The organism is Burkholderia anthinoferrum (assembly GCF_002925705.1).
GTDB classification, from domain to species: domain Bacteria; phylum Pseudomonadota; class Gammaproteobacteria; order Burkholderiales; family Burkholderiaceae; genus Burkholderia; species Burkholderia semiarida.
Genome location: NZ_LFZP01000059.1, coordinates 1 through 46,224, shown reverse-complemented (window position 1 = coordinate 46,224; position 46,224 = coordinate 1). Strand labels below are relative to the sequence as shown.

The following is a 46,224-nucleotide window of genomic DNA, read 5'->3' as shown; positions in this document are numbered from 1 at the left end:
ACGCAGATCACGATGCTGCTCGTGCTGATGCTCACGTCGAAGGGAATGGCCGGCGTGCCGCGCGCGTCGCTCGTCGTGATCGCCGCGACGCTGCACCAGTTCGGGCTGCCGGAAGCCGGGCTACTGCTGATCCTCGGCGTCGACACGTTCCTCGACATGGGCCGCTCGGCCACGAACGCGGTCGGCAACTCGATCGCGAGCGCGGTAGTCGCGAAATGGGAAGGACAACTGATGTCGGAGGCGGAAGCCGAGGCCAACGCGGCGCGCATCGAAGCGGAACAGGAAGCGACGATCGCACATCCGACGGAAGTCTGACGGAGGCCCGCCGATGAAGATGCAGCGATTCCGGCTTGCGCTCGCGCTCGCGAGCCTGCTCGCCGCCAGCGCGTCCGCGCGCGCGGACGATCTGCCCTCCCCGCCGCCGCGCGTCGAGCCGTTCGCGCCGGCGCAACTGACCGGTACGCTCGCGAAGGTGCGCGGCACCGGCACGATCGCGCTCGGCTATCGCGACGCGTCGATACCGTTCTCGTACCTGAATGCGCGCCGCCAGCCGATCGGCTATTCGATCGAGCTGTGCAAGGCGCTCGTGTCGTCGATCGAGGATGCGGTCAACAAGAGCCTGACGATCCGCTGGGTGCCCGTCACGTCGGACAACCGCATCGACGCGGTGGTCAACGGCCAGGTCGATCTCGAATGCGGCTCCACGACGAGCAACCTCGAGCGCCAGAAGCGCGTGGCGTTCTCGCCGATTATCTTCGTGGCCGGCACGAAGGTGATGGTGAAGCGCGGCGCGCCGATCCGCTCGTTCCGCGATCTCGCGGGCAAGAAAGTCGCGGTGACGGCCGGCACGACCAACGAGAAAGCGTTGCGCGACCTGGACCAGCGGTTCAGGCTCGGGATCCAGCTGCAGGTGGTACCGGACCATGCGCAAGGCTTCGCGCTCGTCGCGAACGGCGGCGCCGACGCGTTCGCGACGGACGACGTGCTGCTGTACGGCCTGATTGCCGAGAATGCGGGCAAGGGCGGCCAGTACGACGTGGTGGGCGATTACCTGTCGTACGACCCGTACGGCATCATGTTCCGCAAGGACGATCCGCAGCTCGCGCAGGTCGTGAAGAACACCTTCGTGGAACTGGCCGCCGACGGCGAGATCGCACGCCAGTACAAGCGCTGGTTCCTGCGCCCGCTTCCGTCGGGCCTGAGTCTCAACCTGCCGATGAGCCCGCAACTGGAAACCATCATCGAGACGATCGGCATCAAGGGCGAATGAGCGCGGCGGCGAGCCGGGCGCATGGGCAAGCGGCCCCGGTGTCTCGCCTGACACCGGGGCCGCTTGCGACAAGCACCGCATTCAACCGACGCGCGCTTCACCCTGCCGCTCGGTTTCGCCGTCGGGCGATGCCGTTCGCGCCAGTACGGGCTTCAATGCCCGCCCCGTATGGCTCGCACTCACCTTCGCGAGCGCTTCCGGCGGTGCCGCCGCGACGATCGTGCCGCCGCCCACGCCGCCTTCCGGCCCGAGATCGATGATCCAGTCGGCTTCCGCGATCACGTCGAGATCGTGCTCGATCACGACGACGCTATGCCCCGCATCGACGAGCCGGTGCAGCACGCGAATCAGCTTCGCGACGTCGGCCATGTGCAGGCCGACCGTCGGCTCGTCGAGCACGTACAGCGTGTGCGGCGCCTTCTGGCCGCGCCGCGTGATGTCGTCGCGCACCTTCGTCAGCTCGGTGACGAGCTTGATGCGCTGCGCCTCGCCGCCGGACAGCGTCGGCGACGGCTGGCCGAGCGTCAGGTAGCCGAGCCCGACGTCCTTCATCAACTGCAGCGGATGCGCGATGTTCGAGATCGGCGCGAAGAACTCGACCGCCTCGTCGATCTCCATCGTCAACACGTCGCCGATGTTCCGGCCGCGCCACGTGACGGCGAGCGTTTCCGGATTGAAGCGCTGCCCGTGGCACACGTCGCACGGCACCTTCACGTCGGGCAGGAAGCTCATGCCGATCGTGCGCACGCCTTGCCCTTCGCAGGCCGGGCAGCGCCCGTCGCCGGTGTTGAACGAGAAACGCGACGCCGTATAGCCGCGTGCGCGCGCTTCGAGCGTATCGGCGAACAGCTTGCGGATCGTGTCCCACACGCCGATATAGGTGGCCGGGCACGAGCGCGGCGTCTTGCCGATCGGCGTCTGGTCGACCTCGAGCACGCGATCGATCTGCTCCCAGCCGCTCAGCGACTCGCAGCCCTGCCATGCATGCGTGACGTTCAGCGACGGCCGCGGTGCGCTGCGCGCGAGCACGCTCGAACGGCGGTTCGTGGCCGGTGCGTCCTGCTGCGCCGCCTTGCGCGCACGCCGCGTGGCCGGCGACGACAGCACCGAGCGGCCGACCGCGTCCAGCAGGTTCGTCATCAGCACGTCGCGCGCGAGCGTCGACTTGCCGGAGCCGCTCACGCCCGTCACTGCGACGAGCCGCGCGAGCGGAATGCCGACCGTGACGTCGCGCAGGTTGTGCAGCGTCGCGCCATGCACGGTCAGCCAGGCTTCCGGCACGGCGTCGCCGCCCTTCTTGCCCGGCAGGCTCACGCCGCGGCGCGGCTGCAGCGGGTGCGTCATCGGCTGCGCGAGCAATCGGCCCGTGACCGAATCCGGCTGCGCGGCCAGATCGGCGACCGCGCCCTCGGCGACCAGCGTGCCGCCGCGCTTGCCCGCGCCCGGGCCGATGTCGATGATGTGATCCGCGCGGCGGATCGTGTCCTCGTCATGCTCGACGACGACCAGCGTATTGCCCTTGTCGCCGAGCTTGCGCAATGCGTCGAGCAGGATCTGGTTGTCGCGCGGATGCAGGCCGATCGTCGGCTCGTCGAGCACGTAGCAGACGCCCTGCAGGTTGCTGCCGAGCTGCGCGGCGAGCCGGATGCGCTGCGCTTCGCCGCCCGACAGGCTCGGCGCCGCACGATCGAGGCTCAAGTAGCCGAGCCCGACTTCCTCGAGAAACGCGAGGCGGCTGCCGATCTCGCTGACGATGTCGCGCGCGATCTGCGCATCGCGCCCCGTGAGTTCCAGCGCGTCGATCCAGCGGCGCGTGTCCGACACCGTCCATTGCGCGACCTCGACGATCGGATGCGCGTCGAACGTGACCGCGCGCGCGGACGGATTCAGCCGCGTGCCGTGGCAATCGGGGCACGGCTCGTTGCCGACGCCTTCCGGTTCCTGCTCGTCCGACGGCAAGGTTTGCTCGCGGCCGCGATCGTCGCCGGCGAGCACCGTGTCGTCGTATGCGGCGCGCTGTTCGCGCGTGAGCGTGACGCCGGTGCCGACGCAGGTCGTGCACCAGCCGTGCTTGCTGTTGTACGAGAACATCCGCGGGTCGAGCTCCGGATAGCTCGTGCCGCATACCGGGCACGCACGCTTGACCGACAGCACCTTGACCGCGCCGACCCGGGCGGTCGAACGATCGTTGCGCATCGCATCGTGCAGCCCGTCGAGCGGCGCGAGCAGGTGCATCACGCCCTTGCCGAGCTCGAGCGTCTCGTCGAGCCTGCGCCGCAACTCGGCTTCGTTGTCCGGCGACACGACGATATCGGCCACCGGCAATTCGATCGTGTGCTCGCGGAAGCGGTCGAGCTTCGGCCACGGGTCGACCGTGACGAACTCGCCGTCGACGCGCAGATGCGTGCTGCCGCGCGCCTTCGCCCACTTCGCGAGATCCGTATACACGCCCTTGCGATTGACGACGAGCGGCGCGAGCAACCCGACGTGTTCGCCGCGATGGTCGCGCAGCAGTTGCGCGGCGATCGATTCGACGGATTGCGACGTGACCGGCGTGCCGTCATGGATGCAGTGTTGCAGCCCGAGCTTCACGTACAGCAGCCGCAGGAAATGCCACACCTCGGACGTGGTCGCGACCGTGCTCTTGCGCCCGCCGCGCGACAGCCGCTGCTCGATCGCGACGGTCGGCGGAATGCCGTACACGGCGTCGACCTCGGGGCGGCCGGCCGGCTGCACGATCGAGCGCGCATACGCGTTCAGCGATTCGAGGTAACGACGCTGGCCCTCGTGGAACAGGATGTCGAACGCGAGCGTCGACTTGCCGGAACCCGACACGCCGGTGATCACGTTGAACTTGCCGTGCGGGATGTCGACGTCGAGCGCCTTCAGGTTGTGCTCGCGCGCATTGACGATGCGCACGACGTCCTCGCCTTCGATCGCCCGGCGCGCGCGCGCCGCGTTCAGCACGGCCTGCAACGGCTTGCCTCCGTCGGCATGCACCGCGCCGGTATGCACCGCGCCGACATCCATCGCGCGGTCGTACTGCAGCAGCGCCACGCCGGTATGCGATTCGGCGCAGGCCTTCACGTCGTCGGGCGTGCCCGCGCACAGCACGAGGCCGCCGCCGTCGCCGCCTTCCGGGCCGAGATCGATCAGCCAGTCGGCCGCGCGGATCACGTCGAGGTTGTGCTCGATCACGATCAGCGAATGGCCGGCCGCGAGCAGCTTGCCGAATGCCTGCATCAGTTTCGCGATGTCGTCGAAGTGCAGCCCGGTGGTCGGCTCGTCGAACATGAACAGTTTCGCGCGTGCGATGCGCGCCTCTTCCGTCGCGACCCGACGCCCGCCCGCCGCCGCCGCCGACTCGGCGAGGAAGCCGGCGAGCTTCAGGCGCTGCGCCTCGCCGCCCGACAGCGTCGGCACCGGCTGGCCGAGCTTCACGTATTCGAGGCCGACGTCGACGATCGGCTGCAGCACGCGCAGCACCTCGGCATCGGTCGCGAAGAACGCGGCCGCTTCGCTGACGGTCAGGTCGAGCACGTCGGCGATGTTCAGCGCGCGGCCGTCGCGCTCGATTCGCACTTCGAGGATTTCGGCACGGTAGCGGCTGCCGTCGCAATCCGGGCAGCGCAGGTAGACGTCGCTCAGGAACTGCATCTCGATGTGCTCGAAACCCGAGCCGCCGCAGGTCGGGCAACGGCCGTCGCCCGAGTTGAAGCTGAACGTGCCCGCGCCGTAGCCGCGCTGCAACGCGAGCGGCGCCTTCGCGAACAGCTTGCGGATTTCGTCGAACGCGCCGACGTAGCTCGCCGGGTTCGAGCGCGTGGTCTTGCCGATCGGCGACTGGTCGACGAACACGACGTCGCCGACCTGGTCGGCGCCCGTCAGGCTGCGGTACGCACCCGGCGATTCGGTCGCCTTGCCGTGGTGCCGCGCCATCGCCGGATACAGCACGTCCTGCAGCAGCGTGGATTTGCCGGAGCCGGACACACCCGTCACGCACACGAGCCGCTGCAGCGGAATTTCGACCGTGACGTCGCGCAGGTTGTGCTCGGTCGCGCCTTCGAGCACGATGCGCGGCGTGTTCGCGTCGACCGCGCGGCGCGCCCAGTTCGACGCATGCGCGACCTGCTTGCGGCCACCGAGATACTCGCCCGTCAGCGTGTGTGCGGAACGGATGTCGGACGGCGTGCCGTCGTACACGATCGTGCCGCCGCGCTCGCCCGGGCCCGGCCCCATGTCGATCAATCGATCGGCCGCGAGCATCACCGACGGATCGTGCTCGACGACGACCAGCGTGTTGCCCGCGTCGCGCAACCGCTGCATCGCCTCGACGATCCGCGTGAGATCGCGCGGATGCAGCCCGATGCTCGGCTCGTCGAGCACGAACAGGGTTTTCGTGAGCGACGTGCCGAGCGCGGTGGTCAGATTGATCCGCTGCACCTCGCCGCCCGACAGCGTGCGGCTCTGCCGGTCGAGCGTCAGGTAGCCGAGCCCGACGTCGCACAGGTATTTCAGGCGCGTGCGCACTTCGGCGAGCAGCAGCTTCAATGCGTCGTCGAGCAGCGCGCTCGGCAGCACGATTTCGTCGAAGAAGCGCCGGATGCGCTCGATCGGCAGCAGCATCAGATCGTGCACCGTCAGGCCGGGCAGCGCTTCGAGCTGCGCGCGGCTCCATTCGACGCCGCGCGGCATGAAGCGGTCGGCCGGCGCGAGCACGGCGTCGGCATTCTCCTTCGAGCCGAGCCGCCATTGCAGCGATTCCGTCTTCAGGCGCGCGCCACCGCACACGTCGCACGGCGTATAGCTGCGGTATTTCGACAGCAGCACGCGGATGTGCATCTTGTACGCTTTCGATTCGAGGTAGCCGAAGAAGCGCTTCACGCCGTACCACTGGCTCTGCCACTTGCCGTTCCAGTCCGGCGAACCGTTGACGACCCAGTCGCGCTCGGCGTCCGTCAGCTCGGACCACGGCACGTCGCGCCGGATGCCGGCCTTCGCCGCGTAGCGCATGAGGTCGTCCTGGCACTCTTTCCACGCGGGCGTCTGCATCGGCTTGATCGCGCCGCCGCGCAGCGTCTTGCGCGCATCGGGAATCACGAGCCCGAGATCGACGCCGATCACGCGACCGAAGCCGCGGCAGGTTTCGCACGCGCCGTATGCCGAGTTGAACGAGAACAGCGCCGCTTGCGGCTCCGCGTAACGCAGGTCGCTATCGGGATCGTGGAGCCCGGTGGAGAAGCGCCACACCTGCGGCTCGGCCGTCGCGTTTTCCGCGTCCGCCGCCAGCACGTACACGTTCACGCGGCCGCCGCCGCGCTTCAGCGATGCCTCGATCGCCTCGACCACCCGCACCTTGTCGGCCTGCTGCACGCGGAAGCGGTCGGCCACCACGTCGAGCATCTTGCGCGGCCCGGTGGGCGACGCGACTTCGCGCTGCGCCTGCACGCGCGTGTAGCCGCTCGCCGACAGCCACTGCGCGATTTCCTCGTCGGACACCGCTTCCGGCAATTCGACCGGGAACGTGACGACCACGCGCGGATCGTCGGCCTGCGTGCGCGCGACGAGCTCCGCGTAGATCGTCTCCGGCGTGTCGTGCCGTACCTGCCGCGCGGTCTTGCGGTCGAACAGCTCGGCCGCGCGCGCGTACAGCAGCTTCAGGTGGTCGTTCAGCTCGGTCATCGTGCCGACGGTCGAGCGCGAACTGCGGACCGGGTTGGTCTGGTCGATCGCGATCGCGGGCGGCACGCCGTCGACGCGCTCGACCTGCGGGCGATCCATCCGGTCGAGGAACTGCCGCGCGTAGGCACTGAAGGTCTCGACGTAGCGCCGCTGGCCTTCCGCGTACAGCGTGTCGAACACGAGACTCGACTTGCCGGAGCCGGACGGGCCGGTGACGACCGTCATTTCGCCGGTGCGCAGGTCGAGATCGAGATTCTTGAGGTTGTGCTGACGTGCTCCGCGAATGCGGATCAGATTGCTGGATGACAATTTGCCTGCCCGTCTGGATGAGTTAGCCGGAATTCACTGTGCCGCCGCGCCGCGGCGGATGTCGCACGGGCGATGCCCGCGCCGGTCGAGTTCGACGGATACTATACTGTACATTCATACAGTTTTCCATTGACGGCTGCTGCCATCCGCACGACCGCCGCCTGGCCACGACACCGCGCGCGCCGATGGCCCGAAATCGCGATTCCATTTATCGGCGCGCTCCCCGGGCAAGTAAAAAATTCCTTCGAAAAAGATGGGTTCCGTCTCTTTTTACTGGCCGCGTCATTCATACGACGAATTCACAAAATGTCACAATCTTGCTCATTACCGATGATTTATATTCCTTAACCGTTTGTTTCAATTGCATCAAAAAGCAAACGTTTGCCTGCTCGCACAGCCATGTTTTCCGTTTCAGTCGAGCAGGCCGATCACGATACCCGGGGGCACGAATGCGCATATTGGTTGTGGAGGACGATCCCGTTCAGGCGGAGGAAGTGCAAAGCGCACTTTCCCCTTATTGCCACACGATCAAGGTCGTCGTCGATGGAGAGCAGGCGCTGCGCTACCTGCGGTCCGAATCCGTCGACGCCGTCGTGCTCGACTGGCACTTGCCCAGCCTGACCGGCATCGAAGTCCTGAACTGGATTCGGACACGTGCGGATGTCGAATACGGCGTGCTGTTCCTCACCAGCCGCGTCGAGGAACTCGATGTCGTCAGGGCGCTGGAGGCCGGCGCCGACGACTATCTGAGCAAGCCGTTCCGCGCCGAGGAGCTCGCCGCGCGGGTCAACGCGCTGTTGCGCCGCGTTGCGCGCAACGTGAAGCGCGACGAGCCGATCCGGGCGGGCGCGTACGTGCTGGACCCGGTGGAGCGCGCGGTCCGGCTTCGCGATACCAAGATCGAATTGACGACGAAGGAATTTCAACTCGTCGCGTGCCTGTTTCACAATCTCGGCAAGATCATGTCGCGCGAGTTGCTGGCGACCACGGCGTGGGGGCGGGAACTGGGAACGGAGTCGCGTTCGCTCGATACGCATATCTACCGGATTCGGCAGAAACTGAAACTCGGGATCGAGAACGGCTTGCGCCTTTCCGCCATCTATACGCTCGGTTATCGACTCGATCAGATCAAGCCCGCCGCCGAAGCGTCGGCCGACGTTCGTCGCGACGTAGGCATGCTGATGGAAAGCCGCGCGTGAGTTTCGTTGCAGGTAGGTAGCCGTGTCTCGGGCAGGAGGCGGGGCTCCCGGCATGCGCCGGCGCTTCGTCACGCAACGAGACGGGCTTCCGCGGCACTGGCCATCTCGAATCTCGCGCGGGCGCCGCAACGGCATTGCCGATGCTGATCGTCGCATTCTGCACCGCGACGAACCGCATCCGCACGGCGCCTGATATGCGCCGGCCGACGCGCCGGATTCCCTTGCGCCGCACGCCGACGTAATGACCGCCCCGCGTTCGCTTTGAACTCCTATTCATTTCGGAACACCTGACCATCGGATCTCCGATGCCTCTCGACGTTTTGACACCGACGCGTGGTGCAAGTCAGCCCGAACCGTCTACGTGCGCCCCATCCGATCCATCGCAATGATGGCAGCGTCGTCACACGTTAACAATCATTCAATGCGTGACAAATGTTTGCTTTCTGATTCGAATGTTCTCCCCTAATATCTAGCATCACAAGGATCATGCAATTAAATACGTTTATATCATTTTTAAAATGATCGATTCTCCGCACGGAAATCGGCATTCACCAATCTATAAAAGTCATCGCAAAGTACCCGACCAGAACTATTCTCGAAGACGAATTTACTCGTCCAAAAATCAAGATCGCATATTGAATTGGCAGTTGTTCCGACTATCCCATTTACAGTAACGGCGGCCTGCCGTCGAGCACGATTTTTTCATGCCGAGATACAGAAATGGAAAACCTCATGAAGCGATCGGTGATCACCGCGACCGCGCGGCGTTGTCACGCGATCGACTTACCCGCCCCGCCCCAATCCCATTCGAGACCCGACACACTGTCGTGGTCGCACCCGATCATTCCATTCCGATATTTCGACGGCCGTGCGCCGTCGAAGTCGCCGAGCGACGCTCCCGCTCAAGACCCGCTTGCAGCGCCATGGACGACACCTCGCATCGTCCTCCATGGACAGCGCAAGATCTCGATCAACCGCCCATGACGCAAATTTTATTGTCACAAGGCATTTAGCACCACTACCCAATCGTATCCGATAAAGATTTATTCCTTCATAGGGGTGATCAAGATGAATAGAGTGTACAAGGTCATATGGAGCAAGTCTCGCGGCACGTTCGTCGCAGCATCGGAGCTCGGCAAGGCGCGCGGCAAGGGCGACTCCGGCTCGGACGTCTCGTGCGACGACCGGCTGGCGGGATCACACTCGGCGATCGGACGGCAACGGACCATTCGAATCCTTCTCGGCTTGGCGATCCCGGTTTGCCTCGGTGCATCCTGGCAGATCGCACACGCCCAGTATTCCGCTGGCAACGGCAGTGCCACGGGGACCGGAGATGTCGCGATCTCAGGCGCCGGCGGCGTAGCCGCAACCGCAAGCGGTGGACTTGGAATTGCCATCGGCAGCCAAGCATCTACCTCCGGACTGAATGCAGTAGCGCTGGGCACGAATGCCCATTCGTCCGCCGCCGGCGCAATCTCGATGGGAGCAAATGCACTCGCTACCGGAGGGAATGCGCTCTCGATCGGCGTGAACGCGACTGCGTCCGGGCAAACCAGCACCGCTCTCGGTCCCGCAGCCCTTGCGTTGGGCATCACGTCAACTGCGGTCGGCCCCAATTCATTGGCAACCGCTGCAAACTCTGTTGCCTTGGGCGTCTTGGCGTCTGCAACCAACACCGCGGCGACGGCGATCGGCTCGAGCGCCGTCGCGAGCGACACCGGCGCCAGCGCTTTCGGGCAAGCCGCCACAGCCTCCAGTAGCAGTTCGACTGCCATCGGCGGCAACACGACAGCCAGCGGAATCGGTGCGAGCGCGATCGGCCATCAGGCACTCGCGACCGGCACCAACGCTTCCTCGTTCGGCGCCTCTGCCGCCGCGACCGCCGAGAACGCCAGTGCGCTCGGCGATTTCTCCACGGCATCCGGAATCGGCAGCACGGCGTTGGGTGCGGGTGCACGGTCGAGCGCAGACAACGCGCTGTCCGGTGGATTGAATGCAGCGGCGTCCGGCGTTTCATCGATTTCCCTCGGCAACGCGTCGGTTGCCTCCAACAATTCCGCGACGACGCTCGGCGCCGGCGGTACCGCATCGGGCGACCACTCGACCGCGCTGGCGACGCTCGCGACCGCGGCCGGCAGCTACTCGATCGCCGCGGGCTTCAAGTCGATCACCACCAACACCGCCGACGCCGGCATCGCACTGGGTTCCGGCGCATCGGTCAGCGGCGCGTCCGGCGTCGCGATCGGCGTCAACAGCGGGGCGTCGGGTGTCAACGCGGTCGCGCTCGGCCCGGGCGGCACGGCGGGCGTCCCCGGTTCCGGCACGCAGGCGACGGGCGCGCAGGCCGTGTCCATCGGCTACAACGCGCTCGCCAGCAATACCTACGCGCAGGCATTCGGCAGCCAGGCGACGGCGAGCGGCACGAGCTCGATCGCCATCGGCAACACCGCCACGGCGTCCACCCTGTTCGGCATCGCCCTCGGCAACCTGGCGACCGCATCCGGCATTTCCGGCGTCGCGCTCGGCGCGGGTGCTACCGCAGGCGCCGACAACTCGGTGGCGCTTGGCGTGAATGCCGGGGTATCGGCATACGGCGGCGTCGCGATCGGCACCGGCTCGCAAGCGCTGGCCGGCTCGACGGTCGCATTCGGCGACACCAGCACGGTGGCCGCAGCCGCGGGCGCGGGTTCGATCGCCGGCGGTCACAACTCGCAGGTGACCGGCGGCACCGGTGCGATCGCACTCGGCGAAGGCCAAACCGCGAACGGCAACGGCGCGGTGGCGATCGGCGATCCGAACACGGCTACCGGCAACGGCGCCGTGGCCATGGGCGCCAACAACACTGCGAACGGCAATGGCGCGGTCGCGCTGGGCAATACGAACGTCGCGACCGGGCAGGGTTCCGTCGCGCTCGGCAACGCGTCGCAGGCCAATGTCGCGGGCGCGATCGCGATCGGCGATGCGGCCAACGTCCAGGCCGCTGCCACCGGTGGCGTCGCGCTCGGCTCGGGTGCGACTGCGAGCGTGGCCAACAGCGTCGCGCTCGGCGCGAATTCAGCGACGGTCGCCGCCACGCCGACTTCGAGCGCGGTCATTGGCGGCGTGACCTACAACTTCGCGGGCGCGGCACCGGCCGGCGTCGTGAGCGTCGGTGCGCCGGGCGCGGAGCGCCAGATCCAGAACGTTGCGGCCGGCCAGTTGAGCGGCGCCAGCACCGACGCGGTCAACGGGTCGCAGTTGTTCGCGACCAACCAGCAAGTAACGGCAAACACGACCGCGATATCGAACATCAACAACGGCGCGGGCATCAAGTACTTCCACGCGAATTCGACTGCGCCCGATTCGTCGGCGACCGGCGCCGATGCCGTCGCGATCGGCGGAAACGCGCAAGCGACGGTCGCGAATTCTGTCGCGCTCGGCGCGAACGCGACCACCACCGCGGCCACCCCAACCTCGAGCGCGGTCATCGGCGGCGTGACCTACAACTTCGCGGGCGCGGCCCCCGCCGGCGTCGTGAGCGTCGGCGCACCTGGCGCGGAACGCCAGATCCAGAACGTCGCGGCCGGCCAGTTGAGCGGCACCAGCACCGATGCGGTCAACGGTTCGCAATTGTTCGCGACCAACGAGCAGGTGACGGCCAACACGACGGCCATCTCGAACATCAACAATGGCGCCGGCATCAAATACTTCCACGCGAACTCGACGTTGGCCGACAGTCAGGCGACCGGGACGGACAGCATTGCCGTCGGCCCTCAGGCAGTCGCGAGCGCGGCCGGCAGCCTGGCCGCCGGCACCGGCGCGCAATCGAGCGCGGCGAGCGGCGTGGCGCTCGGTGCGCAGACGGCCGTTTCGATAGCCGGCGGCGTCGCGATCGGCTCGGGCGCCGTATCGGATCGCGCCATCGCGGCCGGCAGCGGCACGATCCCGGCCGGCAGCCACACCGTACCGTTCAATACGTCCGACGCGACCCTGCTGGGCGCCGTGTCGTTCGGCAGTGCATCGGGCAACACGTACCGGCAACTGATCAACGTCGCCGACGGGACCGACGCGCACGATGCGGTCACGGTCCGGCAGTTGACCGGCGCCCTGCAATCGTTCGCCGTCACGCCGACGATGTACTTCCACGCCAACTCGACCGCCGCCGATTCGCTCGCGGTAGGCGCCGAATCGATCGCGGTGGGGCCGACCACCGTCGTCAATGGAGACAACGGCGTCGGGATCGGCAACGGTGCGATCGTGCAGCAGACGGCGCCCGGCGGCGTGGCCATCGGCCAGGCCGCGAACTCGGGGCAGGCCGATGCCATCGCGCTGGGCAGCGGCGCGAATGCGACGGGGCCGCAATCGATCGCACAAGGCGCGAACGCCGTTGCCGGCACGTCGGGCGGCATCGCGATCGGCTCCGGCGCGAACAGCAGCGCAGCCGACGCCATCGCGTTGGGCTCGGGCGCCAGCGCGAGCTTCGCGAACAGCATCGCGCTCGGCGCCGGCTCGGTCACGACGGTCGGCGCGCAGTCGAACTACATTGCGTACGGCTTGAGCAGCCCGCAGTCGTCTGCCGGCGAAATCAACGTCGGCAACCGCAAAATCACCGGTCTCGCCGCCGGCTCGGCCGGCACCGACGCGGTCAACGTCAGCCAGCTCGAGGCCGTCAACCAGAACCTGACGACGCTGATCCAGAACATCAGCAGTACCAACGGTAACGGCGGCTTCCCTTCGACCCCGGGCTCGTCGACGCCGCCCGCATCGACGGGCTCGAACTCGTCGGCAGGCGGCAACGGCGCGGTGGCGTCCGGCTCGAACAGCACGGCGGTCGGCAACGGCTCGACCGCATCGGGTACCGGCTCGACGACGATCGGCTCGGGCGCGACGTCGTCCGGCAACGGCTCCGTGGCGATCGGCTCGGGCAGCAACGACGGCGGGCGCAACAACGTCGTGTCGATCGGCACGGCGACTTCGACGCGGCAACTCACGAACGTCGCCGCCGGCACCGCGCCCACCGATGGCGTCAATGTCCAGCAACTGAATGCCGCGGTGGGCAACGCAAACGCGTACACCGACGCGAAGATCCAGTCGCTGCGACGCGATGCGGACGGCGGCACCGCCAGTGCGATGGCCGTCGCGGGCCTGCCGCAACCGTCCGGCCCCGGCAAGAGCATGGTGGCGATCGCCGGCAGCGTCTATCGCAGCCAGTCGGGGCAGGCGATCGGCATCTCGACGATCTCCGAGAACAATCACTGGATCTATAAGGCCGCCATCACGACCAACACGCGCAACGACTACGGCGCCGTGATCGGCGCGGGTTACCAGTGGTGACGGCGGAAAAACGGCTGTCCTGCAGCGACACGCGGCGGCCGCGCGCAACGATCGATCGTTGCCGCGGCGCCGGATACGCGGCTCCTTATACGATGAGAGACTGATCATGAAAATCCAATGGGCACTTGCGCTGTCCGTCAGTGTGCTTTCCGTTGCATCCCTGGCAGGCTGTGCGGCCGACGGGCCGCCCCGCTTCCCGGATCCGCAATCCGCCAGCCCGAAGGGCGGCACGTTCGTGAACGTGGCCAACCTGCGTAACGTCGGGCCCGGCCTGAACAAGGACCAGATGTTCGACCTGCTCGGTCCTCCTCACTTCAACGAGTGGTTCGTCGGCAGCCACGTGTGGAACTACCTGTTCGACTTCCGCCGCGGCAACGAAGTCGTCTCGTGCCAGTACCAGGTGCGCTACGACGAGCACATGAAGGTGAGCAATACGTACTGGCGCGACCCCGCATGCGCGGACTTCGTGCGCACGCAATCCGCCGCGCCGGCGGCCGCGGCAGAGCCGCCGGCCGCGCCGATCGAGCAATTCACGCTGCAAAGCGACGCGCTGTTCGCGTTCGGCCAATCGAGCCTCGAATCGATGCAGCCGGGCGGCAAGGCGCAGCTCGACGATGCGGTCGAGCGGATCAAGCGCCACAAGACGATCACGCGGATCGTCGTCGTCGGGCACACCGACCGGATCGGCACCCCCGCGGTGAACGACCCGCTGTCGCGCGCGCGGGCGCAAACGGTCCGCCGCTATCTGATCGCGCATGGCCTGGACGGAAACGTCATCGAGGCGGACGGCGTGGGATCGCGCGAGCCCGTCGCGCATTGCCCGCCCGGCCAGAGCCGCGCCGTGATCGCGTGCCTGCAGCCCGATCGCCGGGTCTCGATCGCGGTCAGCGGCCGCGACTGACCTGCCGCGACGCCGGTGGCGTCATTCACGCTTCGCCCGCGTGGCGGGCGCCACATCGAACGACCGGCAAACCGGCATCGCGCCCCTGTGGGCGGTAACGCGCGCCTCGGGCTTGCCGGCATCGCCGGCGGCATCGCGTTTGCCGCCGTATCGGCGCCGGGCCGGAACGACCGAGCGCCCGCGCCGCGCCCTACCCGTGCGGAAAGCGCGCGACGCGGCACGACGGCGCTTGATTCGAACGCCTGAGCGACCAGCTACCAGCAATCCGGATGACGACGATGAGAAGGGTCGGGGTGTATGTGGATGGCAGCAGCATCGACGCGAATGGCGGCCATCTGATGCGATACGACGTGCTGCGCGCGCTCGCCGGTCGGGCCGGCGCCACGATTCAGCGGCTGCACGCGTATCTGAGTTTCGACGCACGCCGCGCGGCACGCTCCGCCGATTACGACGCGCGGATCAAGGGCTATCAGGCGGCACTGCGCGACAAGGGATTCCGCGTCACGGTCAAGCCGCTCAGACACATCGCCGACGAGGATGGCACCGAAACCGTCAAATCGAATTCGGATCTGGGCATGGCCATCGACGCGCTGTCCGAATCGGACCGGCTCGACACCGTGCTCGTCGCCACCAGCGACGGCGATTTCGTCGAAGTCGTACGAGCGTTGCAGAAGAAGGGATGCCGGGTCGAAGTCCTCGGGTTCGACAACGTGCCGCTCGAATTACGCGATGCGGCCGACCAGTTCATCAGCGGCTATCTGGTGCCGGGCCTGCTGCCGGTTCGCGATGCGGCCTCCGGCTCGCCTGCCTGGGGCCAGGTCGGCTCACGCGTGCGCGGCGTGTGCAACCGGTTCGAGCCGGACGACGGATATGGCTTCATCGCGTTCTGGGCCGCGTTGCCCGATACGCCGCTGCTCGCGGCGGCCGAGACGAGCCCCGCCTACTTTCGCGGCAGCAGTTTGCAGGATCCGTCGATCGTCGCGCGGTTGCCGTCTCGAAGCACGATTCTCGAATTCGACCTCGCGATGCCCGCGAAACACACGGGCGCCCCTGAGGCGCGCCGGATTCAGGTCGTTTCCAGCGCCTAGCCATCAAGGCATCGCGGCAGCCCGATCAGCGCCCGAGCGCCGCGTCGTGATCGTGCTTCGACAGGAACATGAGGAAGGTCGTCCCTTCCCCCAGCTTCGAGCGGACCTGCAGCTTTCCGCCGAGCGAATCGACGACCGTCTTGACGAATGCCAGGCCCAAACCATGCCCGGACATCGACGCGCCGCCGTCCAGTTGCGTGAATTCGCGAAACAGCTTTTCCTGGTCGCGCTCGGATATGCCGGTTCCGTAATCGGTCACGGCGATCTTCACGTGCCGATCCGTGGCCGACAACTCCACGTCGACCGTGGAGGCTTCGCGACCGAACTTGATCGCGTTGCCGATCAGATTGACGAATGCCCGCCGCAGCAATTGCACATCGGCGATCGTACTGAGCCCGGGCTCCGCCGTCAGGTTGACGATCGTCGATTTCGCACTCGCCTGCGGCAGCAGATCGTCGACGGCATCGCCGAGCACCAGTGCGGGATCGACCGCGGCCAGCTTCGGCGGCAGATTCTCGGCCCTGGCAAGAAAGAGGAAATCGTCGGAGAGGGTCAGCGCGCGCGTCGCATACTGTGATACCAGTTCGGCGAAGCGCTGCGGCGTGTACCGCGACGGATCCCGCCGGATCTGCGAAACGAGCGCGAGAATCGACGCCTGCGGCGACCGCATGTCGTGCGACAGGAATCGCAGCGCCATGTCCCGCTGCCGCTCGGCCATCCGCACGGACGAGACGTCCGCGACATGAAAGACCAGCGCGCGCTCGCCATAGACGGACGGGCGGATCGGTGCGCACTTGATCAGCAGCGAACGACCGCACCGTGCATTGGCGATCTCGATTCCCTGGTCGAGCTGCGATTTCGTCTGTGCCGACAGCGCGTCGCCGTCAGGCCAGTGATCGAGCGACGTCAACGCCTGCGCGACGAATTCATTCGCCCGATGCGATGCGGTGATCTGAAACAGCACGTCCGAAACCGGCCGGCCCACCGGCGCCCGCCCGGCATCCGGATGCTCGTCGGGCTCCGCGCACCACGCGGCGATCCGCCGGTTCGCCAGCAGCACGACACCGTCGGCCGACGCAATCAGCGTCGCTTCCGGCAGACTGTCGACCCATGCGTCGATGAGCGCACGATAGCGACGTACTCGCGCATCCAGATTCGCAGTCCTGTCCAGTTGCCGCCGAACCGGGTCGACGTGTCGCACGACGCTCGCCGACTCCGCATGCAGCAACGGGTCGGTCGCCATGCGGTCGCCGAGGAGACCGATGAAGCGCAGCAACACTTCGGTACGCCGCCAGAACACCAGCACGCAGGCGAGCACGCACATCAGCATGCCGGTGGCGGGCGGCAGCGCCTCGCCGCCGACCACGAACACGGCATACGCGATCGCAGCAACCGCTCCTGCGACGACGAACGATGCAACGAGGCCGGCACCAGGACCGAACCGGTAGAGCAACGCACAGATCACGCACACGACGGCCTCGTTGAACAGCAGCGCCCACGCAAGACCGGCCTGTTGAAGCGGTGCCGCCGCGGCCGGCGCAGGCGATGCAACGATTGCCGCGGCATCGTCTCCGATCGGCCGCACGCCGGCCGACGACACGCCGGGCCGGCCATGCCCGAGGTCGGCAGCCGCGCGAATCAGGACCGCGCGGCCGCTCAGCCGGTTCGACGGCACCGCGCCGTCCAGCACGTTGACGTACGAGTAGCGCTCGCAAGGTCCGTTCCAGTGAAACGCAGCGTCGCGCGCGCAGGCTTGATCGGCGTTGCCGGAATTGCCGAGGTTGCCGCTCCCGGCCTCCGTTCGTGCGCCGCCGCGACTTGCCGCCTCGCCACCGCGGTGCCCGGCACGTGCGCGCGCGACGTCCCGCAAGCCGGTCAGGTCGATACTGACGACTGCGACGCCGCTTCCGGCAAGCCGCTCCATCATCCGCTCACGGGTTTCGATGCTGAACGGCCAGTTGCCCAGACGCGCGGTCGTACGTTCGTCGACCACGATCATCGCCAGCGGCTTGACGGGCCCGCCGTGGGCCGACCGTGACACGAACCCGAACCACGCGCGGTCGACGCGTTGCAGCGCATGTGTCGCCGTGAGCACCGCACAGACCAGCACCAGCGCAAACGTCATGCGTATCCACTCCGTGGCGCAATACGAGGACGCGCTCCCCGCCATCTGCCTGCCTTCATCACATGAACGGCGCCGCCCCAGCCCCAAAAATCTTCCGAACATGTCGATCAGATGATGCTCCATCGATATCGCATTGATCGGCATCTGACATGCCTGCGTCAAACACCGCACCCCACTTCAAGCAGCATTGACCGGAGACGCAGCAGCCGGTCACCCCCCTTCACGTGCCGATCGCCCGCCCTGTACATACGCGCTCGGACGTACCCGGCCAAACGACCTCCAAGCAGCGATCCGTAATTTAATATGCGCCAATTGTACTTCAATTTCCACACAAATTAATCACACAATTTAATTACAATTAAATTAACATTTAATTCAAACTCTATCCTGATATTTTTCAGAATAAACCATCACTTCCAGGCGACATCATTCCTCATCCAAAGCACGCGCACCGCTCGCTCCACCCAAAAAATCGGTGCATTAAAAGCCGAATCATCACACAAAACGAAAATCAATTCAGCTTTCAATATGCAGCCCCAATATCACAATACGATTTCCATGAATCTCATTCTCAAAAATCGAGCCACAATATACAAAACAATAAACAAATTTACATTTGTTTATTTTCCATGAGTTGAAATTTTGCATTCCACTCAATAGAATCGATCGATCAGCAACATGCTGCCGACATTTAATCGGCGTACCCGGACATTCATGAATTTCCCCTTTGCATCAAACGATCCGCTCGACGATGCCGAACGCGGACTTCGTCAGGGCGAGTTCTTTTTCCTCCTGCAACCCAAGTTCGCGCTCCAGGGAATCCGTCTGGCCGGTTTCGAATGTCTGATGCGCTGGCGCCATCCGGCGCGCGGCATCCTGGAGCCCGCGTCGTTCATCAGCCTGATCGAGGATTCATGTCTGGCCACGCGCTTCACCGAACTGCTCACCCGAAGAGCGGCGCACATGCTGGCGCAGTGGAAGGCGGCCGGTTACGGCAAGCTGTCGCTCGCGATCAATCTGTCTCCGTCGGAGCTGGGGCACGCGGATTTTCCGGCGCAGCTTTCCGCACTGCTGACGTCGCTCGGGCTCGAGCCGGCTCGCGTCGAAATCGAGCTGACCGATGTCGTTCCGCCTGCCCGGCTCGACTGGCTGGTGGAGGCCATCCATGCGACGCAGGCAATCGGCGTGCGCGTCGCATTGGACGACTTCGGTGCAGGCTTCAATTCGCTGACGCTGTTGCAACAGTTGCCGGTGGATATCGTCAAGTTCGATCGCTCGCTGATCCGCGATGTCCTGCAAAACAACGAATCCATGCGGGTCGTTGAGACCCTGGTGCACATCGCGCAAAGCCATGGCAAGCACATCGTGATGACGGGCATCGAAACCGCCGCGCAGTTCGAATGGGCCAGCACGCTGCCGGACGTCGACGGCCAGGGTTTCTATCTCGGCGAGCCGCTGCGCGAAGCGGCGGTCCAGACGTTCATCGCCGATTGCCATGCGCGGATCCTGTCGTAGCCCCGCGCGCGCCGTAGGCGAGTAGGCGCCATCCGTGCTTCAGGCGCGAGGCCGCGTGCTTCATGCGTCGGGTCGGCATGCCGGACGCCGCCGCATCCCAGGATTCATCCGGAATATCGGGTGCCATCTACGCTCCGATCGGGCTGTTTGTTCACGCCGCCGTGTGCGACGTGCAGCCAGCATAGAACGGCGGCCCGAGCGCTCAAAGTGAACTTTTGTCACTTTCACGAGCATTTCCACAGGGCTCCCACATTCCGGGAAAATGCCGATCCGTCGGGCACCGACGTGCGCCGGTGCCTCGCCCGTGAATTACCAGCGAATCAACGCCGAGCCCCACGTGAAGCCCGAGCCCATTGCAGGCGTCAGGACGAGATCGTTCTCCTTGATGCGTCCGTCGGATACGGCTTCGCCGAGCGCGAGCGGAATCGACGCCGCCGACGTGTTGCCGTGTTTGCCGACGGTGAGCACGACCTTCTCCATCGGCAGATTCAACTTCGTGCCGACGGTTTGCACGATGCGCTGGTTTGCCTGATGCGGAACGATCCAGTCGACGTCGTCCCGGGTCAGCCCGTGCGCATCGAGCGCTTCCTGCGACGCGTCGGCGAGATTGACGACCGCATGCAGAAATACGTCGCGGCCCTCCAGATGCATCTTGCCGGCGCTTTGCGTCGACGATACCCCGCCGTCCGTGTGAATCTTGTCCCAGTACCGCCCATCCGAATGCAGATGCGTGGACAGCACACCGCGCGGCCTGTCGCCTTCGCGCCGTTCGCCGCGCAGCACCAGCGCGCCCGCGCCGTCGCCGAACAGCACGCAGCTATTGCGGTCCTGCCAGTCCACGATACGCGACATCGTTTCCGCGCCGATCACCAGCGCGGTGCGCGCCTGCCCGAGCCGGATCATGTTGTCGGCGACCGAGAGCGCGAACACGAAGCCCGAACAGACGGCCTGCACGTCGAACGCGGCGCCGCGCGGCATGCCGATCGCTTCCTGAACGCGGACGGCCGTCGCGGGCATCGTGCGATCGGGCGTGCAGGTCGCGAGCACGATGAGATCGACGTCGGCCGCGGCGATCCCTGCGTGACTCAGCGCGGCCCGGGCCGCGCCGATCGCGAGATCGGACGTGTTCTCGCCGGGCGCCGCGATCCTGCGCTCCTTGATGCCGGTGCGCTGCGTGATCCACTCGTCCGTGGTGTCGACCTTCAGCGCGATGTCATGATTCGTCATGCGGTGCTCGGGCAACGCGGAACCGCAGCCGACGACGCGCGACATCCAGTGGTCCACGCGATTGATTTCCACCATCTTCGGTACTCCGATCAAAGTCGATGACGCGCCGGCCGCCCGATGTCTCGAACCGGCGCCCTGGCGTTACCAGCTTCCGACGCCCGCGTCCTGGCCCGGCTCCGCGGCGGCGCTCGTGCCCTGCGGTTGCAGCGAGACGAGATGCTCGGCCAGCGCATTGAAGGTCGGATAGTCGTAAAGGACCGTATCGTCGATCTTGATGTTGAGCCGCTCTTCGAGGAAGAACGCGAGTTCGACGGAATGCATCGAGTCGAAGCCGGCGTCGGCGAAGGTCTGTTCGAGATCGGTCGGCACCTTCAGGTTGTTCGCTTCGGTCCACTCCTGGATCCACGCAAGAATGGTTTCCGCGGTGACCGTCGGCCCGTTGACGGCTGCAGCTTGAAGTTGATCGTTCATGGCATCGATTCCTTGAAGTCGGATTGAGGACGGTGAAGGCGCGGCGGCGACGCCGCGCCCGGGAAACGGAAAGGCAGCGCCTATGCGGGTGTCGCGCGCATCAGCGGTTCCGGATCGGCGTGCGGTGCATCGGCAGCGCGTCCGCCGAGAAAGTGCGCGAGACGCCGCACGGAAGGTGCACGCACGATGGAGTTGTGGTCGTCGTCGAACACGTCGACCGTGATGCCGCCGCGCCCGAAACGGCGCAATTGCTGCTCCGCCAGCACGCTCGACATCCCGCGCTTGTCGCGCGCGGCGAGCGCGTATCCGATGTGCGTTTGCACCTGCCGCGGCTGGTGACAGGCGAGCGCCACCGCGCTCGCGGCATGCAGCCGCGCGATGTGGTCGAACATCTCAGGCTGGGCGCGGCGGCGCACGTCGGCGAGATAGAAGTCCTGATCGAGCATCGCATCGAAACGCGGGTCGGCCAGCCATCGCTCGACTGCCTGCATACCGTCATCCGGCGCGAGATCAGCGGCCAGTGCGCGCAACCGCGTGGCGAATTCGCCGTCGTGGAGCGGGCTGTCGACGATCATCAACGGCGGCGCGCTCCCGCCCTCCGACTCCCACTGCGCGGCCATTTCGTGCGCGACGATCCCGCCGAACGACCAGCCGCCGAGCAGGTCGGGCTGCCTGCCGTGCGTCGCGAGCAGCGCCGCGCAGTAGCGCGACGCCAGTTGCGCGATCGAAAGATACGCGGGCGCGTGGCCCTGATCCGCGTACGGATGACGGATCGCGACGACCGTCGGGTCGCCCGGCCATGCCGCGGCCAGTTCCTGATAACACAGCACGTTTCCGCCGACCGGATGCACGAGCGCAACGAGCGGCCCGGCCCCGTCGCGCAGCGTCACGACCAGGCCGACGTCGCCGCCCGTTTCGGCCGGTTGCCGGGGATCGGCCGCCACGACTTCGCGAACGGACGCGTCACCGTTCGTCGCGCCGAACCACGCGGCCAGCGTCTGGAGCGACGCGCCGCGCGCCAGCATGGCGATCGGCGGCATCTTGCCGAGCCGCTGATGCAACCGCACCCGCAGCTCCGTCAACGCCAGCGAGTCGAGCCCCTGGCCGACGAGCGACAGCCCATCGTCGAGCACGACGGTATCCGGCGCGACCGCTGCCGCGATCGTGCGCAACGTCGCGAGCATCTGCGCCGCGCCCGCCGGTGCCACGTCGGCGCGATCCACCTCGATCGAGCGCGGCGGCCGGGCTTCCGCATTCGATGCGCCATCGCTTCGTTGGCGCACCGCACCATGCGCCGCTTCGGCGAGATCGGGAAACGGCAGCTCGAAACGCTCGGTGTCGAACGCGTAGCCCGGCGCTTCGGCAGGCCGCGGCGCATTGCCGTACAGCTTGTGCCACGCGATCTTCTGCCCTTCGCCGTAAAGGCGTGCGCAGCCGTGGGCGAAGCCGGTCGATTCGGTTTCCTCATCGCCTTCCGGGCCGTCGGCGAGCGACGCGATCGCGCACGTCCAGTCGCCGCCGGCGGCGGCGCGCGCGAGCTTGGCGAGCGCCGCGCCGGGCCCCACTTCGACGAAGAGCGTCTTGCCGTCCGACGCCGCCAGCAACGCGTCATGAAAACGCACCGGCTGCTCGACGAGATCGAGCCAGTGCTCGACGCCGGCGATCGCATCGGTCGCGACGGCGCCCGTGAGGGTGGAGACGATCGGAATCGACGGCGGCGCGAACGTCAGCGGTTCGAGCGCGCGCCGGAACGCTTCGCGCATCGAACGTAACATCGGCGAATGGCCCGGCGTGCCGTAGGTCTTGAGCAGCGACACACGCTTGCCCGCCGCGACCATCGCGTCGTGCACGCGCGCCACCGCTTCCGGCGTGCCGCTGACGACGGTCTGCCCCGGCCCGTTGATGCCGGCGACGAACAGATCCTCGCCGAACGCGAACCGCGCGGCGAGTTCGTCGGCCGCGGCGGCCACCGCGAGCATCGCGCCGGCCGGCGTCGCGGTATCGAACAGTCGGCCGCGCGCCTCCACCGCCTTGAGACCGTCGCCGAGCGACATCACGCCGCCGATCACGGCGGCCACGTGCTCGCCGAGCGAATGCCCGATCAGCAGATCCGGCTGCACGCCGAGCTCCATCCAGGTACGTGAAAGTGCGTAGCACACGACGAAGTGAGCCAGTTGCCCCGGATGATGGCGCACGGTTTGAGCGCCACGGCCGACGATCGCATCGAGCACGTCGCGGGCCGTTTCGCTACCCAGCAGGCGCAGACACGCGTCCGCGTGTTTGCGGAACAGGCCGTTGCCGTGGTAGAGGTTTCCGCCGACGCCCGGCTGCCACGCCCCTTGCCCTGGCACGAGAAACGCGACGCGGGACTTGCGCGGCGGCTCGCCCGTATGCCAGTTGCCGGACGGATTGTCCGCGAGAAACGCGTCGAGCGCGTCGATGAAATCCGCTTTCGTCGTGCCGACCAGCGCGACACGATGATCGAAATGATCGCGTCGCACGTTCGACGTATGACACGCATCGCGCAGCGGCACGGACGTGCCCGCGAGCCAGGCCCGCCATGCCGACGCGACACGCCGCCGTGCGTCCGGCGAGCGCCCGGACAGCGTCAATACGCGTTCGCGGTCGATCGGCGCACCGGTGTCCGGCACGGGCGCCGGCGCGGACAGAATCAGGTGGACGTTGGTCCCGGTGATGCCGAAACCGCTCACGCCGACCAGCGTCTCGCCTTCGTCGAGCGGCGTACCCTCGCGTGGAATGGCGAGTTGCGCGCCTTCCCAGTGAAAGCGCGGGTTCGGCGTCTCGAAGTTCACCTGCGCGGGTACGTGGCGGTGCCGCAGGATCAGCATCGCCTTGATGAAGCCGGCCACGCCCGCGGCGCCCTCCAGATGCCCGAGCTGGGACTTCACGGAGCCGACGAGGATCGGCTTGTCGCGTGCGACGGCGCGCGTATAGACGTTACGCAACGCGGAAAGCTCGATCGGATCGCCCAGCGCCGTGCCCGTGCCATGCGCTTCCACGTAGGCGACTGCTTCCGGCCGAACGCCGGCGCGCATCATTGCCCGGCGAATGACGGCTTCCTGCGCCGCGCCGTTGGGCGCGGTGAGGCCGTTACTCGCGCCGTCGCTGTTGACGGCCGACCCGATCAGCACCGCATCGATGCGATCGCCGTGCGCGAGCGCGTCGTCGTGCCGCTTCATCACGATCACGCCGCCACCTTCGCCGCGAATATAGCCGTCGGCGCTCGCGTCGAAAGGACGGCATTGCCCGGAGGCGGACATCGCCTGGAGCCGCGCGATGCCGATCGTTTCCTCCGGCCCGAGGATCAGGTTCACGCCGCCGGCGATCGCGACGTCGCACTCGCCGGCCTGCAGGCTCTGCGCGGCAAGATGGATCGCGACTAGCGACGACGAACAGGTCGTATCGACGAAGATCGCGGGCCCGCTCAAACCCAGTATGTGCGCGACGCGCCCGGGGGCCATCGCGCGCAGGTTGCCGAGCTTCGAATAGGTGGTGATGCGCGACGGATCGCCGGACCAGACGGTGCGCCGGCCATAGTCCGCCTCGCCGATCGTCATGAAGACCCCGACGTTCCTGCCGCGCAGCCGGCCCGGCGCGATACCCGCGTTCTCGAGCGCCGCCCATGCGAGTTCGAGCATCCAGCGCTGCTGCGGATCCATCTCCATCGCCTCGGCCGCCGAGGTCCGGAACAGCTTGCGGTCGAAGCGGAACGGATCGTCGACATAGCCGGCCACGCGCGAATACGTGGTGCCGGGCTCGTCGGTATCCGGCGAGTAGTACGCGTCGATATCGAAGCGTTCGCGCGGCGTTTCGCGGATCGCCGTGCGCCCGGAATTCAGCAGCGTCCAATAGCTCGACGCACAGGACGCGCCGCCGGGGAACCGGCACGACATGCCGATGATGGCGACGCGCTGCGCTTGCGTGTTTGACTGGTTCATACCGTCCTCGCGGCGGAAAGCGTTCATCCGGCCTAGTGGCGGCTCGCCGCGGCGAGATCGTCGCTGCTGCTCGCCTGGACGAGCACGGCCATGTTGCCGGGCAGGTGCCGGTTCTCGCGGATCTTCGCGTGCGCGTCCGGCAGGCGGCTCCACGGAAACACTTCCGACAGGCACGGGTCGATCTTGCCGCTCATCACGAGCCGGTTCGCCTGCGACGCTTCCTTGAGGTTGGCGAAGTGGCTGCCCTGAATGCGTTTCTGGCGCATCCACACGTAGCGCGCATCGCAGGTCAGGTCGTAGCCGCTCGTCGCCGCGCAGAACACGACCATGCCGCCGCGCTTCACGACGTAGCAGGACGGGGCGAACGTATTGCGGCCCGGGTGCTCGAACACCATGTCGACGTCGCGCTTTTCGCCGAGCGCACCCCAGATCGCCTTTCCGAAGCGCTTGACTTCATCGACGTAGGCCGCGTACTCGGCCTTCGCATCGACGGGCGGCGGCGCGCCCCAGCACGAGAAATCCGAACGGTTGATCACGCCCACCGCGCCGAGCCGTTTGACGAATTCGGCCTTCGACGCGTCGGAGACCACGGCGACGGGGCGCGCGCCCGCGAGCGCCGCGAGCTGGATCGCCATCGTTCCGAGCCCGCCCGCCGCGCCCCACACGAGCACCGATTGCCCGGCGGAAAGCACGTGTGGCTTGTGGCCGAACAGCATCCGGTATGCGGTCGCGAGCGTGAGCGTATAGCAGGCGCTGGCGGCCCACGTGAGGTGCTTCGGGCGCGGCATCAGCTGCGTCGACTGCACGCGCGCGAACTGCGCGAACGAGCCATGCGACGTTTCATAACCCCAGATCCGCTGCGACGGGGACAGCATCGGATCGCCGCCGTTGCATTCCTCGTCGTCGCCATCGACCTGGGAGCAGTGTGCGACCACCTCGTCGCCGACCTTCCATTTCTTCACGTTCGAGCCGACGGCCCATACGATGCCGGCCGCATCCGAGCCCGTGATGTGATACGGATCGTCATGCAGGTCCAGCACCGAGAACGGCTGGCCGAGCGCCGCCCACACGCCGTTGTAGTTGACGCCGGCCGCCATCACGAGAATCAGCACGTCGTCCGGGCCGAGCGAGGGCACGTCGACGATTTCGTTCGTGAACGCGTGCTGCGGCTCCCCGTGGTTCTCGCGACGAATCGTCCACGCGTGCATTTTCCTCGGCACGACGCCCAGCGGAATCGCGCTGCCGATGTCGAACAGTTCCGGCGGGTTCCTTCTCGTTTCTACAGCGAAATCGATCGTTTTGGTATCCATAACAATACTCGTGAAAGAGTTGATCCGGGATAAGTTGCACTCGTGCTAGGCCGCGGCCATCCCGCCGTCCACCGACAGTGCGGTACCGGTCATGAACGAAGACGCGTCGCTCGCGAGGAACGTGACCGCCTCGGCGATTTCCTGTTCGGTGCCCAGCCGGCCGACCGGATGAAACGCCTTGATCTGGTCGGTCATGCCGGTTTCATCGAGAAACTTCTCCACCATCGCCGTCGCCACGAACGCCGGGCAGATCGCATTGACACGGATATTCTGCTTCGCGTATTCGAGCGCGGCCGCTTTCGTCAGCCCGAGAATCCCGGCCTTCGACGCGTGATAACTGCAGCCGCCGAATGCAGACGCCACGAGGCCATAAGTGGACGACATATTGACGATCGCACCGCTGCCCGCTTTCAGCATTTCGGGAATTTCGTATTTCATCGAAAGGAACATCCCTTTCAGATTGATATTCATCACGTAATCCCAGCTCGCCTCGTCGGTATCGGCCACGGCTTTGCCGAATGCCTCCACGCCGGCGTTGTTGAACGCAATATCGAGCCTGCCGAATTCGTGCACGGTCTGCGCGACCATCCGCGCGCAATCCTCCGCGCTCGATACATCGGTCTTCACGAACAGCGCTTCGCCGCCCGCGCGGCGGATCTCCTCGACAACGGCCAGACCTTCGTCGATGCGGCGCGACGCGATCGCGACCCGTGCGCCCTCCCTGGCAAACAACAACGCCGTGGTCCGGCCGATACCCGAACTTCCCCCGGTCACGAGGGCGACTTTTTCATGAAGCTTCAGCATCGTATTCTCCAGTCGCATTGATATGCAGGCCCCGTCATCACCATCCCGATTTTTCAGATCGAAAATGAATCGTCGGTTCTTGACCGGATGGATTCTAGACGGCGAAAAGCGTGCGCCGATGAAAAGTGAAAAAAGTTCAAATTTGATTGTCGAACGGACGAATATCATCGCTGACGTCACGACACTCCGCTTTCAACAATCGGCCTTCCATGCGTACGAATACGATCACCCGGCATGAACTCGGCATGTCTGTCATACACGCGATCGGCGACGAAGGCTTCGTCGGGCTGAGCGCGGCACTCGACCGTCTCGACCCCGATTTCAAGCGATTGCTCGTCGAGGGCGCATATGCCGACATCATCGCCCGCCCCAACCTCTCGCTGAAGCACCGGGAACTCGTGACGGTCGCGGTACTCGCGACGATGGGCAATGCGGATGGCGCACTGAAATACCATGCGGGCGGCATGTTGAATACCGGCTGGACGCCGCACGCGGTGCTCGACACGGCGTTCGAGACGCTCCATTACGCAGGCGTGCCGGTGGCCGCGGCCGCGATACGCCACATCGCCGGGTTGTTGCGCGAACGTGCCATCGATATCGACGTCGACGTCGATTTTTTAGAGGATCCCGAAGCGACGATCGCCACGTTGCTTGAGCGCCGGCAACGGCCGTTCGATGCGCTGACGCCGAAAGAGCGCCGGCTCGCCGCGCTTGCCATCGTCATCGCGCGCGAAAACCGGCACGATGCGGTTCGCGTACACGTGAACGACTGCCTGCACGCTGGCTGGACGCGCGGCGAACTGACGGAGGTATTGATTCAACTGACCGGCTACATCGGCTGGCCGCTCGTCCTGCCCGTGTCGCGCATCGTGCTCGACGCGTTCGATGCGTTCAGTGCGCTCAACGGGGCGCCGGACGACTCGGCGGGAATCCAGGCCGATGCACCGGCCGAGCGGCATGCGCTGCAACGCGACCTGTATCCGTCGGACGCGGTAGGCGGCTTTGTGGACATGTCGTCCGCGATCGAGCGTGGCATCGATCGGCTGGCCAGCGCGGCATCGGGCGATGAGCCGGTCGAGCACGCGAAGGCACGCCACCTGACGGCAATCGCGTGCCTGACCTGCCTCGCGCGCAATGCCGATGCCGACGCGCTCGCCGCGCACATCCGCGACGCACGGCGGTCGGGCGCATCGCGACCCGAGATCGTCGAGGCCATCGTCGGCGCGCTGCCTCACGCCGGCGTGCTGGCCGTGCAATGGGCGCTCGCCGTGGCGAGCCGTTGGTTCGCCTCGGCAGCTCCGCATGCGGCGCGCGAGCACGACGACGTGCAGGCATGAAGACGACCGCGTTCCACCTCTCTCCCACACCATGCGGCACGAACGACACAGGAAACGACGATGAACGACGAAGGCGGGTACGATCTCGAGGATCTCATGCCCGGCATGAACGCGTGCTTTTCGAAAACCCTTTCCGAGCACGACGTGCTGCTGTTCGCGAACGCGACCGGCGACCGGAACCCCGTGCATCTCGACGAGGCCTATGCGCAGCGAACTTTTTTCGGCGGCCGCATCGCGCACGGCATGTTGTCCGCCTCCGTGATATCGGCGGCGATCGCGACGCATCTGCCAGGGCCCGGCTCGATCTATCTGTCGCAGGATCTGCAATTCCGCCGCCCGGTCAAGCTGGGCGAAACGGTCTGCGCGACGGTGACGGTCAAGGAGATTCTCGCGAGCCGGCGTCGGGTCGTGCTGGAAACGCGCTGCGAAGTCGACGGCCTCGTCGTCGTGGAGGGCACGGCGGTGGTGATGCCCACGAATGCGGCGGCGCGCCGGAAAGAAGCGGCGACCGTGCAGGATCAGGCGGTTTGACGGCCGCCCGAAGCGCGACTGCCGGCGTCGTCGGGCGTGCGACCCGCGGTCGCGCTACGCGGGTTTGCGCAGCGGCTCGAGCAGGTGCCTCAGGCCGTTATGGTCGATCTCGTGCATCAGCGCGAGCTGCCGGCCGATTTCGCCGCGCGGGAAGCCTTCACGCGCCAGCCAGTTGAGGTAAGGCCCGGGCAGGTCGGCAAGGAGTCGCCCTTTGTATTTTCCGAAGGGCATGGTGACGGCGACGAGGGATTCAAGATCTGGGGTGCGCATGCGCGTATTGTGCACGGCTTTGCGCAGCCGCGCGCGTCACGGCCCGGCTGCGGCCCAAGGCCGCGAATCCGACCCTTCGCGGCGGGATGAATCAACCAACCGGCCCCGATTGACCATCGGGATTCACGTCGGCCGCCGGCTTGCTTCGCGCCTGCTAGACTGGAACTTCCCCCTGCAAACCATGGAGGGAATCATGATGTCCATCTATGTCGTGAAGACCGGCGAGCAGTTCCTCTGCACCGCCGAGGACGGCGATATCGGCATGGCGCCGGCCATCGAAGACGCGGCCTCCTTCGGTTCGTACGACGAAGCGGAGAAAGCCGCGAGCGCGCATGCCGACCCCGGGTACGAGATCGTGGCCGTCTGCATGATCAGGCACTGAGCGCCGATCCGCGGCCCGGTGCGCAGGACGATCCGCGTGCCGGACGCCCGTCGCCGCCCGTCGCCGCGCGTCGGCGGCGTCGATGCGACGGACCCGGCGTTCGCACGCCGCGGACGGGCGGTTCGCGCCACTCGTCGTCCACGCCGAGCATCATTGCCGCAAGCGAGCCGTCCGGCTTCGACGGCCACGCTTGCGGCAACCGGCTTGCAGCGTCCTACTTCTGCAGCGAGATTTCCACGCGACGATTGCGCGCGCGTCCTTCGGCGGTATCGTTCGATGCCGCCGGGTTCGCCTCCCCGTGGCCGACCGCGGCAAACGCATCGGCCTTCAGCCCGTGCTCGCGCAGATAGCCGGCGACGGCATCCGCCCGGCGCTTCGACAGCGCCTGATTGTGCGCATCCGAGCCGGTCGCGTCGGTATAGCCGTCCACTTCCACGCGCGCGAAATGCTTGTCGCCCTGCCGGCTCAGCAGCGTGTCGAGCGCGGCGGTGGCGGCAGGCGTCAGCACGGCCGAGTCGGTCGCGAAGTATGCATCGCCGGTCAGGCTCACTTTTTCGGCCGGCACGGGCGCCGGCGTAACGGCCTCGGCGGCCGGCGCGGGCGCCGCGCCGCACTGGAACACGATCGAATGCGCATCGGCGCCGTCGCGGTACGGCGTGGTGGTGTCGACGAGGCGCACGGCCTCGTTGCCGCACATGCGCGTCGCGACCTTCATGCAGGTCTTCGCGCTCGACAGGATGCCGTGGCAGTCGACCTGGAACGTCCGGATGCCGTTTCGCGGCTGCAGTTCGTACGCGTTGTACGTCGGCCCCGACGCACTCGAACAGGCCGCGAGGGAAACGACGGACGCCAGCAGGGCAAGATGGATGTTTTTCACTTGATGACTCCGAGAATGCGATGAGCACGGCGCGTGCGGCGCGATGTCGCGACGCATCCGCGCGTGTTTGCGTTCGGCGCGGCCCGCTCCGGCAACGCGTGCCGGAACGAACCGCTGCGCGCGATCACTTCCACTGGTACAGCATGCCCGCGCCGACCACGCGCTGGCTGCCGGCGAAACCGCCGTTCAGCGTCGCCTTCAGGTTCTCCGTGACGCGCGCCTGCACACCGACCGCCATGGCCTTCTGGCCCTGGAACGTCGCCGTGCCGACCCCCATCGCGAAGTTCGAATCGCGGTCCATGTGCGGGATCGACGCCATCGCGGCGGTCGCGGCGATCCCCTCGCGGGCCATCGAATCGGTCTGCTGGATCTGCTGCTGCATCTGCGTGAGCTGGTTGTTGACCGTGTTCAGCGACTGCGTGAACTGGTTCGATACCGCGTTCAACTGGTTCACGTTCACCGCATCGGTGCCCTGCGTGCCCGCCGCGACGTTCACGACCTGCCGCGCCGAATCCGCCGAGCCGACCGCGACCACGTTCGAGCGCCCGCCGTCGTTGCTGCCCGTGCCGATCGCCGTCGAGTTGTTGCCCGACGCGGTCGAGCCGACGCCGATCGCCGTCGAGCCGTTGCCCGACGCCGTCGAACCGTTGCCGACCGCCGTGCTGTTGGAGCCCGACGCGACCGCGCCGGAGCCGCCTGCCGACGAATTCGAGCCGCTCGCCCCCGGCGGCACGTTGCCGCCGGTCGGGTTCGTCGTGTACTGCCCGCCGAGGTTGGACGTGCGCTGGTCGATCAGCGTCGTCAACTGGTTCGCGACCGAATCGAGCTGCGACACGTTCACCGCGTCGGTGCCGTTCTTGCCGGCCGCGAGCCCAGTGATCTGGCGATTGCCGATGTTTACTTCGCCGGCCGACGATTGCGGGCTGCTCAGCCCGTACGCGACGTAGTTCGTCAGCGCGCCGACCGTGGTCAGCGAACCGGCGCCCAGCGCGACGCTGTTCGCGAACGTCGCCGATGCGCCGGCGCCGAGCGCGAGCGCATCGGTCGCGCTGCCGCGCGCACCCGAGCCGAGCGCGACGCTGCCCACGCTGACCGCCACCGCATTCGCGCCCTGCGCGACCGACTGCGCGCCGGTCGCCGTCGCGCCGCTGCCCAGCGCGATCGCGTCGGCCTGCGCGGAACTCGCCGCCTGGCCGATCGCGACCCCGCCCGGCGCGGTCTGGTCGACGATCGCACCGTTGCCGATACCCACGCCGTTGTCGCCGTTGACGACCGTCGTCGGCCCGACCGCGATCGATTCCGCGCCGACGGCCAGCGAATCGCCCGCCGTCGAATTCGCGTGGAAGTACTTCTGGCCCGTCACCGCGAACGATTGCAGCGCGCCGGTCAACTGCCGCACCGTTACCGCATCCTGCTGGCCGGTGCCGTCGGCGACGTTGGTGATCTGGCGGTAGGTCCTGTTCGTCGCGTCGCCGACCGATACCGCGCCGAGCAGCGTCTGGTCGGTCGTGTCGAACGGGATCGACGCGCTGCCATTGCGGATGATGCCGGACGACGGCGCCGTCGCACGGTCGGCGACCGAGCCCGAGCCGAGCGCGATGCTGCCGTCCACGCGCGAGATCGCGTTCGGGCCGATCGCGACGCTGTCCAGGCCGAGCGCCTGGCTGTCCGGCGCGGTCGAATTCGCGTGGAAGTACTTGATGCCGTTCGCGTTGATGTTGTCGATCGCCGAGCCGACGTTGTTGTTGATCGTCGTGGAGCCGTCGCTGTTGTACGTCACGTACGACGGCGCCGAGATCGTGCCGGTGGTCGGATCGTAGGTGGCGCCGCCGCCGATCGCACCGGCCGTGCTGTTGCCGAGGTTCGTGTTGTTGTTCGTGATCGAGCTCAGGCTGGTGGACAGCGAACCGATGCCGGTCGACGTGGCCGTGGACAGCGACGTCAGGCTGCTGTTCGTCGAGCTCAGGCCGGTGGACAGCGAACCGACGACGGTCGAGGTCGAAGTCGACAGCGACGTGATCGTGCTGTTGGTCGAGCTCAAGCCGGTGGACAGCGAGCCGGCGACGGTCGACGTCGAAGTCGACAGCGACGTCAGGTTGCTGTTCGTCGAGCTCAGGCCCGTGGACAGCGAGCCGACGACGGTCGAGGTCGAAGTCGACAGCGACGTGATCGTGCTGTTGGTCGAGCTCAGGCCGGTGGACAGCGAACTGATGCCCGTCGACGTCGACGTGGACAGCGACGCCACCGAGCTAATGGTCGAGCTCAACCCGGTGGACAACGAACCGATGCCGGTGGACGTAGACGTGGACAGCGACGTGATGCTCGACGCCGTCGACGTCGACAGCGAATCGAGCGCGGTGTTCGTCGCGGCGAGTTGCGATCCGTTGATCGCGTCCGTGCTCGACGAACTGATTCGCCCGGCCGCGACGTTGGTGATCTGGCGCTCGCTGCCCGCCGCGCCGACGCTGACGACGCTGGTCGGATTGACGCCGTTGAACGTGTACGTGACGCCGCCGATGGTGCCGGTCGACGTCGGATTCGGCGCGGCCGTCACCGACCCGGAGCCGAGCGCGACGTCGCCGGCGCGGGTCGCCGCCGTCGCGCCGTCACCCAACGCGATATTGCCGGCCATCCCCGCCGCACCCGCCGTCGAACCGTTGCCCAATGCGACGCTGCCCTGACCGATCGCCTTGTTGTTGTTGCCGATCGCCACCGCGCCATTGGCTTGATTGGTGACCGTCGCAGATGCGGTGCCGTCGCTATTGGCGATGTTGTTCGCCCCACCCGTGAAAGCACCGGTGCCGCTGGCGTAACTCGGATCGCCGATCGCTACCGCACCGTTGCCGACCGCAGTGTTGCCCGCGCCGATGGAAACCGCGGTGCCGCCCGTCGCGGTGGCGCCCGTGCCGATCGCGACGGCGTTGCCGGAATCGGCGGCGGCGCTGCTGCCCATGGCAATCGCGTTGGTGGCCGACGCATTGGCGGCGTCGCCGATCGCCACGGCGGCAGTACCGGTCGCGACCGCGGTCGCACCGAATGCGGACGAGAACTGACCTGTCGCCTGGCTGCCGGTACCGACCGCCGTGGCACGATAGGTCGGCGTGCCGGTGTTGTTGCCGGCGATCGACGAAGCGCCGATGGCAACACTGCCGTCGTCGATCGCCGAAGACGCGGCCCCCAGGGCGACCGTGTTCGTGGCGGCGGACGTGGCCTGCGTGCCCAGCGCGATCGCATTGGTGGCGGTCGCCTTGCTGGAGGTGCCGGCCGCGAACGCGTTGGTCTGCGATGCCGTCGCGCTGGAGCCCAGGGCCGTGCCCCCTGCGCCGGCGGCGAGCGCGAGATTGCCCAACGCCAGGCCGAACTGCTGCGTCGCGCTCGATTGAATGCCGATCGCGACCGAACTGACGCCCGATCCGACTGTGTTCACGCCGAACGCAAGCGCATTGTTGGCGCTGGCCGTCGTATTCGAGCCCATCGCGATCGAATTGGCGCCGAGCGACTGCGTGCCCGAGCCGGGCACACCCGCGGTGCCGCCCCAGCCGATCGCGATCGACGACGTGCCCTTCGCGCCGCTGTTGACGCCCATCGCGACGCCGGAATTACCGGAAGCCAGCGCGCCGCTGCCCACCGCGACGCCGGCCGCTCCCGAACTCGTCGACTGATTGCCGAGCGCAACCGAGCCCGTATCGGTTGCATTCGACGCATAGCCGAGCGAGACGCTTTGAGCGCCTACCGCACTCGCGCCGAGACCGAGCGCGGCCGCATACTGGCCGGACGCCAGCGCGTTGTTGCCGAGCCCGATGGCCGAAGCGCCGGTCGCAGCCGCGCCGCTGCCCATCGCCACCGCGCCGTTTTGGGTCGCGCTCGAGAGATTGCCGACGGCAACTGAAAAAGTGCCGCTGCCAATCGACTGCACGCCCAGCGCCACGCCGTTGAAGCCGGTCACCTGCGAATTGATGCCGATGGCCGTCCCGCCATCGGCCATTGCATGCGCGCCGGGGCCGATCGCCGTGGACGACAGGCCAGCCGCCGTCGACAGATTGCCGTAAGAGGTCGCATTCACCTGCGACGCCACGGAACCGTTGCCGATCGCCGTCGAACTGGCGCCCCCGGTCGCGGAGCCGCCACCCGCCGAATATTGCGCATGCGCACCGGCCTGGAACAGCCCGAGATACGCGGCCGTCATCATCACGACGAGCCGTCTGGGCGAGAGCGCCGGCTTCGTCGCGATGCCCGCGTCTGCCGCATGCACGGACGCGCTTCTCGACGACGCGACCCGCTTGCCGCGCGCACGATCGAGCTCCGACGCCGCAACCCAGGCGCCCAGTGCTTCGTTCCAGATCGACTTGAACGACTTGTTCATCTTGTGTTCCCTCGGTTCTCATGTGCTGGATGACACAACAGCGAACGCGGCGCCAGGCGCGGCGCGGACCTGCTCCGCTTGCGCCTGTCTCGCGACGCCTCGCTTCTCACTTCGTATCACTAATCAAAACTACGAACAGCGTTGCCTGACACGCTCGCCCCATATCGCGAGTGCGCGACCGACCGCCGCGCATGCCCGTTCGGCACGATGCGCGATGGCGATCACCGGTTATCGATTCACGGAAGTCGACATCGCCCGCCCGGCGGCGACACGGCGCACGACGCGCCGCGAATCCGCGCGCGCGCACACCGCCGCACCCGCCGAAGGGCGACTTCGAATCTCATTGGAAAAGCGTCGCTCGGACGCTGGACGAACGGATGCCGGCCCGCATCGCGGGCGGCCCGTCATATGTCATTCAGGCGGTGAAAGGCGCCATGCAGTCCCCGGATCTGACGCACGCGCCGCCGGATCGCCGACGCTGACAGCCCGCACCGGATCGATCGACCCGGCGCGCTGACCTGCCATGCTTGTCGTATTCATGTTTTTCGTATCCGCCTGATTCGAAGAGCGCCGCGCGCGGCCCCGGGATCGATACAGCGCCCGGCGGCTCGCACGAAGTCGCTCACCCCTTTTCCGTCCGGCGGGCGACCGGCTTTTCCGGGAAATCCAGAAAAGCCGGCTACTCACCGCACGGCCCCGGCATCGAATTAATCGATCGAATTTACTTGACGATTTTCTTCTCGCTCGACGCCTTGCACCCAGCCCAACCCGTCATTTCTCGATTCGTCCTGTATGTCGAAAAATCTCGCGAATCATGACGTTTTCATTACCCTCGTGCCCGTTATTCTTTTGTTACCGGCATTCCCAACATCCGGGAATGCCATCATTCAATGCGCCATCGAATGTCGGCTGCCATGAAAGCGGCGGCGACGACAGCAATCCTGCCGGCAATCCGAAGCAGCGAAAGAACCGATTCCAGCCGCACCGGGGCTAGTGTGCAGGTATTCGTCCAAACAAACCTTTTCCGTAGCGGAAAAACCCTTTTCCGGAGCGGACGGCATTTACATTCATACATATTTTCGGCAAACGCGATTTTCCGCCAACAAGAATATCGAACCGATATCAACGAAAACTCAACCGGGATGACGAGAAACGAGCGGATTCGATTTACACCGATACAGCGAATTTCGATATCTCGCGCGCGAATTCATCGCCCGGGCCACTCCGGCTATTCAAATCATTAAATCGGAAATAAAGTCCGAAACCCGCGAAATCGGCTCGGCACATTTTTCCGCTCCGTTTTGTCGAGTGCGGACAACACCGCCGCGCAGCCGTCACTACGCCCGGGCGACAAGCCCACACGCGCCGCACGGAATCCTCACAATCGAGGTTGCCGTCGGCATATAATTTTTTGCAACAATCGTGCAGATAGCACTGCCCCCGACCTGACAGGCCACTCCTTCCCACGCGTTCGCAACCATGCCATCCCGCCTGCCCAGTCCGGCATCGCCTCGCATCACGCCGGATCTCGCTGGCGCGCATATCCTCATCGTCGACGATCGGCCGAACGACCTGCGGCTCCTGACCGAAATCCTGCGCACCGCGCAGTGCCGGATCAGCGTCGCGTTCGACGGGCTGCAGGCCTATCACCGCGCGCAAGCGATCGCGCCCGATCTGATCCTGATGGACGTGCGCATGCCGCGCATGGACGGTTTCGCCGCGAGCCGGCTGCTGGCGTCCACACCGTCCACGCAATCCATTCCGGTCATCATCCTGACGGCCGCGGGCGACCTCGAGGATCGGATCGCGGGGCTCGAAACGGGTGCGATCGACTACATCGTCAAGCCGTTCGAGCCGGCGGAAGTCATCGCGCGGGTTCGCAATCACCTGAAGCGCGTGCGACGCAGCCAGCCGTTCGCGCACCTGCCCGAATTGCCCGACAACCCCGATGCGGCGCTCGTGCGCGCGGCGAGCGACGTGCTGTTGCGCAACCTGCGCCATCCGCCGGCGCTCGAGGATCTCGCGAAACAGGTGGGCACGCACGAGAAGCGGCTGTCCCGCGTATTCCGCGATCATCTCGGCCAGACCGTATTCGAGTACCTGCGCGACACGCGCCTGCGCGCCGCGATGCACTTCCTGGCGGAAACGTCGATGGGGATCGGCGACATCGCCGAGGAAATCGGCTTTTCCACGCCCGGCAATTTCGCGACGGCGTTCCGCGAACGCTTCGGCATCACGCCGTCCGACTGGCGGCGCCAGCGCCACGCGGTCGACGCGCCGGCCGCACCGGCGGGGCGCCACGGCGATGCGTAGGCAATACGCGGCATGGACGGCCGGGTGTCGCGCGGTGCTCCTGCTGCTCGCGGCGCTGGCCGTCACATGCGCGACGGCCCGCGCCGCGACGACGTCGAACGCCGCGCGACTCGAAGCCGTATCGGTTTTCGAGGACGCCGGCGCGACGCTGTCCGTCGACGCGGTCGCCGCCCGGCTCGCCGACCCGGCCCGCGACGCAGCCACGGCAACCGCGCCCTCGTTCAACGTGACGTTTTCGCGCTCGGCATGGTGGGTGCGCGCGACGCTGGTCAACCGCGACAGCGAGACGCGCCCGCTGGTGCTCGCGATTCGCGATGCGCGCGTCGACCGGGCCGACTTCTATGTCGCGCCGCACGGCCAATGGATGCTCGAGCGCAGCTTCCCGGCCGATCGCGGCGATGCGCGCGACGCGCCGTCGCGCTACCCGACCCTCGACGTCACGCTGCGCGCGGGCGAACGGCTTCCCGTGCTGATCCGCATCACGTCGCGCAAGGAAATGCGGCTCGCGCCGGTCGCGTTCACCCGCGACGCGTGGACCGCGCAGGAATTACACGCGTCGATGTGGAACTTCGGCTTCTTCGGTGGGTTGCTCGCCCTCGTCTGGTGTGCGCTGCTGATCGGCTTTTTCTCGCGCAGCGGCGTGTTCCTCGTGCTGGCCGTGCTGACCCTGAACACCGCGCTGTTCGAGGCCGCGTATCGCGGCTATCTCGCGATGGCCCTGTCGCCCGGCGCGCGCGAGTGGTCGACGCGCGGCGAAACGATCTTCGTGTACCTGTCGGTCGCGTGCTTCATCGTGTTCATCCTGATGGTCGCGCATCGCGAGAAGGCGAGGATGCCGATGCGCGCGGTGTACGTGGTGTTTCTCGCGCTCGAATGCGCGGGAATCGCCGGCGCGGCGTTCGGCGATCTGGCGACCTTCGCCCGGTTCTGCCTGTGGCTGAACACCGTGCTCGCGATCGTGAACATCAGCCTGGCGCTGACGCTCGTGATCCGGCGCACGCCGACGGCCCGCGTGATGTTGATCGCGGTGGCGTTCGCGACGTTCAACATGCTGATCCGCATGCTCGACGGCCGCGATGCGCTGCCGCCGCTGCTGTCGTGGATCCGGTCCGACGTCTTTCCGAACCCCGTCATCGCGATCATCGGGCTCGCGACGCACCTGCTGGTGCTGGCCGCGTGGATCCACCACGTGGGCCGGCAGCGCACCGAGGCGCGCAAGCGGCTCGAGCACTGGCAGCTCACCGAGCAGGACCGGCTGCGCGACGAAGTCGCGCGCCGCACGGTGGCGCTCAACGATGCATTGCAGGAGTCGAGGACGCACATGCAGCAGAAGATCGAGACGCTCGGCTATGTCAGCCACGACCTGCGCGCGCCGCTGTCGACGATCAACGGCTATGCGAAGCTGCTGCTGGAAGGCGCGACGCACGGCCAGGCGCGGCTGATCCGGTCGATCGACCGCAGCATCCGCTACCAGCTCACGCTGATCGACGAATTGCTCGCGTTCACGAAGGCCGAACTCCAGCCGCTCGGCGTCGCGCCCGACCGCACCGACCTGCCCGGGCTGCTGGACGACATCGGCCACTACGCGGTCGCGCTGTGCGCGCAGCAGGACAACCGGTTCGTCTACCAACCCGTCACGCCGCTGCCGCGCACGGTGCTGATCGACGGTATCCGGCTGCAACAGGTGCTGCTGAACCTGTTGTCGAACGCATCGAAATTCACGCGCAACGGCACGGTCACGCTGTCGGTTCATGCGGCGCGCGAAGGGGATGCATGGCGCCTGCTGTTCGAGGTGGCCGATACGGGCATCGGCATCGACATCGGCGCGACCGCCGACATCTTCCGCGCGTACCAGCAGGTGCAGGCCGTGAACGGCGGCACCGGGCTCGGCCTGTTCATCGCGCAGCGCATCGTCGCCGCGATGGGCGGCGAGCTGGCCGTCGCGAGCCAGCCGGGCGTCGGCACGACGTTCTCGTTCGCGGTCGTCGCGCCGGCCCTCGGCCACGCGCTCGCACCGGCGTCGGGGCTCGTCAGGCGGTTCGATCCCGCCGACGAAGCGGCGCCGGCCAGCGCCGCGCCCGCGATGCGCAGCCCGCCCGCCGATGCGCTCGCCGAACTGATCGTGCTCGCCGGCGAAGGCCGGCTGACCGATATCGAGGAATGGCTCGGCCGGTATGTGGCCGAGCCGGATCATGCGCCGTTCGTGCAGGAAATGCGCGAGCACCTCGATGCGCTGGATCTGCACGCAATCGAAAAACTGGCCGGCTCGCTGAAGCGCACGCGCGTCGCGGATACGTCGTTCGACACCGAGGCGGACGCGACCGGGCCGGCCTGACGGCGCGGGCGGCCATGCTCGCCGGCCGCGCATCGGCCACGCCCGTCGCCGGATCATCGCGCTTCATTTCGCACTCCCCGCGCGAGGGTGGCCGGGCGCGCTACGACCGCCGCATCGTCGAGACCAGCGCGACGTCCTCTTCGGGCGGCGCCGGCCGCGCGGGCGCGGCATTGCGCGCCGGCCGCCGCGCGCCGAGCCCGGTGCCGCCGGTGCGCCGCCGCGTCGCGTGCCGCTCGATGACCCGCTGCAGCACGCAGAACACGCACAGCAGCGCACCGATCACGATCCGCGTCCACCACGAACTCAGCGTGCCGTCGAACGTGATCAGCACCTGGATCGTGCCGAGGATGCCGACCCCGAACACCGAACCGATCACGTAGCCCACGCCGCCCGTCAGCAGCGTGCCGCCGATCACGGTCGCGGCGATCGCGTCGAGCTCCATTCCCTGCGCCTGCAGCCCGTAGCCCGACAGCACGTACAGCGTGAACACCACGCCGCCGAGCGCCGAACAGAAGCCGCTCAGCGCATAGACGCCGATCTTCGTGCGCGCGACCGGCAAGCCCATCAGCAGCGCCGAGCGTTCGTTGCCGCCGACCGCATACACGTTGCGGCCGAAGCGCGTGAAATGCGCGACGTAGATCGCGACGGCCAGCGTCGCGAGCGCGATCAGCGCACCGGCGCTCAGCGTGCCGCCGCCGACCGGCACGCTGATGCCCGCGATCGCATGGAACGCCGGCGCGTTGATCGTGATCGACTGCGTCGTGATCAGGAAGCACGCGCCGCGCGCGAGGAACATCCCGGCGAGCGTGACGATGAACGGCTGCAACCGGAAATAGTGGATCAGCGCGCCCATCGCCGCGCCATACAGCGCGCCGAACGCGAGCACCAGCGGCACGATCACCCACACGGGCCAGTGCAGCCGTTCGGCGCCGACCGCGCAGAAGATCGTTGTCAGCGCAACGACGGAGCCGACCGACAGGTCGATGCCGCCGGACACGATCACGAACGTCATGCCGATCGCGACGATCAGCAGGAACGCGTTGTCGACGAGCAGCCCGGTCAGCACCTGCATCGAGAAAAAGCCCGTGTACATCACGGACCCGAAGCCGAACAGCGCGACGAACAGCACGATCGTCACGACGATCGGCAGCGTGCGCGGATCGGCGAGGCGGCCAAGCATACGGGTCATCGCGGCGTCGCTCCGGTGGTGGTGGCGCGCGATCGCGCGAAAGGCAGCAGCCGCGACGCGTGCCGCACCAGCAGCGCGCGCGCCGCGTCCGACTGGATCAGCGTCACGACGATCACGACGACCGCCTTGACGACGAGCGTCGCCTCCGGCGGCACGCCGATCGAATAGGTCGTGTAGGTCAGCGTCTGGATGATCAGCGCGCCGAGCACCGAGCCTGCGAGGCTGAAGCGGCCGCCGAGCAGCGACGTGCCGCCGAGCGTGACCGCGAGGATCGCGTCGAGCTCGAGCAGCAGCCCGGCGTTGTTGCCGTCGGCGCTGCGCACGTTCGAGCTCGCGAGAATGCCCGCGAGCGCCGACATCACGCCGGAGCACAGATACACGCCGAACACGATCGCGCCCGAGCGTAGCCCGACGAGCCGCGTCGCGACCGGGTTCACGCCGATCGCGCGAATGAACAGCCCGAGCGCCGTGCGGTTCACGAGCAACGCGATCGCGCCGATCGTCGCGACGGCGATCCACACCGCGCACGGCACGGTCGCGAGATAGCCGCCGCCGAGCGCGAGATAGCCGGGCGCGCCGATCGGGATGATCTGGCCGCCCGTCAGCAGTTGCGCGACGCCGCGCCCGGCCACCATCAGGATCAGCGTCGCGATGATCGGCTGCATCCCGACGAACGCGACGAGCAGCCCGTTCCACGCACCGGCCAGCAGCCCGACGCCGAGCGCCGCGGCCAGCGCCGCGCCGACCCGCGACGGGTCCGCCTCGAGCACGGTCGCGGCCGCGGCGCCGGCGATCGCGACGATCGCGCCGACCGAGATGTCGATGCCGCGCGTCGCGATCACGAGCGTCATCCCGAGCGACACGATCACGAGCGGCGCCGCGCGATTCAGGATGTCGATCGGCGCGCCGAACAGGTGGCCGTCGAGCAGCACGATCGACAGGAAGCCCGGACGATGCGCGACGTCCAGCGCGAACAGCAGCGCGAGCGTCAGCACCGGCCACGCGAGCGGATGACGAAACAGCGTGCGCAATCGCGTCATGACTGACCTCCCGCGATCAACCGGTAAACCTGCTCCTCGGACGCATCGGCGCCCGTCAATTCCGCGACCTTGCGCCGGTCGCGCAGCACCGCGATCCGGTGGCTCACGCGCACGACCTCACCGATCTCCGACGAGATGAACAGGATCGCCAGCCCCTGCGCGCACAACGCCAGCACGCGCTCCATGATGTCGAACTTCGCGGCGACGTCGATGCCGCGCGTCGGCTCGTCGAGAATCAGCAGCTTCGGGTCCGTCGCGAGCCAGCGCGCGAGCAGCACCTTCTGCTGGTTGCCGCCCGACAGCAGCCCGATCGGCTGCTCCGCGTCGCGCGCCTTGATGCCGAGCCGCGCGATATACGTGTCGGCGATCTCGCGCTGGCGCGCCCGCCCGATCAGCCGCCACCAGCCGCGCCGCGCCTGCAGCGCGAGCACGATGTTCTCGCGGATCGACAGCGCGGCGACGATGCCCTCCTTCTTGCGGTCTTCCGGGCAGTACGCGATGCCGTTGCGCACCGCGTCGTGCGGCGACGCGAGCCGCTTGCGCGCGCCGTCGATCTCGATCGCGCCGGTATCCGGGCGCGCCGCGGCGAACGCCAGTTGCGCGGTTTCCGTGCGGCCCGAGCCGAGCAGCCCGGCCAGCCCGACGATCTCGCCGGGGCGCACGTCGAGATCGAGCGCGCTCATCATCCCGCGCCGGCCGACCTGCCGCATCGACAGGAACGGCGCGGCGGCCGCGGCGTCACGCTCGACCGCCGCCGCGCCCGCCTGCAGCGTATCGGACATGCGTTCGCGGCCGGTCATCTTCGCGACCAGCACGTCGACCGGCAGGTCGCGCGCGAGGTATTCGCCTTCGCGCTCGCCGTTGCGCATCACGGTGATCCGGTCGGACACCGCATAGGTCTGCTCGAGAAAATGCGTGACGAACAGGATCGCGATGCCGGACGCCTTCAGCCGCCGCAGCACGTCGAACAGCCGCGCGACCTCGCCGTCGTCGAGGCTCGAGGTCGGCTCGTCGAGAATCAGCACGCGTGCGTCGACCGACACCGCGCGCGCGATCGCGACCATCTGCTGCACGGCGATCGGATACGCGTCGAGCGAGCGCGTGACGTCGAGCGACAGGTCGAGTTCGGCGAGCGCCGCCCGCGCACGCGCGTGAATCGTGTTCCAGTCGATCGCGCCGCGCCGCATCGGCTGCCGGCCCGCGAAGATGTTCTCCGCGACCGACAGGTTCGCGCACAGGTTGACTTCCTGGTAGAGCGTCTGGATCCCGGCCGCCTCCGCCTCGCGCGGCGCGGCGAAATTCACCGGCGCGCCGCCGACGCGAATCTCGCCCGCATCGTGCGCATGCACGCCGGTGAGCACGTTGATCAGCGTCGACTTGCCCGCGCCGTTCTGGCCCATCAACGCGTGGATCTCACCCGGAAACAGCCGGAAATCGACGCGCTGCAGCGCGCTGACACCCGGAAACGACTTGTCGATGCCGATCATCTCGACCACCGGCGGACTCTGCATGCAGCCTCCCTCGAAGCGTCGCCGGACGGCGGCCGCCAGGCCGCCGCCCGTGCGGACAGGTCAGTACTTCCGGGTCGGCAGCACCTGCGCCGCGACGTTCATCGGGAACACCGTCTCGTTGGTCACGATGCGCTTGGGCACCGGCTTGCCGGCGACGACGTCCTTCACCGCGCTCATCAGTTGCGGGCCGAGCAGCGGGCTGCATTCGACGTCGACGTTGATCTTGCCCGCGACCATCGCCTGGAAGCCGCCCTTCGTCGCATCGAACGACACGACGCTCACGTCCTTGCCGGGCTTGATGCCAGCCTCTTCCATCGCCTGGATCGCGCCGAGCGCCATGTCGTCGTTGTGCGCGTAGACGACGTTGATCTGCTTGCCGTAGGTCTTCGCGAACGCTTCCATCACCTGCTTGCCGCCGGCGAGCGTGAAGTCGCCGCTCTGCGAGGCGATCACCTTGAATTTCGGATTGTTCTTGATCACTTCGAGCAGGCCCGCGCGGCGATCGTTGGCCGGCGCGGAGCCGACCGTGCCCTGCAGCTCGACGATATTGATCGGGCCTGCGTCGTTCTTGTAGCGCTCTTCCAGCCAGTGCCCCGCGCGCCGTCCTTCCTCGAGGAAGTCGGAGCCGATCATCGTCACGTACAGCGACGGGTCCTTCACGTCGACGCCGCGGTCGGTCAGGATCACGGGGATATGCGCGGCCTTCGCCTCGGTCAGCACGGGCTCCCAGCCCGATTCGACGACCGGCGAGAACGCGATCACGTCGACCTTCTGCGCGATGAACGAGCGGATCGCGCGAATCTGGTTCTCCTGCTTCTGCTGTGCGTCGGAAAACTTCAGGTTGATGCCGGCGTCCTTCGCCGCACTCTTCACCGACACGGTGTTCGCGGTGCGCCATGCGCTTTCAGCGCCGACTTGCGAGAACCCGAGCGTGATCGGCTTTTGCTGCGCGTGCGCGCCGCCTGCCAGCACCGTCGCCGCGGCGACGATCGCGCCTGCCGCCAGCTTCCTGATGAATGTCATGGTCCGTCTCCGATGATGTCGTTGTGTGCCGCGGCGCTGTTGTGTTTCTGCGTGGCGCTGGCGCGGATCGGGCTGCGCCGGCCGGCGTGTCCGGCCGGCGCGGTATACATGCCCCGCATCAGTCTAGGAACAAGTCCGATAACCTTCCAATGAAATGTTGGATTGGGCTGATATCGGAATCGGCATACGTATAAACACCTAACCGCGCTGGCCGCCCCGCGCGGGGCGGCGCACGGTTCTTGCTCCTTCGCCATGGCTGTTCGCACCCCATGCCGGACGCCCGCCCTTCACGCGAACCCAAGGAGACAAGCATGATCGCTGCACGTGAACGCGGGTCGCCGCGCACCGCCGCCGTCGCCGTCGCCGTCGCCGGCCGGCGCCCCGCGGCATGAAGCAGCACGCTTCTGGCACGGTCGCCGCACTGCGCCATGTCGACGACCGCCACCCCGGCTACACGCGCCGCCGGCTGCGCAACGGCTTCGCGTACTACGCGCAGGACGGCACGCGCATTCGCGATGCCGCGGAAATCGCCCGCATCGACGCGCTCGCGATCCCGCCCGCCTATACCGACGTGTGGATCTGCGCGGATCCGCTCGGCCATTTGCAGGCGACGGGCCGCGACGCGCGCGGGCGCAAGCAGTATCGCTATCACCCGCAGTGGCGCGCGACCCGCGATGCGAACAAGTACGCGCGGATGGCCGCGTTCGCGCGGGCGCTGCCGCGCATCCGCGCGCGCGTCGCGCGCGATCTGGCGTTGCCGGGCATGCCGCGCGACAAGGTCGTCGCGACGATCGTCCGCTTGCTCGACACGACGCTCGCGCGGATCGGCAACGCGGAATACGCGCGCGAAAACGGCTCGTACGGGCTGACGACGCTGCGCAAGCGCCATTTGAAGATCCAGCCCGGCCGGGTGCGCCTGCGCTTCGCCGGCAAGAGCGGGATCGAACACGACGTGACGGTCGACGACGCGCGGGTCGCGCGGATCGTGCGGCGCTGCGCGGAGCTGCCCGGTCACGAGCTGTTCCAGTATGTGGACGACGACGGCGTACGCCATCCGGTCGGGTCGTCCGACGTGAACGACTACCTGCGCGAGGCCGGCGGCGCCGATTTCACCGCGAAGGATTACCGGACGTGGGCCGGCAGCGTGCACGCGCTGGGATTGTTGCGGCGCACGCCGCATCGCGGCGTCACGCATGCGCGCAAGCAGATTGTCGAGACCGTGCGCGCGGTGGCCGACCTGCTGCGCAACACGCCGGCCGTCTGCCGGCGCTGCTACATTCATCCGGCCGTGCTCGACGCGTTCGAGTCCGGCGCGCTCGCCACGCTCGCGGTCCGGCGTACGCCGCGCGGCCTGCGCGCGGACGAAGCGGCGTTCGTCGCGTTGCTGGTTTCCGCCAGCAGGCGCACGGCGAGATGAGCGTGCACATCGGGCCGAGGCCCGACCACGCGCGACCGGCGCGGCTGCCCGCGTGTCGTTTACCACCGGGTTCCGGGCGCATGACCGATAGCCGCTCGCGCGCGTTTCTCTAAACTGGTTCGCACAACACGCCTGCCCGGTGTCGTCCGCTGCGCGCGTCACGCCACCGGCATCGAGGCATCCCCAAGATATCCGCCTTCGCTGTCCGTCGGCCCGCACGGCCCCGCTGCGCGCCTGCCGGTTGCCAAGGCAATTCCAGGAGCGTTCATTGAGTTCATCGCAAGCGCACCCCGCGAAAGCCCGGTCTTCGCGCAAGGCCCTCAAGCTGGATGACGTCACGATCGTCGACCCGGCCGTCCTCAAGCGCGCGGTTGGCGCGATGGCGTTCGGCAATGCGATGGAATGGTTCGACTTCGGCGTCTACAGCTATATCGCCGTCACGCTCGGCAAGGTGTTCTTCCCG

General features: G+C 67.1%; 27 protein-coding genes and 1 pseudogene. 14 read left to right on the top strand and 14 right to left on the bottom strand.

Annotation, left to right across the window (positions count from 1 at the left end; all coding sequences use genetic code 11):
• Both C5F75_RS28925 and C5F75_RS28920 read left to right on the top strand, forming a co-directional pair.
• The coding region (locus C5F75_RS28925) for a dicarboxylate/amino acid:cation symporter (protein WP_146075228.1) at positions 1-315 on the top strand (315 nt) is incomplete at its 5' end.
• A gap of 13 nt (positions 316-328) precedes the next feature.
• Positions 329-1,270 carry an amino acid ABC transporter substrate-binding protein gene (locus C5F75_RS28920; RefSeq protein ID WP_059577419.1) on the top strand — a complete coding sequence of 314 codons (942 nt, stop codon included), beginning with the start codon at positions 329-331 and terminating at the stop codon, positions 1,268-1,270.
• Between the two features lie 81 nt (positions 1,271-1,351).
• On the opposite strand, the gene uvrA is transcribed toward C5F75_RS28920, so the two are convergent.
• Positions 1,352-7,261: an excinuclease ABC subunit UvrA gene (gene uvrA / locus C5F75_RS28915; RefSeq protein ID WP_104013126.1), complete on the bottom strand. Its 5,910-nt coding sequence runs from the start codon at positions 7,259-7,261 to the stop codon at positions 1,352-1,354.
• A gap of 449 nt (positions 7,262-7,710) precedes the next feature.
• Between uvrA and C5F75_RS28910 the strand changes: the two genes are divergently transcribed.
• The 4 genes from C5F75_RS28910 to C5F75_RS28895 all read left to right on the top strand — a co-directional run bounded on the left by C5F75_RS28910 (position 7,711) and on the right by C5F75_RS28895 (position 15,762).
• Complete coding sequence (locus C5F75_RS28910) at positions 7,711-8,460, top strand: response regulator transcription factor (RefSeq protein WP_059583773.1); 750 nt, start codon at positions 7,711-7,713, stop codon at positions 8,458-8,460.
• 1,068 nt (positions 8,461-9,528) lie between these two features.
• Positions 9,529-13,773 (top strand): YadA-like family protein, encoded by a 4,245-nt coding sequence (locus C5F75_RS28905; RefSeq protein WP_104013128.1) that lies wholly within the window; start codon positions 9,529-9,531, stop codon positions 13,771-13,773.
• A gap of 106 nt (positions 13,774-13,879) precedes the next feature.
• Positions 13,880-14,674, top strand: coding sequence for an OmpA family protein (locus C5F75_RS28900; protein ID WP_060010700.1), 795 nt, complete (start codon positions 13,880-13,882; stop codon positions 14,672-14,674).
• Positions 14,675-14,952: 278 nt separating this feature from the next.
• Positions 14,953-15,762, top strand: coding sequence for a LabA-like NYN domain-containing protein (locus C5F75_RS28895; RefSeq protein WP_179231830.1), 810 nt, complete (start codon positions 14,953-14,955; stop codon positions 15,760-15,762).
• Positions 15,763-15,787: 25 nt separating this feature from the next.
• Here the strand turns inward: C5F75_RS28895 and C5F75_RS28890 are convergent, their stop codons facing one another.
• Positions 15,788-17,887, bottom strand: a complete 2,100-nt coding sequence (locus C5F75_RS28890) for a sensor histidine kinase (RefSeq protein ID WP_104013125.1) — start codon at positions 17,885-17,887, stop codon at positions 15,788-15,790.
• A gap of 678 nt (positions 17,888-18,565) precedes the next feature.
• On the opposite strand from C5F75_RS28890, the gene C5F75_RS28885 reads away from it, so the two are divergent.
• Positions 18,566-19,402 carry an EAL domain-containing protein gene (locus C5F75_RS28885; RefSeq protein ID WP_257220857.1) on the top strand — a complete coding sequence of 279 codons (837 nt, stop codon included), beginning with the start codon at positions 18,566-18,568 and terminating at the stop codon, positions 19,400-19,402.
• A gap of 309 nt (positions 19,403-19,711) precedes the next feature.
• Here the strand turns inward: C5F75_RS28885 and C5F75_RS28880 are convergent, their stop codons facing one another.
• The 5 genes from C5F75_RS28880 to C5F75_RS28860 all read right to left on the bottom strand — a co-directional run bounded on the left by C5F75_RS28880 (position 19,712) and on the right by C5F75_RS28860 (position 27,173).
• A complete protein-coding gene (locus C5F75_RS28880; protein ID WP_089466225.1) occupies positions 19,712-20,704 on the bottom strand; it encodes a beta-ketoacyl-ACP synthase III in 993 nt (330 codons plus the stop codon).
• A gap of 66 nt (positions 20,705-20,770) precedes the next feature.
• On the bottom strand, positions 20,771-21,100 hold the full coding sequence (locus C5F75_RS28875; protein WP_060010709.1) for an acyl carrier protein: 330 nt from the start codon (positions 21,098-21,100) through the stop codon (positions 20,771-20,773).
• 80 nt (positions 21,101-21,180) lie between these two features.
• Positions 21,181-25,059, bottom strand: coding sequence for a type I polyketide synthase (locus C5F75_RS28870; protein ID WP_104013124.1), 3,879 nt, complete (start codon positions 25,057-25,059; stop codon positions 21,181-21,183).
• A 32-nt stretch (positions 25,060-25,091) separates the two neighbouring features.
• Complete coding sequence (gene ccrA / locus C5F75_RS28865) at positions 25,092-26,369, bottom strand: crotonyl-CoA carboxylase/reductase (protein ID WP_060010711.1); 1,278 nt, start codon at positions 26,367-26,369, stop codon at positions 25,092-25,094.
• Positions 26,370-26,414: 45 nt separating this feature from the next.
• Positions 26,415-27,173 (bottom strand): SDR family NAD(P)-dependent oxidoreductase, encoded by a 759-nt coding sequence (locus tag C5F75_RS28860; RefSeq protein ID WP_060010714.1) that lies wholly within the window; start codon positions 27,171-27,173, stop codon positions 26,415-26,417.
• A 245-nt stretch (positions 27,174-27,418) separates the two neighbouring features.
• On the opposite strand from C5F75_RS28860, the gene C5F75_RS28855 reads away from it, so the two are divergent.
• Both C5F75_RS28855 and C5F75_RS28850 read left to right on the top strand, forming a co-directional pair.
• Positions 27,419-28,510: a carboxymuconolactone decarboxylase family protein gene (locus tag C5F75_RS28855; RefSeq protein WP_104013127.1), complete on the top strand. Its 1,092-nt coding sequence runs from the start codon at positions 27,419-27,421 to the stop codon at positions 28,508-28,510.
• Between the two features lie 60 nt (positions 28,511-28,570).
• Complete coding sequence (locus C5F75_RS28850; protein ID WP_059583787.1) at positions 28,571-29,041, top strand: MaoC family dehydratase; 471 nt, start codon at positions 28,571-28,573, stop codon at positions 29,039-29,041.
• Positions 29,042-29,095: 54 nt separating this feature from the next.
• Here C5F75_RS28850 and C5F75_RS28845 read toward each other — a convergent pair whose 3' ends face one another.
• On the bottom strand, positions 29,096-29,311 hold the full coding sequence (locus tag C5F75_RS28845; RefSeq protein ID WP_059583788.1) for a DUF3820 family protein: 216 nt from the start codon (positions 29,309-29,311) through the stop codon (positions 29,096-29,098).
• 193 nt (positions 29,312-29,504) lie between these two features.
• Between C5F75_RS28845 and C5F75_RS28840 the strand changes: the two genes are divergently transcribed.
• Entirely contained in the window at positions 29,505-29,693 is a 189-nt protein-coding gene (locus C5F75_RS28840) for a hypothetical protein (RefSeq protein ID WP_059583815.1), read from the top strand.
• A 214-nt stretch (positions 29,694-29,907) separates the two neighbouring features.
• On the opposite strand, the gene C5F75_RS28835 is transcribed toward C5F75_RS28840, so the two are convergent.
• Complete coding sequence (locus tag C5F75_RS28835; protein ID WP_060313971.1) at positions 29,908-30,570, bottom strand: OmpA family protein; 663 nt, start codon at positions 30,568-30,570, stop codon at positions 29,908-29,910.
• Between the two features lie 124 nt (positions 30,571-30,694).
• Entirely contained in the window at positions 30,695-34,933 is a 4,239-nt protein-coding gene (locus tag C5F75_RS28830; RefSeq protein ID WP_104013123.1) for a YadA-like family protein, read from the bottom strand.
• Between the two features lie 1,479 nt (positions 34,934-36,412).
• Between C5F75_RS28830 and C5F75_RS28820 the strand changes: the two genes are divergently transcribed.
• Positions 36,413-37,246, top strand: coding sequence for a response regulator transcription factor (locus C5F75_RS28820; protein WP_059583794.1), 834 nt, complete (start codon positions 36,413-36,415; stop codon positions 37,244-37,246).
• Positions 37,239-39,581, top strand: coding sequence for a sensor histidine kinase (locus C5F75_RS28815; protein WP_104013122.1), 2,343 nt, complete (start codon positions 37,239-37,241; stop codon positions 39,579-39,581). The genes C5F75_RS28820 and C5F75_RS28815 overlap by 8 nt, the downstream gene beginning before the upstream one ends.
• A 100-nt stretch (positions 39,582-39,681) precedes the next feature.
• Here C5F75_RS28815 and yjfF read toward each other — a convergent pair whose 3' ends face one another.
• From yjfF to C5F75_RS28795, 4 genes are read right to left on the bottom strand one after another with little or no spacing between them, the layout of a single operon-like run.
• Positions 39,682-40,770 carry a galactofuranose ABC transporter, permease protein YjfF gene (gene yjfF, locus C5F75_RS28810; RefSeq protein WP_104013121.1) on the bottom strand — a complete coding sequence of 363 codons (1,089 nt, stop codon included), beginning with the start codon at positions 40,768-40,770 and terminating at the stop codon, positions 39,682-39,684.
• Complete coding sequence (locus tag C5F75_RS28805) at positions 40,767-41,810, bottom strand: ABC transporter permease (RefSeq protein WP_059583798.1); 1,044 nt, start codon at positions 41,808-41,810, stop codon at positions 40,767-40,769. The genes yjfF and C5F75_RS28805 overlap by 4 nt, the downstream gene beginning before the upstream one ends.
• Entirely contained in the window at positions 41,807-43,321 is a 1,515-nt protein-coding gene (locus C5F75_RS28800) for a sugar ABC transporter ATP-binding protein (protein ID WP_059637831.1), read from the bottom strand. Before C5F75_RS28800 ends, C5F75_RS28805 begins: the two co-directional genes overlap by 4 nt.
• Before the next feature lie 60 nt (positions 43,322-43,381).
• The gene (locus C5F75_RS28795; protein WP_104013120.1) at positions 43,382-44,344 is read right to left on the bottom strand and encodes an ABC transporter substrate-binding protein; all 963 of its coding nucleotides are present in this window, start codon (positions 44,342-44,344) and stop codon (positions 43,382-43,384) included.
• A 388-nt stretch (positions 44,345-44,732) separates the two neighbouring features.
• On the opposite strand from C5F75_RS28795, the gene C5F75_RS28790 reads away from it, so the two are divergent.
• On the top strand, positions 44,733-45,761 hold the full coding sequence (locus tag C5F75_RS28790) for a DNA topoisomerase IB (RefSeq protein ID WP_104013119.1): 1,029 nt from the start codon (positions 44,733-44,735) through the stop codon (positions 45,759-45,761).
• Positions 45,762-46,029: 268 nt separating this feature from the next.
• A pseudogene (locus tag C5F75_RS28785) lies at positions 46,030-46,224 on the top strand (MFS transporter); the annotation flags it as partial.

What these genes read in the sequence shown, in the direction of transcription:
- C5F75_RS28890 (WP_104013125.1), bottom strand. Translation starts at nt 17,887, where the DNA reads ATGACGTTTGCGCTGGTGCTGGTCTGTGCGGTGCTCACGGCGACACAT.
- C5F75_RS28885 (WP_257220857.1), top strand. Translation starts at nt 18,566, where the DNA reads ATGCTGCCGACATTTAATCGGCGTACCCGGACATTCATGAATTTCCCC.
- C5F75_RS28800 (WP_059637831.1), bottom strand. Translation starts at nt 43,321, where the DNA reads ATGCAGAGTCCGCCGGTGGTCGAGATGATCGGCATCGACAAGTCGTTT.
- C5F75_RS28790 (WP_104013119.1), top strand. Translation starts at nt 44,733, where the DNA reads ATGAAGCAGCACGCTTCTGGCACGGTCGCCGCACTGCGCCATGTCGAC.
- C5F75_RS28855 (WP_104013127.1), top strand. Translation starts at nt 27,419, where the DNA reads ATGTCTGTCATACACGCGATCGGCGACGAAGGCTTCGTCGGGCTGAGC.
- yjfF (WP_104013121.1), bottom strand. Translation starts at nt 40,770, where the DNA reads ATGACCCGTATGCTTGGCCGCCTCGCCGATCCGCGCACGCTGCCGATC.
- C5F75_RS28910 (WP_059583773.1), top strand. Translation starts at nt 7,711, where the DNA reads ATGCGCATATTGGTTGTGGAGGACGATCCCGTTCAGGCGGAGGAAGTG.
- C5F75_RS28840 (WP_059583815.1), top strand. Translation starts at nt 29,505, where the DNA reads ATGATGTCCATCTATGTCGTGAAGACCGGCGAGCAGTTCCTCTGCACC.
- C5F75_RS28820 (WP_059583794.1), top strand. Translation starts at nt 36,413, where the DNA reads ATGCCATCCCGCCTGCCCAGTCCGGCATCGCCTCGCATCACGCCGGAT.
- C5F75_RS28805 (WP_059583798.1), bottom strand. Translation starts at nt 41,810, where the DNA reads ATGACGCGATTGCGCACGCTGTTTCGTCATCCGCTCGCGTGGCCGGTG.
- C5F75_RS28850 (WP_059583787.1), top strand. Translation starts at nt 28,571, where the DNA reads ATGAACGACGAAGGCGGGTACGATCTCGAGGATCTCATGCCCGGCATG.
- C5F75_RS28815 (WP_104013122.1), top strand. Translation starts at nt 37,239, where the DNA reads ATGCGTAGGCAATACGCGGCATGGACGGCCGGGTGTCGCGCGGTGCTC.
- C5F75_RS28880 (WP_089466225.1), bottom strand. Translation starts at nt 20,704, where the DNA reads ATGGTGGAAATCAATCGCGTGGACCACTGGATGTCGCGCGTCGTCGGC.
- C5F75_RS28905 (WP_104013128.1), top strand. Translation starts at nt 9,529, where the DNA reads ATGAATAGAGTGTACAAGGTCATATGGAGCAAGTCTCGCGGCACGTTC.
- C5F75_RS28795 (WP_104013120.1), bottom strand. Translation starts at nt 44,344, where the DNA reads ATGACATTCATCAGGAAGCTGGCGGCAGGCGCGATCGTCGCCGCGGCG.
- C5F75_RS28895 (WP_179231830.1), top strand. Translation starts at nt 14,953, where the DNA reads ATGAGAAGGGTCGGGGTGTATGTGGATGGCAGCAGCATCGACGCGAAT.
- C5F75_RS28875 (WP_060010709.1), bottom strand. Translation starts at nt 21,100, where the DNA reads ATGAACGATCAACTTCAAGCTGCAGCCGTCAACGGGCCGACGGTCACC.
- C5F75_RS28845 (WP_059583788.1), bottom strand. Translation starts at nt 29,311, where the DNA reads ATGCGCACCCCAGATCTTGAATCCCTCGTCGCCGTCACCATGCCCTTC.
- ccrA (WP_060010711.1), bottom strand. Translation starts at nt 26,369, where the DNA reads ATGGATACCAAAACGATCGATTTCGCTGTAGAAACGAGAAGGAACCCG.
- C5F75_RS28860 (WP_060010714.1), bottom strand. Translation starts at nt 27,173, where the DNA reads ATGCTGAAGCTTCATGAAAAAGTCGCCCTCGTGACCGGGGGAAGTTCG.
- C5F75_RS28870 (WP_104013124.1), bottom strand. Translation starts at nt 25,059, where the DNA reads ATGAACCAGTCAAACACGCAAGCGCAGCGCGTCGCCATCATCGGCATG.
- C5F75_RS28900 (WP_060010700.1), top strand. Translation starts at nt 13,880, where the DNA reads ATGAAAATCCAATGGGCACTTGCGCTGTCCGTCAGTGTGCTTTCCGTT.
- C5F75_RS28830 (WP_104013123.1), bottom strand. Translation starts at nt 34,933, where the DNA reads ATGAACAAGTCGTTCAAGTCGATCTGGAACGAAGCACTGGGCGCCTGG.
- C5F75_RS28920 (WP_059577419.1), top strand. Translation starts at nt 329, where the DNA reads ATGAAGATGCAGCGATTCCGGCTTGCGCTCGCGCTCGCGAGCCTGCTC.